The organism is Roseomonas populi, from assembly GCF_024594815.1.
GTDB lineage: Bacteria > Pseudomonadota > Alphaproteobacteria > Acetobacterales > Acetobacteraceae > Roseomonas > Roseomonas populi.
Map to the genome: position 1 here is coordinate 1 of NZ_JANJOU010000039.1, position 46,722 is coordinate 46,722.

Genomic DNA, 46,722 nt, shown 5'->3' on the forward strand with positions numbered 1-46,722 from the left:
AGCCCGGCGCAGTTCTCGTTCACTCATGGCCACCCAGCCCACCGCCGCCTCCACATCCCAAGCTCACCTTGGCGGAGGCTGACATTTCTGCTTTGCCTAAGGGTGACACTTTAGCTTTGCGCCTACACCCATAAGGTGCATAATATGAATTATGTAAAAGAAACGTGCATTTGCGTCGTCTTTTCATGAGGTTAGCGGACTGGCGGGACCAGTAGCAGATCGGCTCTCAGTCTCTGGCGATGCCAACCCCGAGCCCGCCATCGACCAGAAGGCAGTGGCCATTCACGTAAGAAGCTTCGTTCGAGATAAGGAACAGGGCAGCATAGGCCACCTCCCAGCCTGTTCCCTGCCGCCCGAAGGGTACGAAGGCAGCCCGGCTGGGCCGGTTTCGGCTGGCATCCCGCCCCATCGGCGTATCCATCAGCCCTGGCGCGACGCTGTTGCAACGGATGCCCATCGGCTCTCCCGCCCGGGCGATGCTCCGCGCCAGCGCCACCTGCGCCGCCTTGGAGGCCTCATATGCCGGGTTGCGCGATGCCGCCCTGTGACTCGCCAGCGAGGAGATCAGCACGATCGCACCGCCGGGCGCCATGACCCGCAGCGCCTGTTGCGCGAAGAGCATGTTGCTCCGGACGTTGACCGCGAAGACGCGGTCCCAGTCCTCTGTCGTCAGCTCGTCCATCTTCTGGCGAGTCGAGATGCCGACGTTCAGCACCAGCCCATCAAGGCCGCCAAGGTTTTCCCTTGCCTCTTCGACCGCGCGAGGAATCGCTCCGGCGTCGGAGACGTCGGCCAGGATCGGGACGGCGACTCCCCCTTCCCGCCCGATGATGGCGCAGGTCTCCATCAACGCATCCCGCGCATTGTCGAGGCACGCGACCGAAGCACCTTCCCGGGCGAAGAGCACGGCCATGGCGCGGCCATTCCCCACCGGCGGCTCCGGCTCGGCGCTGGCGCGCTGGCCCGCCCCCACCACGAGCACGCGCCGGCCCGCGAGGCGCCGGAACCGCGGCCCCTGCCCCAGGGTTTCGGGATGAACCTGGCGGCTGGCATCCTCGGTCCGGGGGGTGCGGTTCACGGCGGGTGCGTCCATGGTTCGATCCTTCCTGCAAGGGTATCTGCTAGGCGCGGCTCGGGAGTTCCGACAAACTCGCCGGCAACGGAGAGGAGAAGCGCCGCATGAGGGCCGTGGTGGTGACGGAGGACGGGCCCAGGCTGCAGGAGGTTCCGGTCCCGCGCCCCGGCCGTTCGGAGGTGCTTGTCCGCGTGCGCGCGGCCGGGCTGAACCGGGCGGATCTCGGCATGGCGGCGGGGCGGGCCCACGGGGCGCAGGGCGGCGCGGGCACGGTGCTCGGCCTGGAATGGGCGGGGGAGGTGGAAGCGGTCGGGGCCGAGGTGACGGAACTCCGGCCTGGCGACCGCGTGATGTGCTCCGGCGCCGGCGGCTACGCCGAGTACGCGGTGGCCGATCTGGGCCGCGTCAGCCGGCTGCCGGCCAGCAACATCGGCTTCGCCCAGGCCGCGACGCTGCCCGTCGCGCTGCAGACCATGCACGACGCGGTCGTGACCAACGGGCGCCTGAGGCAAGGCGAGGCGGTGCTGGTGCAGGGCGCCAGCTCCGGCGTGGGGCTGATGGCGATGCAGATCGCGCGCGAGATGGGCGCGGGGCTGGTCATCGGCACCTCCACCAACCCGGAGCGCCGGGCGAGGCTGCAGGAGTTCGGGGCGGGGCTGGCCATCGACACGGGCGACGCCGCCTGGCCCGACGCCGTGCTCTCCGCCACGGACGGGCGCGGCGTGGATCTTCTCGTGGACCAGGTTTCCGGGCCCATGATGAACGCGAACCTGCGGGCCACCGCCATTCTTGGCCGCATCGTCAATGTCGGCCGCCTCGGTGGGGCCTCGGCGCCCTTCGACTTCGACCTGCACGCGCTGCGCCGCATCGCCTATGTCGGCGTCACCTTCCGCACCCGGAGCGTGGAGGAGGTGCGCGAGATCAACCGCCGCATGCGCGCCGACCTCTGGAGCGCGTTGGAGGCCGGACGTCTGCAGTTGCCGGTCGCGGCCGAGTACGCGCTGGAGGAGGCGGCCGAGGCGCTGGCTCATATGCGGGCCAACCGGCACTTCGGGAAGATCGTGCTGCGGGTGTGACGGGGCACGCCCTTCAGCCCACGGCCCGGGCCTGCCCTTCCCAGTAGGGCGCGCGCAACGCCTTCTTGTCGGGCTTGCCGAGCACGGTGAGGGGCAGGCTCTCCACGAAGTCCACCGTCTTGGGAGCGGCGACGGCGCCCTTGCGCTCCTTCACGAGGGCCGCGAGCTCCGCGGCCGAGACGGCCATGCCGGGGCGGCAGACGACGATCGCCTTCACCGCCTCGCCCCAGCGCGGGTCCGGCACGCCGATCACGGCGGCGGCGGAGACGGCGGGATGGGCGGTCAGCACGTCCTCCACCTCCTTCGGGAAGACGTTGAAGCCGCCGGACACGACCATGTCCTTCTTGCGATCCACGATGAAGAAGAAGCCGCGCGCGTCGCGATAGGCCATGTCCCCCGTGTGGAGCCAGCCGTTGCGCAGCACCTCCGCCGTCAGCTCCGGCTGCTTCAGGTAGCCCGCCATCGCCAGCGGCCCGCGGACGCAGATCTCGCCGATCTCGCCCTGCGGCACTTCCTCGTCCCGCTCGTCCAGGAGACGCACCGTGATGCCCGGATAGGGCTTGCCGGCGGAGGAGAGGATGCGCTCGTCCCGGTCGGTATGGTCGAGGCGGGAAAGGGTGAGGATGGCGCTCGGCGCCTCGCTCTGCCCGTAGCCCTGCTGCAGCACGGGGCCGAAGACCCCCAGCGCCTCCTTGATGCGGGCAGGCGACATCGGCGCTGCGCCGTACATCAGCGTCTCCAGCCCGGAGAAGTCGGTTCTCCGCGTGCGCGGGTGGTCCAGCAGCTTGTAGACCATGGTGGGCACCAGGAAGGTGGCGGTGGCGCCGTGCTCCTCCATCGCGTCCAGGAAGCGGTCGGGGTCAAAGCCCTTCTGCAGAATCACCGTGCCGCCGCGCCAGAGGACGGGGATCAGCGTGGCGCCCGCCCCGTGCGAGATGGGGGTGGGGCAGAGAAAGCGCGGTGCGTCGCTCCAGGCGCGGCCGGCCATCAGCAGCAGCGTCTGCGTCATTGTCGCGCGGCCCGGCAGCATCACGCCCTTCGGCCGGCCCGTGGTGCCGCCGGTATAGGCCAGGCGGATGATGTCGTCCGGCGTCGCCTCGGACGGAAGCGGGGCCGGGGTGTGGCGGGCCGCCTCCGCCCAGAAGCCGGGAAGGTCGCCGGCGGCCTCGTGCAGGTACCAGTGCGCCACGCCCGGTACGCGGCCGCGCAGGGCGAGGGTTCGCTCGGCATAGGCGCCGTCCGCCAGCATCATCCGCGCGTCGCAGTGCTCGAGGATGTAGGCGTGGTCCTCGATCCCACCCATTGCCTGCAGCGTGACGGAGCGGAGGCCGAGCAGGTAGAGGGCGGCGGTGACGAAGAAGACCTCCGGCCGGTTGCCGGAGAGCTGCACCACCGTGTCGCCCTTCCGCAGGCCGAGGGCGCGGAGGTGCTGCACGGTGCGGCTGATCGCGTCCCGCGTCTCCGCGTAGGTGAAGCGGCGAGCGCCGTCGATGAAGGCGGTCTTGTCGGGAAAGCGGTCCAGCAGCGTGACGATCATGTCGCCGACGGTGCCGCCATCGTAGACGGAGGGCCTGTGCTGCTGCTCGTCCATGAGGCCCGGCTCCTTCCTTCCACGTTCCCTCACCCGGCGCCTTGACTACGGCACATCGGAGCGATCTACATCCTATCGTAGGACGCGGCGGGAACAAGCCGCTGCTCGTGCACGAGGAAGCGAATGCCCGACCCTGCGCTGTCATCCTTCGGCATGGGCTGGCCGAACCCGGCCCTCTTCGGGTGCGGCAGCGTCGCGCAGCTCGGGGACTGTCTGCGCGGGCTGGGCGCCACGCGCGTGCTCCTCGCCTCCGATGCCGGATTGCAGAAAGCGGGGCTGGTGGAGCGCGTGGCCGGCCTGCTCCGCGATGCCGCCCTGCCGGTGGAAATCTACACCGGCGTCAGCCCCAACCCGCGCGAGGTGGAGGTGGAGGCGATCCACGCGCGTTGGGCGACGGCGGACTGCGACGCAGTCGTGGCGCTCGGCGGCGGGAGCACCATCGACGCGGTGAAGGGCGCCTGCCTGCGCCGCTTCACCCGCCGCTCCCTCGACAGCCTCTTCGACGACGGCATCCACGAGCACCCGCAGCAGCCGCTGCGCTTCGTCGCGGTCCCCACCACCTCCGGCACGGGCAGCGAGACGACGCTGGGCGCGGTGCTGAAGACGCCCCGGCGCAAGCTGGTGCTGCGGAGCGAGCACCTGCGGCCGGCCCTCACCCTGCTCGACCCGGAGCTGGTGGCGAGCCTTCCCCCGCGCGCCACGGCCGCCACGGGGCTGGACGTGATCATGCACGCGCTGGGCGTCCTCACCTCCAACCGCCCGCACCCGATCGGCGACATGGTGGGAGCGGAGGCCATGCGGCGGGCCGCCGCGCATCTTCTCCGCGCGGTGGAGGACGGCCGCGACATGGAGGCGCGGGCCGAGATGATGCTGGCCAGCTACCTGGCCGGCCACGGCATCACGCTGAAGGGCGTGGACGGCATCCACGGCCTTTCTACGCCCGTGGAGTCCCTGACGGACTGCACCCACGCCGATTCCCTCGGCGTGATCTTTCCCCATGTCATGCGCTTCAACATGCCGGTCGCGGCCGGGCGATACGCCTGCATCGCGCGGATGATCGGCGTCGCGGGCAGAGAGGCATCGGAGGAGGCGGCGGCGGAGGCGCTGGTGGCGCATCTCACCGCCCTGCGGGACCGCTTCGGCATGCCGGACCGCCTCGGCGCGCTCGGCGTGGAGCGCGCTATGATTCCGGAACTGGCACGACAGGCCCAGCTGAGCGCCGCGACCCAGGGCAATGCGCGCCCGCTCGGCACCGCGGACGCCGCCGCGCTCTACGAGAGGATGATCTGATGCCTGCCCCCCTGCACGGCCTGCGTGTGCTCGACTTCTCGGAGCTTCTTCCCGGTCCTTTCCTGACAGGCTGCCTGGCGGAACTCGGCGCCGAGGTGCTGAAGGTGGAGCGCCCGCCCGCCGGCGATCCGGTGCGGCGGATGTCGCCCGGCGTCTTCGGCGCGGTGAACCGCGGCAAGCGCAGCGCGGTGATCGACCTGAAGCAGCCGGAGGGCCGCGAGAGGGCCCTCGCGCTCGCCGCCGAGCACGACGTGCTGGTGGAAAGCTTCCGCCCGGGAGTGATGGCGCGGCTGGGGCTGGGCTACGCGGATCTGGCCGCCATCAGCCCGCGCCTGGTCTATGCCTCGCTGAGCGGTTACGGGCAGGACGGGCCCTATGCCGCGGTGCCCGGCCATGACCTGAACTACCTGTCTGTGGCGGGGATGCAGTCCATCTCGGGCGGCGGCGCAGGCGTGCCGGTGGCGGATCTCTGCGGCTCCGTGTACGGGCTGGCGGGCGTGCTGGCAGCCCTGGTGCAACGCGGCGTCACGGGGCGGGGGCAGTTCCTCGACGTGTCGCTGACGGAATGCGCCCTGCACTGGATGAACCCGCGCCTCGGCCGCTTCGCCGGCGCGGGGGCAGACACGCTGGAGGCGCAGCGCCGCATGTCCCTCGCCCGCCCGGGCTACGGCGCCTTCCCGTGCCGGGACGGCCGCGCGATCAGCATCGGCGCGCTGGAGGATCATTTCTGGGCCCGCCTCGCCGCGGCCCTGAGGCTGGCACCCTTCGACACGGCCGACCACTCGCGCATGGCCCAGCGCGTGCCGGAGACCGAGGCGATCAACGCCCTGATCGGTGCCCGCTGCGCCGAGGAGGACAGCGCCGGGCTGCTGGAGCGCCTCCTCGCCGCCGACGTGCCGGCCGCACCGGTGCTGGCGCCGGGCGAGTTGGCGGGCTTTCCCCATTTCGTGGCGCGCGGCGCGATGCAGGAGACGGAAGCCGGCCCGCTCGCCCGCTTTCCCGTGCGGCTTGAGGGAATGGAAGCGCTCGGGCCCGCGCCCGCGCTGAACGCGGGCACCGGCCGATGAGCGCCGCTCTGCCGCCACGCATCGCGCGGGACTTGGAGGGCAAAGTGGCGATCGTCACCGGCGCGGGATCTCGCGCCGAGGGCATCGGCAATGGCCGCGCCTCCGCCATCCTCCTGGCCGAGGCCGGGGCCCGGGTGGTGCTGGTGGACGCGAACCGCGCCTGGGCCGAGCGGACGGCGGAGATGATCGCCTCCGAGGGCGGCCAATCCCTCGTGGTCGAGGCCGACGTGACGCGGCAGGAGGATTGCCGGCAAATCGTGGAGAATGCCGTCGCCCGCTTCGGCGGCGTGGACGTGCTGGTGAACAATGTCGGCATCGGCGGCCCGAAGGGGACGGCGGTGGAGGTGGATCTGGAGGCCTGGAACCACGGCCTCCTCGTGAACGTCACCTCCATGATGCTGATGGCGAAGTTCGCGGTGCCGGAGATGGCGCGGCGCGGCGGCGGGGCAATCGTGAACATCGCCTCCGTGGCGGGGCTGCGCGGCGGCACGCCAAACCTCCTCTACCCGACATCCAAGGGCGCGGTGGTGAACATGACCCGCGCCATGGCCGTGCACCACGCGCGGGAGGGCATCCGCGTGAACTGCGTCTGCCCGGGCATGCTTCACACGCCGATGATGTACGCGGGCGGCATGTCGGAGGAGATGCGGGAGGCGCGGCGCAACCGGTCGCTCCTCCGCACGGAGGGATCGGGCTGGGATTGCGGGGCGGCGGTGCTCTACCTCGCCTCCGGCCATGCCCGCTGGGTCACGGGCACGATCCTGCCTGTGGATGCGGGCGCGACGGCGACCACCTCGCTCGACCTGCCGGATCGGCGGCAACCGCCGCCTTAGCCCCGCAGCGTCACTACCGCGTCCAGCGCCCAGGCGCCCTCCCCCGCGGCGCCGACCCGCAAGGGGTTGATCTCGATCTCCTCGAACTCCCCGGGGCGGGCCTCCACCAGGGCGGAAATTGCTGCCATGGCCGCGCAGAGCGCCTCCAGGTCGCAGGGCGCGGCGCCGCGAAGGCCCTGCAGCAGCGGGAAGCCGCGCAAGTCCCGCAGCATGCGCGCGGCCTCCGCGGCATCAACGGGCAGGAGGCGGCGGGAGAGGTCGCGCAGCAGTTCCACATGGATGCCGCCGAGGCCGCAGGTCATCACCTGGCCCAGCACCGGGTCGCGGGAGACGGAGAGCAGGACCTCCTGGCCGCCGGAAGGCGCCATGCGCTCCACCAGCACGCCGTCGATCCGCGCCTCCGGATGGTGCGCGCGGGCGGCACGGGCCACGGCCTCGAAGGCCGCGCCCGCCTCCTCCGCCGTTCGCAGCCCGAGCGCCACGCCGCCGATGTCGGATTTATGGAGGATGTCGGCGCTGGCGATCTTCACCGCGACCGGCAAGCCCAGCCGCGACGCGATCTCCGCCGCCTCGGCGGCCGAGCGGGCGATCTCTCCCTCCGGCACCGCGAGGCCGGCGGCGCGCAGCACCGCCTTGCCCTCCGCCTCGGACAAGGTCCGGGTGGGCCCGTCCGGCAGCCCGGCACCCAGGCCCCGCGGCATCGTGCCCGCTTCCCAGGCGCCGCGGTCAATGAAGCGCCGGAAGGCCCTGGCCGCGTTGCGAAGGCTGCGGATCGGCACCATCCCCGCCTCCGCGAAGTGCCGGTAGGCCGCACCCGTGCGCTCACTCATCCACACCGGGACGAGCGGCACGGGCGAGAGCCGTTGCGCCGCCGCCATCCGTTCCGCGACGGTGAGGGAGACGGGGCCGTAGTCGAGCGGCATCGGCAGCATCACCAGCGACACGGCCGGATCATTCGCCACCGCGGCCAGCGTCTCCTCGATCACGGCCGGGTTCGTCAGGGTGACAGTGGTCGTGTCCACGGGATTGCCAAGCGCGGCGAAGGAGGGAAGCTTCTCCGCCAGGACCGCGGTGGTTTCCGGCGCGAACTCGGCCAGGACGATGCCGGCCTGCCCCACCATGTCCGCCGCCAGCGCGCAGGCCCCGCCGGAGGAGCCGAAGACGGCGATCCGCGCGCCGCGCCCCGGCCGCCCGCGCGCGAGCAGGGATGCGACGTCCACCAGCTCGTCCACGTCGTCCACCTCGATGATGCCCATCTGGCGGAAGGCAGCGCTGTTCACCTCGGCGGAGCCGGTGAGCGAGGCGGTGTGCGACGCCGCCGCCCTCATCCCGTATTCCGAGCGGCCGACCTTCAGGGCCACGATCGGCTTGCCTGCCTCAGCCGCAGCGCGCGCCGCGGCCAGGAAGCGCGGACCGTCCTTGATCCCCTCCAGGATGGTGCCGATCACCCGCACGTCGGGCGCGCCGGCCATGTAGTGGATGAAGTCCGCGACCTGCAGGTCCACCTCGTTGCCAGTGGAGCACCACAGGGCGAAGCCCGCGCCGCGCTCCATGGCCTGCATCAGGTTTCGCCCGAGCCCGCCGCCCTGCGTCGCCAGCCCGATTGGCCCCGGGCGCAGGTCGTCCTTGAAGGCAGGGGAGAAGGTGAAGCCGAGCCGCTTGTTGATGTTCGTCACGCCCGGGCAGTTCGGGCCGTAAAGGCGCATCCCCGTGGACTGCGCCAGCGCCTTCATCTCCGCCTCGGCAGCGCGCCCCTCCTCGCCCGTCTCGCCGAAGCCGGAGGTGAGGATGACGCAGACCTTCACGCCGATGGAAGCGCACTCACGCAGCGCTTCCATCACCCCGGCGGCCGGCACGGCGATAACGGCCAGCTCCGGTGCGGAGGGCAGGTCGGCGACGCGCCGGTGGCAGGGCAGGCCCCGCACCTCAGGCCGCGTCGCGTTCACGAGGTGCAGCGTGCCCCGGAAATCCGAGTGGTCCACGATGTTGGCGAGCGTTCGCCCGCCCACGCTGGCCGCCCGTTCGGAGGCCCCGACGAGCACGACCGAGCGCGGGTCGAAAAGTGGGCCGAGATCGGAGAAGCCGCTCATGCCCATGCTGCTCATGTCAGCGCCGAGAGCCCGAGGATCTCGCGCCCGGCAATGAGCGTCTGGATCTCCGTCGTCCCCTCCGGGATCATGCCGCCGCGCGTGTCGCGGAAGATGCGCTCGATCGGGTAGTCGGTGGAGTAGCCCATGCCGCCATGCACCTGCAGCGCCATGTTCGCCACCTCATGCGCCGCCTCGGTCGCGTAGAGCTTGGCGATGGAGCACTCCGTGCGCGCGTCGCGCCCGCGGTCCAGCGCGGTGGCGGCGTTGTAGGCCAGGGCCCGCGCCGCCTCCGTGCGGATGGTCATGTCCACGATGTGCTTCTGGATCAGCTGGAAGCTGCCGATCGGCCTGCCGAACTGCTTGCGGGCTTTCGCGTAGTCCACGGAGAGGTCCAGCGCGGCCTGGGCTGCGCCCACCGCGCCCATGGCGATATTCACCCGCGCGGCGTTCAGCCCCTTCAGGACGTTCTTGAAGGCGCCACCCTCCTCGCCCAGCAGGTTCTCCCGCGGGATCACCACGTCGCTGAAGCCAAGCTCCGCCGTGCCCGTGCAGCGCAGCACCATCGTGTCCAGCGGCCGCACGTCGTAGTGCGAGACCTCCCGCTCCACGATGAAGGCGGAGAGCCCGCCATCGCAATCCGGGCTGAAGGTACGGGCGATGATGATGGCGAAGTCGGCGTTCGCGCCGTTGGTGATCCACATCTTCCGCCCGTTGAGGACGTAGGTGTCGCCCTTGCGGTCGGCGCGCGCCTGGACGCCCGCGGCGTTCGAGCCGGTATCGGGTTCGGTCAGCCCGAAGCAGGCGCGCCGGCGGTTCTCCAGCAGCGGCAGCATGAAGCGCTCCCGCTGTTCCGGCGTGCCGTAGGCGTGCAGCCGGTTGATGGCGCCGTTGGTGATGTTCACGAGGGTGCGGAGCGACATCCAGTAGTAGCCGCTCTGCTCCAGCAGCATCCCCCAGGTGACGTAGTCCAGCCCGAAGCCGCCATCCGATTCTGGCAATCGGCCGCCGAGATAGCCGAACTCCGCCAGTTCCCCCAGGATCTCGAAGGGAAAGGTCTTCGCAACCTCGTGCGCGTTGATCACGGGCGCGACGCGGCGCTCCATGAAGCGGCGCACGTTGTCGCGCAGCAGCTCCTGCTCGGGGGTGAGGTCAACGGCCATGGGCGCCTCGGGGCCGGCACGCCGGGTCCGGATGCCGCGATCGGTGATGCCCCGCCGTGAGACGCGCCATGCCCGCTTCCTTCCTATCGCCGAGCGTTTCCCGCCCTGGCGTCCATCTCTGGTGAAGGAATGGTAGCGTAAGTGACTTCTGAGTCAACATCATGCCTTGGAGGTCACGATAGGCCCCTGCCATCCCGCTCTGGAAAGCGCGCGGCCGCTCCTCTAACGGCAGGGCCCACCGGATCCTTCCTGGAACACCCATGCCGACCACCGTCCCGGCGACCCTGCGCACCCTGGCCGTCTTCGAGGTCTTCGCGCGGGAGCAACGCGACCTCTCCAATGCCGAGATCGCCCGCCTCATCGGCCTGCCGGAGAGCAGCACGTCGGACCTGCTGCACACGCTGCACGAGGCGGGATACCTGCTCCGCACCGTCCGTTCCCGCCGCTTCTATCCCACGCGCCGCCTGCTGGAGGTCGCGCGGCAATCAGCGGAGCGGGATCCGATCGCCACCTTTGCGGCGGACGCCATCGCGGCACTGAGCGAACGCACGGGCGAAACGGCCATTTGCGGCCGGCCGGACGGGACCCGCGTGCAGATCGTCGCGATCCAGGAGGGCAGCCACCCCCTGAGATTCATGCTGCGGCCGGGGGAGCGCCTGGCCATGCACGCCTCCGCGCTCGGCAAGGCGCTGCTCGCCCTCATGCCGCCGGAGGAGATGCGCCGGACGATCCGTGCCCGCACCCTGCGCCAGCTTGGCCCCGCCACCATCACCGATCCCCAGCGGCTGGAAGCGGCGGTGGAGGAGGTGCGGGCGCGGGGCTGGGCCTGGGTGGCCGACGAGGCCGGCGAGGGCGTGGCCGCCATCGCCATCGCCGGGCTGGTCGGGGGCGAGCCCTTGGCCGTCTCCCTCGCCGGTCCGACCAGCCGGTTGGAGGCAAGCCGGGAGGCCTATCGCGCGGCGCTGGACGAGGTGCGGCCCCTCCTCTTCGGCCCCGTTCCGCCCGCGGCCTGAAGACGCGCGTTGATTCCTCCCCTCCCTTCGGTATCCTGAAGGTCACTCCGATGACTCGGAGGTCACGGCGCAAAGCCGGATGCGGGAGGAGAGGATGCGGATCACCAGACGGGCCCTCGGCCTGGGGTTGGCGGCGCTCGGCGCTGCGGGCGGCGCGGGGCGTACGGCGGCGCAGGGCGGCTACCCCAACCGATCCCTCACCTGGATCGTGCCCTTCACCCCGGCCGGCATCACGGACGTCAATTCCCGCCTTTTCGCGCGCAAGCTCGGCGCGGGGCTCGGCCAGACCGTCATCATCGACAACCGCCCTGGCGCCGGGGGCACGCTGGGCACTGAGGTGGGCGCGCGCGCCGCGCCCGACGGCTACACGATGATGTACGGGACCCAGGGCACGCTCGCGACCGCCCCCGCCCTGTTCCGGCGGCTGCCCTACGATCCCCTGCGCAGCTTCATCCCCATCCAGGCCATGTTCGAGACGCCGAACGTGCTGGTGGTGCATCCCTACCGCCCCTACCGCACCGCGAAGGAGCTGATTGCCTACGCCAAGGCGAACCCGGGCAAGGTGAACTTCGGCAGCTCCGGCGTTGGCACCGGCACGCACTTGGCCGCCGTGCTCTTTCAGACCGTGGCCGGCATCGAGATGACACATGTGCCCTATCCCGGCAGCGGCCCGGCGCTGACAGACCTGATCGCGGGCACGCTGGACATCATGTTCGACTACGCGGTCGCCACGCGGGACCACATCGAGGGGAACCGCCTGCGCCCGGTGCTGGTGACGGCGAAGGACCGGATCCCGGCCCTGCCGGAGGTGCCCACCGTGGTGGAGATCGGCCTGCCGGACGCCGCCTCCGCCGCCTGGTCCGGCATCCTCCTCCCCGCCGGCTCCCCGCCCGAAGCGGTGGAGAAGCTGGCCGCGGAGGCCGCGGTGACGATCCGCGACCCCGAGATCCGCCGCGTGGCCGAAGCCAACGGCAGCCGGCCGATGGTGGAGCTGAGCCGCGACAGCTTCGCGCGCTTCATCGCGGCGGAGATCCCGCGCTGGGCGGAGATCGTCCGCCGATCCGGCGCGCAGCCGAGCTGAGGGGTCTGCCATGCCGTTCACCCGGCGCACCCTCGCCCTCGGCGGCGCCCTTGTCGGGGCCGTCCGGCCGGGCGGGGCGGCGGCGCAGGGTGCCGCGCCCTATCCCTCCCGCGCCATCACCTGGATCGTGCCCTTCAACGCGGCCGGCGTGACGGATTCCACATCCCGCCTCGCCTCCCGCAAGCTTGGCCAGCAACTCGGGCAGCCCGTGGTGATCGAGAACCGGCCCGGCGCCGGCGGCACGCTCGGTACGGAGTACGCCGCCCGCGCGGCGCCGGACGGCTACACGGTCCTCTACGGCACCAACGCCGCCATGTCCGGCGCCCCCGCCCTGTACCGGCGCCTGGGCTACCACCCCGTCCGCAGCTTCACGCCGCTGCAGGGCCTGTTCGAGTCCTCCAACGTGCTCGTCGCCAACCCCTCGCGCCCCTACCGCACGGCGGAGGAGTTCATCCGCTTCGCCCGCGCTAATCCGGGGCGCGTCAACCTCGCCCATGCCGGCGTCGGCACCTCCACGCACCTCACCGCCGTGCTGTTCGAATCCATCGCCGGGATCGAGATGACGCACGTTGCCTATACCGGCGCGGCACCCGCCCTGACCGACCTCATGGCCGGCAACGTGGACGTGATGTTCGACTACGTGGCGACCACGCGGGATCCCATCGCCGAGGGCCGCATGCGTCCCCTCGCCGTCACCGCCCGCACGCGCATCCCCGCGCTGCCCTCCGCGCCGACCGTCGCCGAGATCGGGCTGCCCGACGCCTGGTCCTCCACCTGGTCGGGCCTGTTCATGCCGGTCGGCGCCCCCGCCCCCGTGGTGGAGCGCCTCTCCGCCGCAGCCGCCGCCGTGATCCGGGACCCGGAGATGCGCGCCTTCGGCGAGGGCAATGGCAGCCGCCCCATGGAGGAGCTGGCCGGCGAGGCCTTCGGCCGCTTCGTCGCGGCCGAGATGGAGCGTTGGGGAGGGATCGTCCGCCGATCCGGCGCACAGCCCCTCTGAGGGGCTGCGCGTCCATCCCTCACTCCATGCGGATGTTGGCTCCCCGGATCACCGCACCGATGCTCGTCCGCTCCGCGGAGAGCGCGGCGGCGAAATCCTGCGGCCCCAGCCAGGCGGATTGTCCGCCGAGGTCCCTGATGCGCTCCGAGAAGCCCGGGTGGCCCACGGTGCGCCGGACCACCTCTGTCAGGTAGGCCACCATGGCCGGCGGCATGTCCGGCGGGCCGCCCAGGCCGACCCAGGTGGTCATGACCACGCCGGGCACCACGCTGTTCAGCGTGGCGGCACCCGGGAAATCCGGGTGCGGCTGCTCCCCCGTCACCGCGATGGCGCGCAGCGAACCGGCGCGCACATGGGGAAGGGTCGGGCTGACGCTGTCGATCATGAAGTCGATCTTGCCGCCGATCAGGTCCGCCACCGCCGGGCCGCTGCCGCGATAGGGCACATGAGTCGCCTCGAAGCTGCCCTCCTTCTTCAGCATCTCCATGACAATGTGCTGGGAGGTGCCCGGCCCGGGCGTGCCGTAGGACAAGGGGTTGGCGCGGGACCGCGCCCGCGCCGCCTCCAGCAACTGGCGCACGTCGCGGAAGGGCGAGTCCTTCGGCACGACCATCACGAGTTGCCCGGCCGTCATCCGCGCGATGGCCGTGATGTCGCGCTCGGGGTCGTAGGGCACGCGCATCATCAGGGGATTGGTGACGACCTGGCCGGGGGTGAGCATCAGCAGCGTGTAGCCATCGGCGGGGGCACGCGCCGTCATCTCGGTCGCCACGTTGCCTCCGGCACCCGAGCGGTTCTCCAGCACGACCTGCTGGCCCAGGAACTCCGAGAGGATGGGGGCCGCCAGCCGGGCCGCGATGTCGGTCGCGCCGCCTGGCGCGAAGCCGATCAACAGCCGGATGGGCTTGGAGGGATAGCCCGGCGGCGGCTGCGGGACCGGCTGCGCCGGCGATGCAGCGGGGGCGGCAAATGGCGACGCAGCCCCAGCGGCCAGCAGGCCCCGGCGGGTCCATCTCATGACGGGTCCTCCTCCCGGCCGGCGCTTCCGCCGGTCATCGCCCTTCGGCGGTGACCTATTGGTCTGTGAAGTTACCCGGGAGTCAAGTTTCCGCCGCCCTGCCCGCCCCGCGGAGCCCGTTCAGCACGAAGCCGGCAAAGGTCTCGCCGATCTCCCGGCCGGTCAGCGGCCCGTCCGGCGTGTACCAGCGGGCGATGTGGTTGATCGCGCCCATGAAGAAGGCGACCACCAGCTTCGGGTCGCCAGGCGCGATCGATCCGGCGTCCATCGCCGCCTGCACCATGTCGCGCAGCGCCCGGTCCGCTTCGCGCATGCGCGCGCGGATGGGATCGGCGTATTCCGGGGGCAGAGAGGTCACCGGCTCCGCCAGAACGGCGTAGGAGCCGAGCTCGCTCGTCACGAGGTCGATGTAGTTCACGATGTAGAGGCGCAGCCGCTCTAGCGGGTCCTCGCTAGCAGCGAAGGCAGCCTTGCGCGCCTCTGCCCCCGCGTCGAAGGCGATCGTTTTCGCCTCGTAGAGGATCTCGTGCTTCGTGCGGACGTATCGGTAGAGCGCGGGCTTGGTGACGCCCAGCGCCTCCGCGATCTCCTCCAGTGAGGTGTTGTGGAATCCCCGGCGGCCGAAGGCGCGGGCGGCCTCGCGCACCAGGGCGCGGCGCTTTGTCTCGAACTGCGCCTCGCGCGCCGGGACGGCATCCGCCCAACGCGCCGGCTTCTTCACGCTCGCCGTCCGGTTCATTGGCCCATCCCGCTTTGCCGCATGTGATGGCCGCACCGGCGGGCCAGCGCAAGCCGGGCCTCCGTGCGCGTCATTTGAGTTGACTTCAAAGTCACTTCGGATACCATTCGGTCACTGCATGTGTTTCGGGGTCCAGCGGCGGCCAACGCGGCGGATCGACGGAGGATCGTCCATGTCCACCCCGCGGCGTGCCGCCCTGGCCGCCCTGGCTCTCGCGCCCCCGCTGCTGGCCGCCTGGCCCGCCGATGCCCAGGCACAGGCCGTCCGCGCCGTCTGCGGTTCCTCGCCGGGCAGCATCACCGACCTGATCGCGCGCATCGTGCAGCCCGGCCTCGCGCAGCGTCTGGGACAGCCCGTGGTGGTGGACAACCGGCCCGGTGCCGGCGGGAACATCGCCGCCGAGTTCCTGGCGCGCGCCGCCCCGGACGGCGCGACGATCATGGTCACCTCCGGCGGCATCCTGACGCTGAATCCCTACCTCTACCGGGACCTGCCCTTCGATCCCGTACGCGACATCCGGCTGGTTTCCCGCATCACCGCCGGTGGCTTCCTGCTGGCCGTGCCCGCCTCCATCGGCGTGACGGACGTGGACGGGCTGATCGCCCACCTGAAGCGCAAGGGCGAGGCGTCGAACTACGGCTCGCCCGGCATCGGCTTCGCCATGCATGTGGGGGCGGAGGTCTTCCTCAACGCCATCGGTGCCAGGGCGACGCACGTGCCCTATCGCGGCAGCGCGGCCGCCATCAATGCCCTGGCCGCCGGAGAGGTCGATTTCCTCTTCGACAGCCGAGGGCCGCTGCTGCCGCAGCTGCAATCCGGCGTGATCCGGGTCATCGCGAATGGTGGCTCCCTGCCGGACCTCGCCTATCCCGACCTTCCCCGCCTGTCCGACCGCTACCCGGACGTGGTGGTGCAGAGCTGGACCGCGATTGTCGCGCCCGCCGCCCTGCCGGAGCCGCTTGTGCGCCGCCTAGACGATGCCACGCGCGCGACGCTGGAGGAGGCGGAAGCGGCGGCGCGGCTGCGCGCCGTGGGCAATGGCCCGGCCTATCTCGGGCCGGAGGCCTTCAGGACCTTCTTCGCCGAGGAGCGCGCCCGCGCCGCGCGCGGCGTGGAACTGGCCGGGATCCGCCCGCAATGAGGGCCACCCGACGCCACCTCCTGGAAGCCGCGGCGCTGGCGCCCCTCGCGCCGCGCCCGCTGCACGCCCAGGGCTTTCCCACGCGCGCGGTCAAGCTGCTGGTCGGCTTCGCGCCGGGAGGTGCCACCGACATCGCCGCCCGCTTGCTGCAGCCCCTGCTGGCGGAGGCGCTGGGCCAGCCCGTGGTGGTGGAGAACCGCTCCGGCGGCGGCGGCAACGTGGCGACCGACCTGCTCGTCCACGCGGAGCCGGATGGGTACACGCTGATGCTCGCCAGCCCCGGCCAGCTCGTCGTGAACCCGCTGCTTGACCCCAGGTTCACCTTCGACGCCGCGCGGGACGTGACGGCGATCGGGCAGACCACCAGCAGCCCGCTTGTCCTCGTCGTGCCCGCGAATTCCCCCTACCGCGACGCCCGCGCGCTGATCGACGCGGCGCGCGCCAGGCCGGGGAAGATGAACTACGCCTCCGCCGGCATCGGCAGCTCCATGCACATCGCGGGCGAGATGCTGAAGGCCTATGGCGGGCTGGACATTACTCACGTTCCCTACCGTGGCAGCGGCCCCGCGGTCACCGACCTGATCGCGGCCGGCGTGGACTTCATGATCGACAGCGTCTCCACCACCACGCCGCACATCCGCAACGGCGTGCTGCGCGCACTGGCCCAGACCGGCGCCGAGCCGTTCCAGGAGATGCCGGAGGTGCCGCTGCTGAAGGACATCGTGCCGGGCGTGATGATCACCACCTGGCTCGGCCTCGTCGGCCCTGCCCGCCTGCCCGCCCAGATCGTCGCGCGCCTGTCCGACGCGCTGCGGGGCGCCGTGCAGGGGCCGGTCTTCACCGCGCGGATGAAGGATCTCGGGAGCCAGGCCTACTGGGCGGGGCCGGGGGACTTCGCCGCCCATCTCGCCGCCGAGCGGCAGCGCGCGGCGGAGGTGATCCGCCGCGCCGGCATCCGACTGGAGTAGGTGCATTGGACCTTCGCGACCCCACCCTCTACGCCCCATCGGGCGTGGGCGACGGCGCCGTGCTGCTGGCGCTGCGCGATCCCGCCACGGGCACCCTCGCCTTCCCGCGCACGCCCTACGGCATCGGCGGGAGCGGCACGCCGGCCGAGGCGGCCGAGCCCGTGGAGCTGAGCGGGCGGGGCGAGGTGCTGATCTGCGTTACCGTCCACCAGCCGCTCTCCCCCGGCATGAAGGTGCCGCTGCTCGTCGCCCGGCTGCGGCTGGAGGAGGGCATCGTGCTGGACGGCGTTCTCGAAGGCACGGAGGAGCCCGCGCCGGGCACGAGGGTGGAGGCGGTGCTGGTCCCGGAGGACCGGGAGGGCGGGCCGGTGCTCGCCTGCCGCTTCCGGGTGGCGTCATGAGCGGGCTCGCCTCCATGCGCCCCGTGCGCGCTGTCGGCATCGGAATGCACCCCTACCAGTTCCCGACGGAGACCCCCTACCTCGCCCTCGGCCTGACCGCGCTGCGGGGGGCGCTGGCGGATGCCGGGCTGCAATGGCCGGACGTGACCTTCGCCGCCATCGGCACGGGCGCCATCGGCATGGCCGCCGGGCGCGTGATGCTGCGCCACATCGGCTCCACGGGGCTGGAGGTGATGCAGGTGGAGAACGCCTCCGCCTCCGGCTCCACCGCCTTCCGCACGGCCTGCCTGATGGTGGCCAGCGGCCAGCACGAGATCGCGCTGGCGCTCGGCGTGGACAAGTTCGGCAGCGGCCAGCGCGCGGCGCACAAGGACGGCATCCCCCGCCTGACACCGGCGGCCGAGATCCCCGCCGTGAAGTTCGCCCTGATGGCCCGCGCCTGGCGCGACAGGTACGGCCTGACACGGGAGGACCTGGCCCGCGTGGCCGTGAAGAACCACGGCAACGCCTCGCGCAACCCCTACGCCCAGTTCCGCAAGCCGCGCACGCTGGAGCAGGTGCTGAACAGCAACCCCGTCGCGGGCGACCTCACCTCCCTGCAATGCACGCCGCGCGGCGAGGGTGCCGCGGCGGTGATCGTGGCGAGCGAGGAGGCGATCCGGAAGCACGGGCTGGACCGCAGCCGCGCCATCCGCGTGCTCTCCTCCGTCTCATCCTCCGAGCACGCGGTGGCGGACGAGGGCTGGAGCCTGGTGGAGATGGTGCAGCGCTCCGGCCTCTCCGCCCTGGCCGCGGCAGGCGTTGGCATGGAGGAGATCGACATCATCGAGCTGCACGACGCCTTCACCATCGAGGAGATCGTCTACGCCGAGGCGCTCGGCCTCTGCCCCCTCGGCGAGGGCGCGGCGCAGCTGCGCGAAGGCAAGTGGGACATCGGCGGCGGGGGCTGCGCGGTGAACCCCTCGGGCGGCCTGCTCGGCATGGGGCACCCCATCGGGCCAACCGGGGCGGGCCAGATCGCGGAGATCGTCCGCCAGCTTCGCGGCGAGGCGGAGGGCCGGCAGCACCCCGGCGCGCGCACGGCGCTGGCGCACATGATCGGGCTGGGCTCCGTGGCCGTGGGCCACGTGCTGCGGCGGGACTGAGGGAGAGGCGGATGCGCGAGGAACTGGGAACGCTGATTTACGAGTCGGCGGACGGCGTCGCCGTGGTCACCCTGAACCGGCCGGACCGGATGAACTCCATCGGCGGCACGATGAAGGAGGACCTGGCGACCGCCTTCTTCCGGCTGGCGAAGGAGGATACGGGGCTGCGCTGCGCCATCCTCACCGGCGCGGGGGACCGCGCCTTCTGTGCCGGGGCCGACATCAAGGAACGTGCGGAGCTGCGCCGCACCGGGCCGGAATACTTCATGGCGCAGAAGGCCACGCACGCGCTGATCCGTGGCATGATGGAGTTCGAGCGCCCGCTGATCGCCGCGATCAACGGCGTGGCGCTCGGCGGCGGGATGGAGTTGGCCCTGACCGCCGACATTCGATACGCGGTCGCCCACGCGAAGATGGGCCTGCCGGAGGTGCGGCTGGGCGCCATCCCCGGCGCCGGCGGCACCCAGACCCTGCCGCGCGCGGTGGGCGCGAGCATGGCGAAGGAGCTGATGTTCACCGCCGAGCACATGACGGCGGAGAAGGCGCTCACCATCGGCCTCGTGAGCAAGGTGGTGGAGAGCGACGTGCTCGGCGCTGCGATGGAGACGGCGCGGAAGATCGCGGAGATGCCCCCGCTGGCTGTGGCCTTCGCGAAGCGCGCCGTGAACGCGGGCATCGGCGGCGGGATCGACGCTGGCTTCGAGTTCGAGCGCTACGCCGCCGGCATGCTGACCGACAGCGAGGATCGGCGCGAGGGCTTCCGCGCCTTCGTCGAGAAACGCAAGCCCGTCTATGTCGGGCGCTGAGGGGGCACCATGGAACTGAACCTCAAGGGCAAGGTCGCCCTCGTCACCGGCGGCGGCCAGGGCGTCGGCCGCGCCATCTGCAAGGAGCTGGCGGCGGAGGGGGTGAAGGTGGTCGTCAACGACCTCTTCCCCGAGCGCGCCGAGGCGGTGGCAAAGGAGATCCGCGACGCGGGCGGCGAGGCGGTGGCCTCCCCCGGCGACATCACCAAGGCCGATTCCGTGAACGCACTGGTCGCGAAGGGCCGGGACGCCTTCGGCCCTATAACCATTCTCGTGAACAATGCCGGCGTCACGCCGGAGCGCCGCGCCAAGGGCGGGATGCCCCCCACCTTCATCGAGACGCCCGACCGCGAGATGCATCAGACCGTGGAGCTGAACGTCTACGGCACCATGTACTGCTGCCGCGCCGTGCTGCCCGACATGGTCGGCAAGAAATGGGGCCGCATCATCTCCATCGCCTCCGAGGCGGGGCGCGTGGGCGAGGCGCGGCTGGCCGCCTATTCCGGTGCCAAGGCCGCGATCATCGGGCTGACGAAGGCGCTGGCGAAGGAGCACGGGCGGGACCGCGTCACGGCCAATGTCGTCGTCCTCGGTGCCGTCTCGCACGAGGGCATCGCGCCGAACCAGGCCACCAGCGCCGACGCCACGCCGGAAAACAACGAGCGGCTGGCGAAGATGCTGAACGCCTATCCCTCGGCCAAGGGCCTCGGCCGGCTCTCCCGCCCGGAGGATGTCAGCGGCATCGTGACCTTCCTCGCCTCCGACCGCGCCGCCTTCGTCACCGGACAGCACGTCGGCGCGAGCGGCGGCTACGCGATGCCCTGAGGGAAACGGCCATGCATCCCCCGGTCTTCCGCACGCGCATCACGGAACTGTTCGGCATCCGCCACCCCATCCTGGGCGGCGGGCTGATGTGGCTCTCGGATGCGCGCTACGTCGCCTCCATCGTGCGGGCAGGCGGCATGGCCTTCCTCACCCCGCGCTCCTTCCCCGGCCCCGGCGCCTTCGCGCGGGAACTCGTGCGCTGCCGCGAGTTGTGCGAGGGACTGCCCTTCGGCGTGAACCTCAACGTCTCCCGCGTCGAGAACCACAACCTGCACCTGGACGAGTGGCTGAACCTCTCCCTCCGTGCCGGTGTCCGCCACTTCGAGACGGTGGGCCGTGCCCCCGGCGACCTGATCCACCGCATCCACGCCGCCGGCGGCATCGCCATCCACAAATGCCCCCTGCTGCGCCATGCGCTGAACGCGGAGCGGGCGGGGGCCGACGCCATCACCATCATTGGGCGGGAGGCGGGCGGCCATCCCGGGAATGCGGAGTTCTCCTCCTTCATCGTCGCCCCTATGGCGGCGCGCACCCTGCACGTGCCGCTGGTGATCGGCGGCGGCATTGGGACGGGCGACAGCATCCTTGCGGCCCTCGCCGCGGGGGCGGAGGGCGTGCTGCTCGGCTCCCGCCTCCTTGCCGCCGAGGAGGTCTGGGCCCATCCCACCTACAAGGAGCGGATCGTCGCGGCAGAGCAGGAATCCTCCGTCCTCACCTTCTCCGGCAATCATCCCATGGGCGCCTGGCGCGTGCTGGAGAACGAGACCGCGCGCGAGGTGCTGCGGCGCGAGGCCGCCGGTGCCCGCGGCCACGAGGAGTTCTCCGACCTCGTCGGCGGCACGACCTCGCGCGACCACGCCTACCGCAACGGCGATGTAGAGCGGGGCATGCTCTCCTGCGGCCCGGCAGCCGCCTTCACGGCGTCGGTAGAGCCGATGGAAGCCATCATCGACACGTTGATGGCCGAGGCCGTGGCGGCCCGAGGACGCCTGACCCGCCTGGGCGCGATGGACGCCGTGGACGCATGAGCCAGGCCATCGTCTTCGGCGGCGTGACGATCGACGGCGATACCTTGCGCGACCGGGCCGCGCGCGCGGCCTCGGGCCTGGCCGCACTCGGCGTCGCGCCGGGCGAGCGGATCGCCGTGATGATGCGGAACGAGCCCGCCTATCTCGAGGTGATTCTGGCCGCGGACCGGATCGGCGCGGCGCTGGTGGCGATCAACTGGCATTTCCGTGCGGACGAAGCGGCGCACGTCCTGACCGACAGCGGCGCGCGCGTGCTGATCGTGCACGCGGACCTCCTGCCGGGGATTGCCGCCACGGTGCCGCCCGGGGTGGCGGTGATCGTGGTGCCGACGCCGCCCGAGATCCTGGAAGCCTATGGGATCGGCGCGCCGCCCGCCGCCCCGCCCGGTGCCCTGGACTGGCCCGGCTGGCGCGACGCGCACCCGCCCTGGACGGCCCCGACCCCACCTTCCCTCGGCATGATGCTCTACACCTCCGGTACGACGGGGCGGGCCAAGGGCGTGCGACGCCTGCCCGGCACGCCGGAGCAGCACGATTCCGCCCGGCGCATCCGCAACCTCGTGGGCGGAGCCCGGCAGGGCATGCGGACCGCGGTGGTCGGCCCGCTGTACCATGCCGGCCCGGCCTCCAGCGCGCGCGTGGCGCTGGCCCAGGCCGAGCTGATCGTGGTGATGCCGCGCTTCGACGCGGAGGCGCTGCTGCGCGCGATCGAGGGATACCGGCTCACGCACCTCGCCCTCGTTCCCATCATGTTGGTGCGCCTGCTGAAGCTGCCCGAGGCGGTGCGCGCCCGCTACGACGTCTCCTCGCTTGAGGGCGTGACTCATGGCGGCTCCGCCTGCGCGCCGGAGGTGAAGCGCGGGATGATCGCGTGGTGGGGCCCCATCCTCTCGGAGACCTATGGCTCCACGGAGGCCAGTCTCATCGCCGCCTCCCGCTCGGAGGAATGGCTGCGCTTCCCCGGCACGGTCGGGCGCGCCCTGCCCGGCACCTCCATCCGCATCCTCGACGAGGAGGGACGGGTCCTGCCTCCCGGCGAGGTGGGCGAGATCCACGTGGATTCCGGGCCGAACGCCCTGCCCTTCACCTATCACAACATGCCCGAGGAGCGGGCGCGGGTGGAGCGGGACGGCCACGTCACCAACGGCGATGTCGGCTACCTGAACGAGGAGGGTTACCTCTTCGTCACAGACCGCAAGCGGGACATGGTCATCTCTGGCGGCGTGAACATCTACCCCGCCGAGATCGAGGCCGCGCTGATCACCCACCCTGGCGTGCTGGACTGCGCCGTCTTCGGGGTGCCGGACCGGGAATACGGGGAAGCCCTGGTCGCGGCCGTGCAGCCGCGCCCCGGCGCCGCGCCCACCGCGCAGGGTGTGCGCGACCACCTGCGGGAACGGCTGGCGGGCTACAAGGTCCCGCGGCGGGTCTGGCTGGTGGATGACATGCCGCGGGACAGCATGGGCAAGGTCTTCAAGCGCCGCCTGCGCGAGGCCTATGCCGGCGTGACGGCGTGAGCCTGCCGGCGCCGGGCCGGCCGCCCCCGGGCAGGCTGGCGGAGGTGGCGCCCGGGCTGCTGCGGGCCTGCATGCCGCTTCCGGGCCCGCCGTCCCACGTGAACTGCTGGCTGATCGCGGACGGGGAAGGATGGCTCCTCGTCGATACCGGCCGCGGCGATGCGGCCACCCGCGACCTGTGGCGGGGGATCTTCGCCACCTCGCTCGGCGGCCGGCCGGTCACGCGCGTGCTCGTCACCCACTTCCACCCGGACCATGTCGGGCTGGCCGGCTGGGTCTGCGCCGAGTGGGGCGCGCCGCTCCTCATGCCCCGCAGCGAGTGGCAGCGGACGCGCATCCTGCTGATGCAGGACGAGGCCGAACTGACGGAGCTGTTCATCGACCTCCAGCGCCGGGCCGGCGCCGGGCCGGAGCACCTGGCCTGGTTGCGCGGCGCGGGCTTTCCCTATCGCGGCAGCGTCGCCCCCCTGCCCCGCAGCTTCGATCCCATCGCGGAGGGCGATCTGCTCCGGACAGGGGATCGGCGCTGGCGGGTGCGGATCGGGGCGGGGCATTCGCCGGAGATGGCCTGCCTGCACGACGAGGCGGGCGGCATCCTGATCTCGGCCGACCACATCCTACCCCGGATCTCTCCGCATGTCGGGCTCCAGCCGACCGAGCCCGATGCGGACCCGCTCGGCGTCTTCCTCACGGCCCTGGAAAGCTTCTTGCGGATCCCGGCTGGTACGCGTGTGCTCCCCTCCCACGGTGAGCCCTTCCAGGATCTGCACGGCCGCATCGCGGCCCTCCGGCATCACCACGAGACGTCGCTGGCGCGGCTGGCCGCTGGCCTGGGCCCCGGCCTCACCGCTCTGGAAGCCCTGCCGCTCCTTTTCGGCAGGGCTTTCGAGGGACGGCAGCTCGCCTTCGCACTGGGTGAGTCGCTCGCCCACCTCGCCCTTCTACAGCACCGCGGGCGTGCTCGCCGTAGCGAGACCCCGGAAGGCGTTTGGCGCTTCGAGGCAATCACCTCGTGACCGCACGTGGGTGCTGCGCGAGCCGCCGTCGTGCTTCCACGGTGAGCAGGGCGCAGGCGGACGCATAAGCCGGCGCCCCTTTCCCTCCTGGCACCCGCAGAGCGTGAGTTGGCCATTCCTCGCTTCGAGCGGAAGCTGCGAAGTGCCGGCTGGTTCGCCATTCCCGTACGACGGCGCCTCACAAGGATGGACGTGTCCTCTTCCATGCGATGTCGCTAGATCCACGATCATGTCGGACGCCTCCCTTCCTTCGGACGTTCCGCTCCCTGGCACCTGCACACGTCGCTCACCGCGGAGCGGCTGGCCACGGCGGCACGACTCCTCGCGCGCGGCCGTGACCGGGTCCGCGCAGGGTGGCCCCGATGGCTGCGCGCAACGCGGGGTGGAGGCGTCGGAGGGTGCCTGCGTCCGTCTTGAAGGCAGCCCTGATCAGTTTGAGGATCTCTGGCGCAACCCGGGGCAGAACCCCGTCCTCAGGGCGCGCGGCGCGCCAGACTTGGCCGGCCCCGGCGAGCGTGGTGACGGCCGACGGATAGGGGCACGCGACGAGGGCCGAGAGCGCGCCGCAGAGGCGGGCGAGAACCCTCAGCAAGGTTGCCTCCTCCGTCCTGGGAGGCCTGAGCAGCAATAAGGACGGGAGCCGCAGGATGGGCTCGCCTCCCAGCTTAGCGAGGGCGAGTTCCCGCTCGACGGTGGTGATGTCGGAAGTCGGGAAAACCGGGGCGTGCAAGCAGCACGGACGGTGGCGGCAGCCAGTCCCCAACCGGCTGCCGCCCAGCCAGTCAGGTCAGGGTGACGTGCAGGTCGCCGATTCTCTCGATGGTGGTGACCATGCGATCGCCCGGCTTCAGCCACACCCGCTTCTCCGGCGGGTAGCCCGCGATCACGCCCTCGCAGGTGCCGGTGAAGATGACGTCTCCGGGCTCCAGGGTGAAGTGCTTCGAGCAGTAGGCAATGATCTGGGCGCAGTTGAAAATCATCTTGCTGGTGTTGGTCGATTGCCGCACCTCGCCGTTGACGATCATCTTCATGTCCAGGTTGTTCACGTCGACCTGATCCGCGCTGACCAGCCAGGGGCCGAAGGGGCCGGAACCGTCGACCGTCTTGCCCAGCATCCACTGCGTGGATCGGTTCTGCAGGTCGCGCGCGGTGAAGTCGTTGCCGCTCGCGTAGCCGAAGACGTAGTCCAGCGCCTGTGCCTCAGGGATGTTGCGCCCGCCGCGGGCCATCACCAGCACCAGCTCCGCCTCGTAGTCCCAGTTCCTGGCCGGCTCACCTGTGACCCGGATGGTTCCGCCGTGGTGGTTGAGCGCGCTGTTGTACTTGTTGAACAGGATCGGTTCTTTCGGCGGCGGCGAGCCTCCCTCGGCCGCATGGGCCGCGTAGTTCAGGCCGACGCAGATGATTTTACCGGGGTTCTCGACGATCTTGCCGAACCGGACCTGGGCCTCGGGGATGAACTGAGCCGCCGGCGCCCTCGCCGCGCCGTCCGCCAGCAGGGCACCGAGGGCCGCGATGTTGCCCCGCCCCTGGATCAGGTCGCTGGCCGTAACCGGAAGTCCCTGCCGCATCGCACGCTCAGCCGCGGCCACGTCCAGCACGCCGCGCGGGGTGCGCACACCCAGCCCCGGGCCGCTATCGGTGACGATCGTGGTGATGTCGATCCCGCGCAGCCGCGCCGCGTTGCCCGCGGCGGGCGTTGGCGGGGATGTGGTGGTCTGGGCCACGGCCGGCGATGCGGGCGTGCCTGCCAGGCCCGCACCCGCGGTCAGGCCAAGGCCGGTCAGGCGCAGCACCGTCCGCCGATCCTGTACGGAACTGTCTTCCATGGCTTCTTTCCTCCCGAGCGGATGATCCCCGCCCGGGCGGGATGGAGCGCCCGCAGAGGGTACGTTTGCAACCGCAACATTCGAGTGAGTCGATCTGGCTGCCCGCCGGCGAAGTCCGCGCTTCAAGTTCTCGGTACCTCACGACGCGAGAAGGGCGCTAGGGCAGACATGGACGTGCAACCCGCTCCCTCGTCCGATGCTGCCGCCCCCCCCCGCAACCAACGGGCGCGCGCGTGCAGCGACGCCCTGATACGGGCGAAGCCGCGCCCGGGGAGGCTACCTCCGGGCACGATCGCGGTGGACGGCCGAGGACCCCTGGCGGTCAGCGTGCCGGTGCCCGGTGTTGCTCGAGGCCGGCCTGACGGCACCTTCGGGAAGCGCGCAGTTCGCGACTGCCTTGGTCCTTCCGGGTGTCTCCCACCTCCTTCACGCTCACGACACCGGTTACACCTTCGCCAGGTCCAGTTCTCCCTTCGCGCCCCAGCCCCAGACGTCGGTCGGCACCTCGGGGCGGAACCCAACCCGGTTCGAATCCTCCCGCTTGAGCGAGGCGGCGAGCCCCGCATCGCGGCCTCTACCTCCTCCAGCCGCCTGCCGGATACCTTAGTGACGCAGGCCCGCACCGGTGCGGCGGGGAGTGGCTCGCCAGCCCCGGCGTCGGCCGTCGGTAGAGTCCCCACCCCTCGCCGAACCCGCGGCCAGGTCGGATTTCAGCTTTCTCGACGACGCCTCCCCTGCCCCGCCCACCTGGTCGCGGCCGCGAGAGTGCTGGGCTACTCGGGCCTCAACATCTGCGCCAGGAACACGCTCGCAGGGGTCGTGCGCGGGTACGTGGCCGCCGGGAGGCGAGCCGGCCCTTCGTGGTGGGCTGCCGCCCCGTGCTCGACGAGGCCACCTACCTTGCCTGGCCCAGTTGCCGCTCCTCCTATGGCCGCGTCACGGCCCTCCATGCCGCCCAGCCGGGACTTCCGCCGAGCGCCCGACCCGGTGGTTCTCACGTCTTTTCAGCTCGCCCGAAAGCAGACGCAGATGCTCGCCGGGCTGGGCCCAGGACGGTCGTGGCGTGGAAAAGGCGACGCGGGCCGCCTAGGAGGCGGCCTCTGCGGCCACCTTCCAGTCCTGCAGGGGGAAGACGCGATCATAGGCCAGGTTGAAGGCGAAGGCGTAGGCCACGTAGAAGGCGGCGATCGCCAGATCCATGACGAAGGCCTGGACAAGGGTGACGCCCAGGTACCAGGCGATCGGCGGCAGCAGGATGACCAGCAACCCGGCCTCGAACAGGACGGCGTGGGCGATGCGCAAGCCCAGGCTCTTCCGGGTGTGCCCGGCCCAGCGCTGCATCGCGCGGTCGAAGCCGAGGTTGTAGGCATAGTTCCAGGCCGTGGCCGCCACGGCGCTGCCGACGCCGATCACGCCCATGGTCTCTGCGCCCAGCCCGAAGACGAGGCCGCCCAGCGGGATGATGAGGGCAAGGCCAATCAGCTCGAACAGGATGGCATGGCGTATACGGTCACGGGTGGTGCGCATGGTCTGAACTTCTCGAAAAACGTCGATGGCGCGGGTTTTCCATCCGAAGCGGCCGGAGTAACAAGTCAGGAGCCATCTGGAATTCAGATAGATGCCGGTCTCGTTGGAGCAGCTCGAGGCCTTCGTGGCAGGGGCGGAAACAGGGTCGTTCTCGGCCGCGGCCCGTCGGCTCCGGAAAGCCCAATCCGCAGTCAGCACCCATGTCGCCAATCTCGAGGCTGACCTCGGGCTGGCGCTGTTCAGCCGCGCCGGGCGAAACCCCGTCCTGACACCCGCCGGGCAGCGCCTGCTGCTGGAGGCGCGCGTGGTGCTGGACCGGCGAGAGCACCTGATGGGCGTCGCCGCCAGCCTGGAGCAGCGGGTGGAGAACCGGCTGGTTGTGGCGATCGACGAACTCTACCCGGAGCATGCCTTAGGGGCGCTCTTCGCGGACTTCGCCCGGCACTTCCCGTTCGTCGAATTGGAGTTGCTGTTCCCGCTGATGGAGGACGTCAGCCGACTGGTTCAGGCCGGTACGGCCGACCTCGGGGTGATGTGGCGGCAGGAGGCGCTGCCGACCGAGATGGGCTTCCAGACCATCGGCTGGGTGCCGCTCAAGCTCGTCTGCGGGCGGGGACACGCGCTCGCCAAGGAGCGGGTGGAGTGGGAGGAGCTGAAGCGCCACCGGCAAATCTTGGTCGCCGCCCGGAGCGACGGGCCGGAGAAGCGGCGCCTGCGCGTGGCCGCCGAGGTGTGGTGGGTGGAAAGCCACTGGGTGATCCTGGAGATGGTCAAGCACGGGATCGGCTGGGCCTTCGTGTCTGACCACGTGATCGCCGCCTCTCCCGCAGCGCCCGACCTCGTCACGCCCGACCTGCAGTTCGACGACGGCGACTGGCCCGTGGCGCTGGAACTGGTGTGGCACAAGCAGCGGCCCTGCGGCCCGGCCGCGGCCTGGCTGCGCCAGCGCTTCGCAGCGACCCGGATCGGCGATGGGTTCGGAGGTGGCAGGGGAAGCTGACAGGACCGTCGAGAGCGCGACATCCGTCCGACGCAAACGACCTCAACGTCGCGAAAGGGAGACGCGGCATTCGCACTACCGAGCTCTGACACTTGACGAAGGTCCGCTTCCGCTACCTCTACACCCGAGAGCGGCCGTTCCGCTTTGGGCCAGCTTCGGTCCAAGGTTCGCCCCGGCTCCGGCGCCGAATGATCAGTCGGCCCGGTGTAGGCCGTCGGCCACGTCCTCCGCCGCTTCCACGAGGACACGGTGCACGAAGCTCACGGCCGCATATTCACGAAGCTGGCGGACGGTCAGTTGAATGGCTTGGCGACGGCCTGCAGGAGACTCTCAAAACCTCAATCTCGCCGAGCGGTTCGCACTCGAGTTCCTCCGTCGAAAAATCGGCGCGACGGCGGATTTATGAAGGGCCGACTGCCGGCCCCGCGCTGCGGGGCTGTCAGCCCGTCCGATAGGTATCCAGCGCCTGTCGTATCGCGCGCTCGAAGTTGCGCCCGGCCTGGGTCAGCGGGTGGGCGTCGTGGCGGAGCATCCATACCCCGGTACTGAGCGCCGTGCTGAGGGGCCGGAACGCGATGCGCCAGCGATGGGCGTCGCGCGCCATGAATGCGTCCACGATTGCCACGCCCACCCCAGCATCGACGAAGGTACAGGCAATCATGGGATAGCGGACGACCACATCGGGCTGGCGTCCGATCCCGTGGGCCTCGAGATGGGCCACGGTCAGCGCCCCGATGGGCGTGGAAGAGGCATAGCCGATAAGCGGGAGCGCTGCGAGATCCTGCAGCCCGACCACTGCCTCGCGCGCAAGCGGCCATTCCTCCGGGATGGCTGCATACATGGGAAACTGGCCGAGCAGTTCCTCCCGCAGCAGGGGATGGTCGGCCCGGAACGGCGAGAGGCCGAGATCCGCCTGCCGCAGTAGCAGCCGCTCCACCACGCTGGCATGGGCCGTGGTGTTGACGTCCAGCACCACCTGCCGGCTACGCCGGCGGAACCGCATCAGCGCGTGGGGCAGGAGATTGGCACCGAAGGAAGGGCTTGCCGCGACACGCAGCACGGAGGGGCTGCCGTTGCGCAAACCCTCGGCGAGGCTGCTGACCCGTTTCAGCCCGCCCAGGGCGGCCTCCGCCTCCGTGTAGAGCGCCCCCGCCTCCGGCGTCGGCACCAGGCGCCCGGCGCGCCGCTCGAAGAGGGCGTATCCCAGCTGATCCTCGGTGTGGCGGAGCATGCGGCTGACGGCCGGGGGCGAAACGGCCAGGAGCCGGGCCGCCCCGGCCACGGAGCCTGTCTGCATCACCGCGCAGAAGATCTCGACCTGCCGGACATTCACCTGGCCAGCCTCCGCCGGGAGTTAACATGGGGTTACGGCCCACCCCTGAATCCGTATGCAATCTCACGGCCAGCCCGTGATTAGCTTCCGCCAGGGCCTTTCGGGGCGGCGGGCAGAAGAGGGCTGAAGCCATGACGAGCGTTCCCATCATCGACGTGTCCGGCCTGCGCGGGGACCGGGCCGCGCGGCAGGCCGTGGCGGACCAGATCGGGCGCGCCTGCGAGGAGATCGGCTTCTTCTGCATCACCGGCCACGGCATCCCGCAGGAGCTGATCCGCCGCGTGAGGGAGGCGTCCCTCGCCTTCTTCGACCGGGACGAGGAGGAGAAGCGGGCGATCGAGCGGCAGCCACCCTCCTACCGCGGCTACATCCCCCTCGCCTCCGAAGGCCTGGCCCGCAGCCTGGGGCGCGCCGGAGCGGCCGCGGACCTGAAGGAGGCCTTCAGCATGGGGCCGGTCGGTGCGCCGGACGATGCCTATCACCGCTCGGCCGAGGCGGCGCCACATTTCGCGCCCAACCGTTGGCCTGCCAGCCCGGCGGACTTCCAGCCGGCCTTCGAGGCCTATTATGAGCAGCTTGCGGCGCTGGCCGGCACGCTGCTCGGCGGCTTCGCCCTCGCGCTCGGCCTGCCGGAGGACTGGTTCGCGGACAAGGTGGACCGGCACATCAGCAACGTCCGCGCGCTGCACTACCCCGCCCAGCCGGAGGAGATCGAACCGGGCCAGATCCGCGCCGGCGAGCACACGGACTATGGCTGCCTCACCATCCTGCTGACCGAGGCGAACAAGGGCGGCCTTGAGGTCCTCAACCGTCGCGGCGAGTGGGAGGCCGTGCCGCATCTGCCGGACAGCTTCGTCGTGAACATCGGCGACCTGATGGCCCAGTGGAGCAACGACCGCTACGTCTCCACCATGCATCGCGTGGCGAACCCGCCGCGCTCCGGCAATACGCGGCGCCTCTCGATCGCCTTCTTCCACCAACCGAACCACGACGCGCTGATTGAGTGCATCCCCGGCTGTGCCGGCCCCGGCAATCCCGCCCGCTATGAACCCATCACCTCCGGCGGGCACCGGCTGATGAAGGTGAGCCGTGCGAACCAGGCAGCCACGACCATGGCCTGACGAGCCGGGGCCAGCGCTCTGGCACGCGACTTGCGAGCAATTTGCGAAGTGCTGCCCACTCTCTGAGCAGCCACTGCACGAGGACCAGGATCCCAATCATGCGAGTGCTTCCGAAGCGCCTGTTCCAGATCGTGCTGGTCAGCCTCCTCGTGGCAGGCGGCACGGCGCAGGCGCAGAACCAGCCGCTGCGCACGGCTGTGGACGCCAACTTCCCGCCCCACGCCTTCACCCGGCTGGACGGCAAGCTCGACGGTTTCCAGATCGACCTGGGCACCGAGCTGGGGCGACGCCTGGGGCGCGAGGTGCAGGTCGACGGCACGAACTTCGCCGGGCTGATCCCGGCGCTGAACGCCGGGCGCTACGACTTCATCCTCGCCCCCGTGACGGCGACGACGGAACGGGCGGAGAACCTCTTCCTCACGGAGGGCTACCTCTTCACCGCCTATCAGTTCGGCATCCGCCGCGGCAGCGCGCCGATCACCGGTGTGGGCGACCTGCGCGGCAAGATCATCGCCGTGAACAAGGGCAGCGCCTATGACGGCTGGACGCGCGAGAACGCGGAGCGCTATGGCTTCACGCCGCTGGTGCTGGACACCTTCACGGACGCGACCCTGGCCGTCGTGCAGAACCGCGCCTATGCGCAGCTGGGCGGCAACACCACCATCCGCTACGCCGCGCAGCGCAACCGGCAGTTCACCGCCGATCTCGTGCTGCGCGACACGCGCGCGCACTGGTCCCTCGTCGCCCGGCGCGGCGACACGGCCATGCGGGAGATGCTGGAGAACGCGCTGGAGTGCATGAAGCTGGACGGCACCCTGGCCAAGCTGTCCGAGAAGTGGTTCGGCACGGCGCCGGAGGCGGACGACGCGGAGCGCGTGGCCTTCCCCGGCTACGGCGTTCCCGGCCTGCCCGGCTACGATCCCGCCCCGCACACCCCGCGCTGCAACTAGCGGCCGGGGACGCGGCACCGCCGCATGTCGGAACAGCCGGGCTTCCTCTTCACCTTCTTCAACACCCGCGTCCTCCTCGCGGCCCTGCCGGAAGTCGCGAAGGGCTTCCTGCTGACGGTGGAGCTGGCGCTGCTCGTTGTGGCCAGCGGCCTGGCGATCGGGCTGCTGGCGGCCATGCTGCGCCTCGGTGGGCGGTGGTGGATCAACCTGCCCCTGATCTTCGTGGTGGACCTGCTGCGCGCGGTGCCGCCCCTGGTCATCATCGTGCTGCTCTTCTTCGGGCTGCCTTCCCTGGACGTGGAGCTCTCCGCCTTCGTCACCACCTGGATCACCCTCGCCGCGGTGCTTGCCGCCTTCGCGGAGGAAATTTTCTGGGCGTCCATCCGTGCCGTGCCGAAAGGGCAGAAGGAGGCGGCGCGCTCCCTCGGCCTCGGCGCGTTGCAGACCCTCCTTCTCGTCACCCTGCCGCAGGCGCTACGGATCGCCGTGCCGCCGCTGACCAACCGGACCATCGCCATCGTCAAGGGCACCGCCTTCGGCTCCGTGGTCGGGCTCTCCGACATTCTGGGGGCGGCGCAGTCCGTCACCTCCTTCACGGCAAACCCCTCGCCGCTCATCCTGGGGGCCGCGGCCTACGTGGTGCTGTTCACGCCGATTATCCTGCTCGCCCGCTGGATCGAATCGCGCCTCGCTTGGTCGCACTGAGCGATGGCCGACTTCGCCGAAGCCTTCCTCAACCTCGGCATCCTCTCCGAGGCCTGGTGGCTGCTTGCCATGGGCGCGGGCCGCACGATCGCGCTGTCCCTCCTCGTCGTGCCGATCGGGCTGGCGGCCGGTCTGGGCCTGGCGCTGCTGTGCCGGCGCGGCCCCGCCATTCGGCGGGCGACCGCGCTCTTCGTGGACCTGTTCCGCGCCCTGCCGCCCCTCGTGCTCCTCATCCTCCTCTACGCGGGCCTGCCTTTCGCCGGGATCAACCTGGGGGCCTGGGGCTCCGTGGCGGCCTGCTTCCTGCTGAACTCCGGCGCCTACTACTGCGAGGTCTTCCGGGCCGGGCTGAAGGGCGTACCCCTGGGGCAGGAGGACGCGGCGGCCGCGCTGGGGCTGCGGCCGGTCCAGGCCCTGCGGCTGGTCCTGCTGCCGCAGGCCGTCCGGCTGGTACTACCGGACCTGGTCAGCAACACGCTGGAGGTGGTGAAGCTGACCTCCATCGCCTCGGTCGTCAGCGTGGCCGAGCTTCTGTTCCAGGCGCGGCAGGCCCAGAGCATCACCTACAACGCCACCCCGATTGTAGCGGCCGCGCTGACCTACTTCGTTCTGCTCTGGCCCCTGGTCCGCATCCTCTCGCGGTTGGAGGAAGCCCGGCTCCGTTCGTCCCGGTGACAGGTGCGGACCACCGGGACAGGGCTACGCCGTTCGGGCCGGGACGTTCGGGAGCAGCAGGCCGAGTTGGCCACTTGGCCGCAGGCGATGCACGCGCCCCGTAATCGTGCAGGCCGCTCTGCCCCGCTCGGTGAAGTGGAGATCCCCGCCGTCGCGAAGACCAGGTTATTCGATTCCTTGAAGTGCTCGCTGTCGCGACGGGTCAGCACCGGGCCAACCACCCCCGTTGCCAGGTCGAAGGTGGGGAGACCTGCTTGTAGCCGGCGATGCGGAGGCGCTCTCCGTTCGGATGCAGGATCTGCCCGTCCGGCTCGCCGTCGTACTCGGCGATCGCCGTCCATTGCCCGTCCAGCGAGATTCGGAATATGCGGCCGTGCGGGGCGCCGGTGACGTAGAGATGGCCCGCGCGGTCCGAGCAGAGCCCTTCGAGGAAGGGGTTGGCCGGACGGCCGCGCTTGTTGGCCCTCGACCACTCCATCACCACGGGGCCGCGCAGCTCCTGCGGCATCTCCGTGTGCATCGAGGTCGCGACATTTCGAAGCAGGGGCCGGAGACTCTGCATGGCTCGTCTCCCGTAGCGTCCACCCGTTGGCATCTTCCGGCGGATCGGACGCCCATCCTGGCGCCTCATGCCATCGGCGGGCCGCCTGCTTGCCGGCGCCTCGGTTGACCCGCCGGCAGGGACTGGTTCATCACGAGCATCAAGAAGTCATGGAGAGGATGTGTTCCATGCCACACCGGCCCCGGCTTGTGCCCCGTCGCGTGGCGCTTGCAACCGCTCTCGACGCAGCCCCTGCTTGGGGCATGCCCGGTCCGGCCTCGGCCCAGGCGTCTGGCAGGGTGTCCTTGCGCCGACCGGCACCCCGGGACCGATCCTTGGGAAGCTGCGGTCCGAGATCGTCGCCAACACGCCCGCCGGGGCCAAAGCTTACGTCGAGGCGGAGATGGTGCGTCGGGAGCGGGTCCTGCGCGAGGCAGGCGTCCGCCCGCGATGAGCGCGGGGCAGCGCGCAAGCGCCGTGGCGGCTAAGGATCGGCAACCAGGCTCTGGCGAGGGCGCTTGGACCAGCTCCGTAACTTCGCCGAACTCAACTCCGGAAGAGGAGATCGCATGTCAACGCTGACCATCTGGGGACGCGAGAACTCGGTGAACGTCCAGAAGGTGCTCTGGTGCTGCGGCGAGTTGGGCCTGGCGTACGACCGCCGGGACGCGGGCATGAAGTTCGGCGTCGTGGACACCCCGGAGTACCGGGCCCTGAACCCGAACGGCCGCGTTCCGACGCTGGTGGACGGCGATGTCGTGCTGTGGGAGTCCCATTCGATCCTCCGCTACCTGGCCCTGCGTCAGATCGAGCAGGAACCGGAGGCGGCCAGCATTTACCCCGAGGGCGCCGCCGCACGCGCCCGGGTGGATCGGTGGCTGGACTGGGTTCTCTCCACTCTGCAGCCCGCTGAACGGGCCCTGTTCTGGGGCATGGTGCGTACCCGCCCGGAGAACCGCGACGCGGCCGCGATCCGCGTCTCGGCGAAAGCGTCCGGTGAGGCTTGGCAGGTGCTCGACGCTCATCTCGCGCACGGACGCCCCTATGTTGAGGGGGACCACCTGACGCTCGCGGATATCGCCCTGGGCGCCTATGCCCGGCGCTGGTTCGGCGTGGAGGTCGAGGACCGGCCGAATCTGGCCCGGATCGAGCGGTGGTACGAGCGCCTCGGCCAGCGCCCGTCCTTCAAGGACCATGTTGCTCCACCTCTGACTTAGGCAGAGCAGATCCTGTCTGCCCCGTGCCCGTTCTGCGGCGTGCCGTCCTGACGTCTCTCTACCCGCAGCGCGCACAGGCCCGACATCAGCGCTTGGCTGCCGGCATCGACGGCGGAAGTGGAGATGACATCGAAAAGGTCAGAGAACGGCAGGGCACCGGGGCGGTGCTCCGTGACGGGGGTCATGATGTCGTCGCCCGGGCCCTCGTCGCCTATGGCGTGCATGGAACCGAACCGACCACCGGCGCAGTTAGCGGCCCGGAGCGTCCCTGACCATGCGCACGAAGGACTCAAGGAGCGCTGGCATCTCCACCGCCTTGGCGGGCAGCCGCTCTTCGGGGAGGGTCAGGCCGTCGAGGAAGCGGCCGCTGCCAGTGTAGAGCGACAGCTCCAGCCCCTCGCCGACGATCTCCGCGCGGCAGACGACCTCCTCGTCCCCGGCCTTGCGCCTGGCGGCGGTGACGCAGGCCACGATCTCCTCCAGGCCGCGGGTCTGCGCCCCGGCCTCGTCCAGGAACTCCTCGATCTCGGCCCCGACAGTCGTGAGATCGCTCTCGCCGGGGCGCAGCATGTCCAGCGTCTCGGCGTCGGCGTAGTGGGTCAGGAGGACAGCATCGAGCTCCCCCGCGACCTCACGTGCCAGCTCCACTGCCGTCGCCAGGATCTCATCCGAGTGGTCTTCATCATGCGGCATGCTGGGTATTCTGGATCCGGGCGGGAGTGCTTGCACCCTCGACGGCTGGAATGCCCCCACAGCAGCCCTGGTAAGGCACGCTCGGCTTCTCGAAAGCGGACGGGCGCCGTGAGCGGCCTGATCCTCGCCGGGGCACCGGTGGCTACGCCTGAGACCTCCCGCGTCTGCACCACGGGGCGGGACAGCGCCGCGACGAGCTCAGACGAGCGCCGGATAGGAGCCGCCGTCTATATGGACGTTCATGCCGGAGACGAAGCCGGCATGGGCGCTGCACAGGAAGGCGCAGGTGGCGCCGAATTCCTCGGGTCGGCCCAGACGGCGGGCGGCGATGGACTTCACCTGTTCCGCCCGTGCCTCCTCATAGGTGATGCCGAGGCGGGCGGAGGCCTGCTGCGCCATGAAGTGCTGGCGGTCCGTGTCGATGCGCTCGGGCAGCAGGTTGTTGATCGTGACGTTGAAGGGGGCGACCTCGAAGGAGAGGCCCTTCATCGCGGCCGTCAGCCCGGCGCGCGCGCCGGAGGACATGACCATGTGCGGGCGCGGCGTGGTGACCATGGCTGAGGTGATGTTGATGATGCGGCCGAAGCGCCGTTCCTTCATGGCGGGCAGCACGGCGGCCGTGAGCAGCAGGGGCGCGACCATGTTCGCGTCCAGCGCGTCGAGCCAGTTGTCCCGGCCCACGTCGAGGAAGCCACGTGGAGTGGGGCCAGCGTTGTTGTTCACCAACATGTCGGGATCGGGAAGGGCGGCGAGGAGGGCGGCCCGGCCGGCCTCCGTCGTCACGTCTCCGGCCACCGGGGTCACCTTCACGCCGTGGCGAGCACGGATTTCGGCGGCCGCCGCCTCCAGGCGCGCCAGGTCCCGCCCGTTGACGACGACAGCCACGCCTTCCGCGGCCAGGGCCTCCGCGCAGGCGCGGCCAAGGCCGCGGCTGGAGGCGCAGACGATCGCGCGGCGGCCCTTGATGCCTAGGTCCATGCTTGTGTCTCTCTGGTCTGTCCGGGCGGCGGGCCCAAGCGGCGCCTGAGGGCGCCAGGGGTGCGGAAAGCGGTCCGGGAGGGTAAGCTCCTCCGGAGGACGGTCGGGAGGCGGTGGAGGAAATTGGGGGAGGCGCGCGTGTCGGAGCCGCTGGCGGGAGCGGAGGAGGACCGGAAGGAGACCCTGGCCTCCTCGACGTATGAGCGCCTGCGGCACGAGATCCTGACGGCGGCGCTACCGCCAGGCGCCAAGCTGCATATCCGCGCCTTGTGCGACCGGCTGGAGATCGGGCTGAGTCCGGTGCGGGAGGCGCTGAGCCGCCTCTCGACCGAGGGGCTGGTCACGCAGATTGACCACCGCGGCTTCTTCGTCGCCCCGCTGACGGAGGCGGACCTGGCGGATGTCACGAAGGCGCGCTGCTGGATCGGCGAGGTCGGGCTGCGCCACTCCATCGCCGAAGGCGACGCGGCGTGGGAGGAATCCGTGCTGCTGGCCTTCCACCGCCTGTCCCGCACGCCACGGCACGATCCAGCGCGCGGGCCGGCGGGCCCCGCCGACCGCAACCCGGCCTGGGAGGCGGCGCATCGGCACTTCCACGCCCGGCTGACCGCCGCCTCAGGCTCCCAGTGGCTGCAGCAGGCCTGCGAGCAGCTCTTCGACCGGGCGGAGCGGTACCGCCACCTTGCGCGGCTGGCCGGCGTCACCCGCTCCTCCAGCGAGGAGGAGCACAAGGCGATCATGGAGGCGACGATCGGGCGCCGGGCCGACGAGGCGGTGGCGCTGCTGAACGCCCACTTCACCCGCACGGCGGATCTGGTGCGCAAGGTGCTGGCGGGCTGATCGGGGCCGGTCACAGTTCCAGCGTGATGCCGAGGGAGCGGATGAGCGGCACCCAGATCTCCCGGTCCTCGCGCACCGCGCGGTCGTAGTCCTCCGGCCCGCCGCCGAGCGGCTGGATGCCGATGGCGGCCATGCGCGCGCGCACGGCTTCGTCCTTCAGTACGGCCTGCAGCTCGTCGGACAGCCGCTGCACGATGGCGTCGGGCGTCGCGCGCGGCACCACCAGGGCCTGGAAGGAGAAGACGTCGAAGCCCGACAGCTCCAGCGCCTCGTTCACCGTGGGCACGTTCGCCAGGTCCGGCAACCGCTCCGCCTGGCAGGTGGCCAGCGGGCGGACGCGGCCGGAGCGGAGGTACTCGCCGCCGGCGGCCGTATCCACTACCGCCACCTCCACCTGGCCCGCGATCACGTCGTTCAGCGCGGGCGCGGAGCCGCGATAGGGCACGTGGTTCAGCTGGATGCCGACCGTCCTGCACAGCCGCTCCATTGTCAGGTGGTGCGGGGAGCCGATGCCGGGGGAGGCGTAGTCGATCTTGCCCGGCGCTGCCTTCGCCCTCTCCACCAGCTCTTTCGCGGTGCGGATGGAGGATTGCGGGCCGACGGCCAGCACCTGCGGCACGCGCGCCATCAGGCCGACGGGGCGGAAGTCCTTATCCGGGTCGAAGGGCAGGCGGCGGTAGAGGACGGGGACGAAGATGACCGTGCCGTTGTCCACCGTGGCCAGCGTCAGCCCGTCCGGTGCCGCCTTCGCCGCCGCGTCCGCGCCGATGGTGGTGGAGGCGCCCGGGCGGTTCTCGATGACGATGGGCTGGCCCAGGCGGGCGGAGAGCGCCTGCGCCACCACCCGCGCCACCGTGTCCGTGCCGCCACCTGGCGGGGCGCCGACGATCCAGCGGACAGGCCGGTCCGGGTAGGCGGCCAGGGCGCCGCCCAGGGGCAGGGCGCCGAGGGGCGCCGCGGCGGCGAGCACGGAGAGAAGTGCGGTGCGGCGGGTGGGGTGGAATGGCTTCATGGGACGTTCTCCTCCTGTGGCGTTCGTTCTTCCTCGAAGACAGCCGCCGCGGCGCCCCGGACCAGGCGCCGCGCGCCTTCCGCGTCCCGCGCGATGCCGTAGGCGTGGCGGTCCGGGCGGATCAGGGCGGCGCGGGCGCCGTGGCGGTCCAGCCAGTCCCGCGCGAGGGAGCCTTCCTCGGCCGTCGCGCCCTCGCCGGCCTCGGCCCGCGGCAGGACCGCGAGCGCCCGGCCGCCCAGCCGCGCCAGCGCCGCCCGCTCCGCCTCGCCCAGCCAGGCGAGATCGGCGGTGTCGCGGAACAGCATGACGAAGGCGGGGCCGAGCACGTCGTCCATCAGGGCCGGGCCCTCGGGCGTGACCAAGCGCGGTTGCACGGCCAGGGTCCCCGCCACCTCCCCGGAATCCCGGTCGATCAGCCCGTGCGCGATGCGGGGGATCACGTCCTGCCGGTTCACCACGATCTGGCGGCGCAGCCGCGCGTCGCGCTCCCGCGCGCGTTCCAGGTCCAGCTCACCGATGACGAGCCCGGCCTCCTTCGCGCGGGCCACCACGGTGCGAATATGCGGCTTGCGCTCGGCCTCGTAGCTGTCCAGCAGCGCCTCCGGCGCGCCGTCCCGCAGCACCATCCGCAGCTTCCAGGCGAGGTTCACGGCATCCCGCACCCCGGCGCAGAGGCCCTGGCCGAGGAAGGGCGGCATCTGGTGCGCGGCGTCGCCGGCCAGGATCACGCGGCCCCGCCGCCACCTCTCCGCCACCAGCGCGTGGAAGCGGTAGACGGCGCTGCGCCAGATCTCCACCGCCTCCGGGTCGATGAAGCGCGCCACCTGGCGGCGGACATTCTCCGCCTCGCCGAAGGCGCGCGGGTCCTCGCCCGGCAACAGCTTGATCTCCCACCGGACGAGGTCTCGCGGGCCGGGGATGTAGGTGGAGGGACGCTCCGGCCAGCAGTACTGGATGCATTTCGGCGGAAAGCCCTCCGGCCCGTGCCGCAGGGCATCCACCACCATCCACCACTCGTCGAAGGCCAGGTCCTCCACCCCGATGCCGAGGCGGCGGCGGGTGGGGCTGCTCGCGCCGTCGCAGGCGACGAGGAAGCGGGCCTCGATCACTTCCCTAGCGCCGGTTCCGGCGTGCTCCGTCAGCACGCGCACGCGGTCGCCCGCCTCCTCCACCTGGGTGGCGCGACTGGAGAGCCGTACGGAGACATCCGGCAGCTCTGAGGCGACCTCGCGCAGCGCCGCCTCCAGCTCCGGCTGGATGAAGACAGCGGTAGGGATCCAGCCCAGCGGGAAAGGCGGCGGCATGGGATCGAAGGAGCGGATCACGCCGCCATCCACGCCCAGGTAGTCCGTGCCGGGGTGCGGCGCGATCACCCCGGGCAGGCGCCGGCCCAGCCCGCAGAGCTGCAGGGCATGCAGCATCTCGTGGTCGGCGGTGATGGCGCGCGGCTTGTCGTAGACCTCGGCGGCCTGCTCCACCACCACGACCCGCAGCCCGGCCCGGCCGAGCAGGTTCGCCAGAATCGCGCCCACCGGCCCGTAGCCGAGGACGGCGACGTCATGGGCTGTCGCGTGCCCAACTCCCACCGCCCCCAAGGCACCCTCCGCATTTCATCGATCAAACACTCATTATACAGAAATGATCGATCATCATTGCGGCGAAGGTCAAGCCCTGCTTTCATGCCCCTGCCGGGGTGGGGGTCGGCCGGGCCGGCGCGCCGGGACGGATTCGCCCCCTTCCCGGCCGCAGAACCAGTCCGAGAAGGCCCGATGCAGCTCCCCCCGACGGTTTTCGACCCTGCCTTCAACATCACCCGGGCGAGCCACATCGTCCTGACCGTCGACGATCTCGACGCCAGCCGCCGCTTCTATGAGGAGGTGATCGGCCTCATCACCAGCGCGGCGGACGCGGACGCCGTGTACCTGCGCGGGGTAGAGGAAGCCTGCCACCACTCCCTCGTCCTCCGCCGCGGCTCCGGCACCCCCGGCTGCACCCGGATCGGCATGCGCGTGGTGAACGAGGACCACCTCGCCCGCGCGCACGACGTGCTGGCCGAGATGGGCTGCACCGTCTCCTGGGCCGAGGCGCCCTACCAGGGCCGCACCCTGCACGTGACCGACCCCGTGGGCACGCCGCTCGAGCTCTGCGCGCGCATGGACGCCATGCCGCGCATGATCACCCGCTTCAGCACGCACAAGGGCGGCGCGGCCGGGCGGCTGGACCACTACCAGATCCTCACCCCCGAGGTCGGCAAGGCGCTGGCCTTCTACAACAAGCTCGGCTTCCGGCTGACCGAGTACATCATGCCGCCCGGCGGCGAGGTCCTCGGCGGCGTCTTCCTCCAGCGCAAGGGCAACCCGCACGACATCGTCTTCTTCAACGGCATCGGCCCACGCCTGCACCACTTCGCCTACACGGTCGCCGAGGGCGCCAACCTGCTGCGCGCCTGCGATGTGGCCGGCGAGCTCGGCTACGGCCGCAAGGTGGAGCGCGGCCCCGGCCGCCACGGGCCCGGCCATGCCATGTTCGTCTACTTCCGCGACCCCGCCGGCCACCGCATCGAGCTGTTCAACACTCACTACCAGGTCATGGACCTGGAGAACGAACCCGTGGGCTGGGATCCGGCCGATTCCAACATCTCCTTCCCCTGGGGCCTGCCCGCCCAGCGCCGCTGGTTCGAAGAAGCCACCCCCTTCGAAGGCGTCACCTCCAGCGAACCCGCGGCCCGGCCGAACCCGCTGAGCCTGGAGCGGTTCCTCGCTGCGCTGGACGCGGGTTGACAGCGGCCCAGCCGTCGGGTGGCGACGCTCCCTGAAGCACCGGCGCCTGACGGATGTCCGCTACCGCGCTTTGCCGCCCCGAAGCAGTCGGGCGGCTCCCGGCCAGAGGCGGCTACTCCTCGACTTCTACCTTCGCGTCGCGCACCACCTCCGCCCAGCGGTCCATGTCGGCGCGCCAGACCGCGTCGAACTCTGCCGCGGAAGCCGGTGCGGGCGAGGCGCTGATGGTGCGGAGCCGCGCCTGTCCCTCGGGCGAGGCAACGGCCTTCGCGATCACACCGGAGAGCTGATCCACCGTGCGCGGGTTCATCCGGGCCGGCCCGAAGATGCCGACCCAGCTCGTCACCACGAAGTCCGGCACGCCCGCCTCCGCCATGGTCGGCACTTCCGGCAGGGAGGGCAGGCGGGCGGCGCTGGTCACGGCAAGCGCTCGCAGCGTGCCGCCCTGGATCTGGCCGAACACGTTCGGTAGATTGTCGAACATCACCTGAATGCGGCCCGCCTGCAGGTCCAGCACCGCCGGGGCACTGCCACGATACGGCACGTGGGTCATCGTCAGGCCCGAGCGCAGGCGGAACATCTCCCCCGTCAGGTGGATCGAGGTGCCGGCGCCCTGAGAACCGAAGTTGACTCCATCAGGCCGCGCGCGACCCCAGTTGATGAACTCCTGCACCGTCCGTGCCGGGGAACCCGCCCCGACCACCATCACGTTGGCGAATTCGGAGATGCGCCCGATGGCGGTGAAGTCCCGCGCTGCATCAAAGGGCAGGTTGCGGCGAAGGGCCGGGGTTACCCCGTGCGACCCCGCGCCGCCCACCAGCAGCACCGAGCCGTCCGGCGGCGCCTTGGCCACGTAGTCGGACGCGATGGTGCCCCCTGCGCCCGGGCGGTTCTCCACGATCGCGTTGATCCCGAGCTGCTCGCGCAGGGCATCGGTCACGAGGCGGCCGGTCACGTCGAAGGAGCCGCCGGGTGCGTAGCCGACGATCACACGCACCACGCGCGTGGGGTCGAGCTGCGCCATAGCCGGCGGCGTCATCGCCGCCAGGCCGAATGCGGAGAGGACCAGCGATGCGAAGACGCGTCTCATGTCGGGGTTCCCCAGCCTCCGGCGCCGGCCGTGCCCATCCGCAGCCGGTCGCCAGTGTTCAGTACCGTGGTCAGCTTCGACCGCACTTCCTCCCGCGCGCCGTCCGCGCGGATCACCCACGCCTCCGCCAGGCGACCATCCCTACCGCCGGCGCTGCCCCTCGCCGCGTGGCTGTGCCGCTCCCCCCGGAAGGTCAGGGTGAGCGGGCCGCGCAGGACCTCATACTCTCGGTCGATGCCGGCCCCGCCCGGGTGCCGGCCGGTCCCACCGGAGCCGCGCCGCACCCGCAGGTGGTGGACGCGCACCGGCGCGTCCGTCTCCATCGCCTCCACCGGCAGGTTCATCGTGTTGCCGACATCGGTGGAGACGCCGTTCACCCCCGGCCCGAGCAGCGACCCGCCGCTGCCGCCCGAGAGCACCTCCGTCACAACCCAGGCCGACCCGTCGGGCCGCCGCCCCGAGAGCGCCATGACGGTGGAGCAGCCGGAATTGGCGGCGGGGATGCGGTCCGGCAGCGCCCCGGCCAGGGCGCCGAGGATGGCGTTGGTCACCAGCTTCACCGTGCCCGTGCGCGCGTTCAGCGCGGCGGGCATCTGCGGGTTCAGCAGCGACCCCTCCGGCAGGATCACCTCCAGCGGGCGCGCGCAGCCGCCGTTGTTCGGGATGTTCGGGCCCGTGATGGCACGCAGCGCGAAGAAGCAGCCCGCCATCACGCCGGCCGGCGCCGCGTTCACCGGGCCGCGTACCTGCGGCGCGGTGCCGGTGAAGTCGAAGCGCATCTCGTCCCCAGCCACGGTCACGCGCACCCGGATCGGTACGGGCCGGTCCAGTTCCACCCCGTCGTTGTCGAGCGCGTCCTCGTAGGTCCAGCTCCCGTCGGGGATGGCGCGGATGGCGGCACGGGTGGCGGCCTCGGCCCGCCGCACCAGCTCCGCCATCATGGCCGTGAGCGGCCCGGCGCCGTGGCGCCCGGCCAGCTCCTCCAGTCGCGCCGCGGCGAGGTCGCAGCAGGCGATCTGGGCATCCAGGTCCCAGAACAAGGCGTCCGGCGTGCGGGTGTTCAGGGCGATGATGCGCGCGACCTGCGCGTCGATCACCCCGTCCCGCCGCCATCGCAGCGGCGGCAGCCGCAGCCCCTCCTGGAAGATCTCGGTCGCAGTCGTAGGGAGGGAGCCCGGCGTCATGCCACCGAGGTCCTGATGGTGCACGATCGCCCCTGCCAGCGCGATCACCCGTCCCTCCGCGAAGACCGGCACCATCAGCGACACGTCCGGGATGTGCGTGCCGCCGTCGTAGGGGTCATTCATCAGGAGGACGTCGCCAGGGCGCATCTCCGCCACCGGAAACTCCCGGACCATCCGCGCGACGGCCGGCATCAGGGCGCCGAGCAGCAACGGCAGGGAGACGGACTGCGCGATCAGCGTCCCGTCCGGCAGGAAGAGGCTGGCAGAGGCGTCGTTCGCCTCCCGCACGATGGGAGAAACAGCGGAGCGCAGCATCACCGCCTGCATTTCCTCCGCGATCGCCTCCAGGCGGCGGCGGACGATCTCGACCGTCGCGGGATCCAGGTGTTCCGCGTTCACGGCGCGCGCTCCATCAACAGGTGGGCGGGACCGGCCGTCACGCACCATCCGGCGGGCACGACGACGGTGGTGTCGTCCTGCTCGATGATGGCGGGACCGGGCAGGACCTCGCCGGGGCGCAGCGCGGCGCGGGGCACCACCGCCACCTCCCCGGCCAGGCCGCCGATCACCGCCCGCCGGCCCGTGCGCTGGGCGCGACCGCCGGCGGCCGCGCGCGGCGCCACCGGGGCCGCGCGCAGCCGCCGCACGGCGCGAAGAGAGATCAGGCGCACCGGCGCCTCGCGCGCATGGCCGTAGGTGGCGCGATGGAGGGCGATGAAGCCGTCGCGGATGGCGGCGCGGGGCTCGGGCCCTTCCGGGGGCAGCGGTACCTCCAGGTTGTGGCCCTGGCCCACGAAGCTGGCACTGGCAGTCAGGACCAATTCCGCCTCGGCGGGGCCGACGCCCTCCGCCGTCATCGCCGCTCCGGTCTCCTCGGCCAACGCGGCGATGGCGGCGCGAAGATCCGATTCGGGCAGCTCGTCCAGCAAGCAGCCGAAGCCGCGCGCGGCGTCGTGCTCCAGCGGCGCATCCAGCAGGCCCGTCGCGGCCAGCACGCCCGGCGCGGCGGGGATGACGATCCGAGTCTGGCCGAGATCCTCCGCAATGGCGGCCGCGTGCAGCCCGCCACCGCCGCCGGCCGCCACCAGGGGCAACTCTCGCGGGTCCACGCCACGCGCCACTGTCACCGCCCGCACGGCCTCGGCCATGGTGGCGTTGATGATGCGGTGGATCGCCACCGCCGCCTCCCGCACGCCCAGCCCGAGAGGGCCAGCCACCTCGCGCTCGATCGCCGCCGCCGCCGCCTCGGCGTCGAGCGGCAACTCCCCCGCGGCGAAGCGGGCTGGGTCCACCAGCCCGAGCACCACAGAGGCGTCCAGCACCGTCGGCCGGGTGCCGCCGCGGCGATAGCAGGCCGGCCCCGGCGCGGCCCCCGCCGAGCGCGGCCCGACCCGCAGGCCGCCCGCGTCGTCGATCCAGGCGACGGAGCCGCCGCCGGCCGCGACCGCCAGCACGTCGGCTGTCGGCACGCGCACGGGGAAGGTGCCGATCATCCCGTCCATCCGCAGCGCCGGCGCGCCGCCGCGGATCACCGCCACGTCCGCGCTCGTCCCGCCCACGTCGATCGAGACGCCGTCCGAATGCCCAGCCTCGCGTAGCACTGCCGCCGCGCCGATCGCGGCGGCCGAGGGCCCGGAGAGGGTCAGGCGGATCGGCCGCTCCCGCGCCGCCGCCGCCCCCAGCAGCCCGCCGCGCGAATGCATAACCTGTAGCGGCGCGCCAACTCCGGCTCCGCCGAGGATCGTCTCGATCCGGCCGAGGTAGCTGCTCATCACGGGCTTCAGGGCGGCGTCGAATGCGGTGGCGCAGGTCCGCTCGTACTCGCGCGGCGCTGGGTCCACCTCCGAGGAGAGGGAGACTGCCAGGCCCGGGCAGGTGGCCCGTACGATCTCCCGCGCGCGGCGCTCGTGGGCGGGATTGGCGAAGGCGAAGAGAAAGCAGATCCCCACCGCCTGCGCCCCAGCCTTCTCGAGCGCCCGTGCGGCCTCGGCCACCTCTGTCTCGTCCAGCGGCTCCCACACCGTGCCATCCGCGCCGATGCGCTCCGCCACCTCCATCCGGCGCTCCGGCGGGACCAGCGCCACCGGCGTCTGCGGGCCGAAGAGCAGATCGTAATTGGAGGCGCGGGTCATGCGGCCGAGCTCGATCACGTCGGCGAAGCCGCGCGTGGTGATCAGCCCGACCGGTGCGGCCGTGCTCTCCAGGATGGCGTTGGTGGCCACCGTGGTGCCGTGCAGAAAGCGGCGCACGTCCTCCGCCCCGCCCTCGCCCAGCAACCGGTCCAACGCGTGAACCACGGCGCGGGCGGGATCGTCCGGCGTGCTCGGCACCTTGAGGGAACGCAGGGACCCGTCCCTGCCGCGAAGCACCGCGTCCGTGAAGGTCCCGCCGATGTCGATGCCGATCTCCAAACCGCCGCTCCCCCGTAGTCCCGATCCGTCCGGCCTCGGCCCGATCGCGGGGGCTATCCTGTCACACGCCGCGCCGGCAACAACCCTTCCCCCAGAGAGCAGGAGGAGCTGCCAGGGAGGAACACATCGTGTCCGGCCAGAACCGGATGTTGGCGGACCTCGTCTGATGGTTCAGCCTGCCATCCACTCTTTCAGCTTCGGCCATCGCCGGCGCGTGTTCCGGTTCTTGACTGCGATGCCCAGCGCCCGCCGCTGGCCGACGAGGACGACCAGCCGCTTGCCCCGGGTCACGCCGGTGTAGAGCAGGGCCGGCATGGCGTAGTGCTGGGTGGTGAGCGGGATCACCAGGGCCGGGTAACCGGGGTGGCGCAGACAGCCACGGAGCGCCAGCCCTCGACGCCTCCAGCCCTTCGCGGTTGGGGAAGTGTTCCGATGAGTGCCCACCCTGGCCAGTAATCCGTAGTGAAGCGATGATCAGGCATGACTTCGCCCGATCTCCCCCGCGCTGTACTGGAAGCGGCCTCGATCTGCTCTACCTGGGCAGCAGAGGGCGGACCTGGCGGCGCCCTGGTCGTCTTCGACACCGCGGGGCCGCGCGAGGTCGTGGCAGGCGGGCTCGCCAGCCTGGAGCACGGCCTGCCCTTCACCCCCGCCACCCCGACTCGCTGGGCCTCGATCAGCAAGCAGTTCTGTGCCACGACGGCCCTGCTGGCCGGCTTCCGCCCGGAGGACCGCCTCGCCGCGCTCGTTCCCGGCCTGGCCCCCGCGATTGGCGCCCTCCCGTTGGCGCGCGCCATGGACATGACCGGCGCCATCCCCGACCTGATGGAGACGCTCTGGCTGCTTGGCCTGCCCTTCAGTGCCAGCCTGTCCGAGGCGGAGCTGCTCGAGCTCTGCCGCCGCCTACCCGGCACGGGCGGGGCGCCCGGGGAGGAGATGGCCTACTCCAACACGGG

Annotated in this window: 43 protein-coding genes and 1 pseudogene; 25 read left to right on the plus strand and 19 right to left on the minus strand. The window is 71.3% G+C overall.

Going from position 1 to position 46,722, the window contains the following annotated elements; genetic code table 11:
* Positions 1–226: 226 nt before the first annotated feature.
* Positions 227–1,093, minus strand: coding sequence for an SDR family NAD(P)-dependent oxidoreductase (locus NRP21_RS26785; protein ID WP_257719309.1), 867 nt, complete (start codon positions 1,091–1,093; stop codon positions 227–229).
* Positions 1,094–1,179: 86 nt separating this feature from the next.
* Between NRP21_RS26785 and NRP21_RS26790 the strand changes: the two genes are divergently transcribed.
* The gene (locus tag NRP21_RS26790; RefSeq protein WP_257719310.1) at positions 1,180–2,151 is read left to right on the plus strand and encodes a zinc-binding dehydrogenase; all 972 of its coding nucleotides are present in this window, start codon (positions 1,180–1,182) and stop codon (positions 2,149–2,151) included.
* Positions 2,152–2,164: 13 nt separating this feature from the next.
* On the opposite strand, the gene NRP21_RS26795 is transcribed toward NRP21_RS26790, so the two are convergent.
* Complete coding sequence (locus NRP21_RS26795; RefSeq protein WP_257719311.1) at positions 2,165–3,742, minus strand: AMP-binding protein; 1,578 nt, start codon at positions 3,740–3,742, stop codon at positions 2,165–2,167.
* 123 nt (positions 3,743–3,865) lie between these two features.
* Here NRP21_RS26795 and NRP21_RS26800 point away from each other — a divergent pair, with 123 nt between their 5' ends.
* From NRP21_RS26800 to NRP21_RS26810, 3 genes are read left to right on the plus strand one after another with little or no spacing between them, the layout of a single operon-like run.
* The gene (locus NRP21_RS26800) at positions 3,866–5,032 is read left to right on the plus strand and encodes an iron-containing alcohol dehydrogenase (RefSeq protein ID WP_257719312.1); all 1,167 of its coding nucleotides are present in this window, start codon (positions 3,866–3,868) and stop codon (positions 5,030–5,032) included.
* The gene (locus tag NRP21_RS26805; RefSeq protein WP_257719313.1) at positions 5,032–6,099 is read left to right on the plus strand and encodes a CaiB/BaiF CoA transferase family protein; all 1,068 of its coding nucleotides are present in this window, start codon (positions 5,032–5,034) and stop codon (positions 6,097–6,099) included. Before NRP21_RS26800 ends, NRP21_RS26805 begins: the two co-directional genes overlap by 1 nt.
* Complete coding sequence (locus NRP21_RS26810; RefSeq protein WP_257719314.1) at positions 6,096–6,932, plus strand: SDR family NAD(P)-dependent oxidoreductase; 837 nt, start codon at positions 6,096–6,098, stop codon at positions 6,930–6,932. Before NRP21_RS26805 ends, NRP21_RS26810 begins: the two co-directional genes overlap by 4 nt.
* Here the strand turns inward: NRP21_RS26810 and NRP21_RS26815 are convergent.
* A complete protein-coding gene (locus NRP21_RS26815; protein WP_257719315.1) occupies positions 6,929–9,022 on the minus strand; it encodes an acetate--CoA ligase family protein in 2,094 nt (697 codons plus the stop codon). The two genes, NRP21_RS26810 and NRP21_RS26815, sit on opposite strands and share 4 nt — an antisense overlap.
* An 11-nt stretch (positions 9,023–9,033) precedes the next feature.
* Positions 9,034–10,182, minus strand: coding sequence for an acyl-CoA dehydrogenase family protein (locus NRP21_RS26820; RefSeq protein ID WP_257719316.1), 1,149 nt, complete (start codon positions 10,180–10,182; stop codon positions 9,034–9,036).
* A gap of 260 nt (positions 10,183–10,442) precedes the next feature.
* Here NRP21_RS26820 and NRP21_RS26825 point away from each other — a divergent pair, with 260 nt between their 5' ends.
* The 3 genes from NRP21_RS26825 to NRP21_RS26835 all read left to right on the plus strand — a co-directional run bounded on the left by NRP21_RS26825 (position 10,443) and on the right by NRP21_RS26835 (position 13,276).
* Positions 10,443–11,195 (plus strand): IclR family transcriptional regulator, encoded by a 753-nt coding sequence (locus NRP21_RS26825; RefSeq protein ID WP_257719317.1) that lies wholly within the window; start codon positions 10,443–10,445, stop codon positions 11,193–11,195.
* 94 nt (positions 11,196–11,289) lie between these two features.
* Positions 11,290–12,276, plus strand: a complete 987-nt coding sequence (locus NRP21_RS26830; RefSeq protein WP_257719318.1) for a Bug family tripartite tricarboxylate transporter substrate binding protein — start codon at positions 11,290–11,292, stop codon at positions 12,274–12,276.
* 10 nt (positions 12,277–12,286) lie between these two features.
* Positions 12,287–13,276, plus strand: a complete 990-nt coding sequence (locus NRP21_RS26835; protein ID WP_257719319.1) for a Bug family tripartite tricarboxylate transporter substrate binding protein — start codon at positions 12,287–12,289, stop codon at positions 13,274–13,276.
* A 19-nt stretch (positions 13,277–13,295) separates the two neighbouring features.
* Here the strand turns inward: NRP21_RS26835 and NRP21_RS26840 are convergent, their stop codons facing one another.
* Positions 13,296–14,294: a Bug family tripartite tricarboxylate transporter substrate binding protein gene (locus NRP21_RS26840; protein WP_257719320.1), complete on the minus strand. Its 999-nt coding sequence runs from the start codon at positions 14,292–14,294 to the stop codon at positions 13,296–13,298.
* A gap of 82 nt (positions 14,295–14,376) precedes the next feature.
* Positions 14,377–15,033 (minus strand): TetR/AcrR family transcriptional regulator, encoded by a 657-nt coding sequence (locus NRP21_RS26845; protein WP_257719321.1) that lies wholly within the window; start codon positions 15,031–15,033, stop codon positions 14,377–14,379.
* 172 nt (positions 15,034–15,205) lie between these two features.
* On the opposite strand from NRP21_RS26845, the gene NRP21_RS26850 reads away from it, so the two are divergent.
* From NRP21_RS26850 to NRP21_RS26890, 9 genes are read left to right on the plus strand one after another with little or no spacing between them, the layout of a single operon-like run.
* Complete coding sequence (locus NRP21_RS26850; RefSeq protein ID WP_257719322.1) at positions 15,206–16,174, plus strand: Bug family tripartite tricarboxylate transporter substrate binding protein; 969 nt, start codon at positions 15,206–15,208, stop codon at positions 16,172–16,174.
* Positions 16,171–17,142: a Bug family tripartite tricarboxylate transporter substrate binding protein gene (locus NRP21_RS26855; protein WP_257719323.1), complete on the plus strand. Its 972-nt coding sequence runs from the start codon at positions 16,171–16,173 to the stop codon at positions 17,140–17,142. The genes NRP21_RS26850 and NRP21_RS26855 overlap by 4 nt, the downstream gene beginning before the upstream one ends.
* Before the next feature lie 5 nt (positions 17,143–17,147).
* Positions 17,148–17,543 carry a Zn-ribbon domain-containing OB-fold protein gene (locus tag NRP21_RS26860; protein ID WP_257719324.1) on the plus strand — a complete coding sequence of 132 codons (396 nt, stop codon included), beginning with the start codon at positions 17,148–17,150 and terminating at the stop codon, positions 17,541–17,543.
* The gene (locus NRP21_RS26865; RefSeq protein WP_257719325.1) at positions 17,540–18,688 is read left to right on the plus strand and encodes a thiolase family protein; all 1,149 of its coding nucleotides are present in this window, start codon (positions 17,540–17,542) and stop codon (positions 18,686–18,688) included. The genes NRP21_RS26860 and NRP21_RS26865 overlap by 4 nt, the downstream gene beginning before the upstream one ends.
* An 11-nt stretch (positions 18,689–18,699) precedes the next feature.
* A complete protein-coding gene (locus tag NRP21_RS26870) occupies positions 18,700–19,494 on the plus strand; it encodes an enoyl-CoA hydratase/isomerase family protein (RefSeq protein ID WP_257719326.1) in 795 nt (264 codons plus the stop codon).
* Between the two features lie 9 nt (positions 19,495–19,503).
* Entirely contained in the window at positions 19,504–20,319 is an 816-nt protein-coding gene (locus NRP21_RS26875) for an SDR family NAD(P)-dependent oxidoreductase (protein ID WP_257719327.1), read from the plus strand.
* A gap of 11 nt (positions 20,320–20,330) precedes the next feature.
* On the plus strand, positions 20,331–21,347 hold the full coding sequence (locus tag NRP21_RS26880; protein ID WP_257719328.1) for an NAD(P)H-dependent flavin oxidoreductase: 1,017 nt from the start codon (positions 20,331–20,333) through the stop codon (positions 21,345–21,347).
* Positions 21,344–22,864 (plus strand): AMP-binding protein, encoded by a 1,521-nt coding sequence (locus NRP21_RS26885; protein ID WP_257719329.1) that lies wholly within the window; start codon positions 21,344–21,346, stop codon positions 22,862–22,864. The genes NRP21_RS26880 and NRP21_RS26885 overlap by 4 nt, the downstream gene beginning before the upstream one ends.
* Positions 22,861–23,880 (plus strand): MBL fold metallo-hydrolase, encoded by a 1,020-nt coding sequence (locus NRP21_RS26890; protein ID WP_257719330.1) that lies wholly within the window; start codon positions 22,861–22,863, stop codon positions 23,878–23,880. The genes NRP21_RS26885 and NRP21_RS26890 overlap by 4 nt, the downstream gene beginning before the upstream one ends.
* Positions 23,881–24,662: 782 nt before the next feature.
* Here the strand turns inward: NRP21_RS26890 and NRP21_RS26895 are convergent.
* Both NRP21_RS26895 and NRP21_RS26900 read right to left on the minus strand, forming a co-directional pair.
* Positions 24,663–25,709 carry a fumarylacetoacetate hydrolase family protein gene (locus NRP21_RS26895; RefSeq protein WP_257719331.1) on the minus strand — a complete coding sequence of 349 codons (1,047 nt, stop codon included), beginning with the start codon at positions 25,707–25,709 and terminating at the stop codon, positions 24,663–24,665.
* A 1,086-nt stretch (positions 25,710–26,795) separates the two neighbouring features.
* Positions 26,796–27,236 carry a PACE efflux transporter gene (locus NRP21_RS26900; RefSeq protein WP_257719332.1) on the minus strand — a complete coding sequence of 147 codons (441 nt, stop codon included), beginning with the start codon at positions 27,234–27,236 and terminating at the stop codon, positions 26,796–26,798.
* A gap of 91 nt (positions 27,237–27,327) precedes the next feature.
* On the opposite strand from NRP21_RS26900, the gene NRP21_RS26905 reads away from it, so the two are divergent.
* Positions 27,328–28,236 carry a LysR family transcriptional regulator gene (locus tag NRP21_RS26905; protein WP_257719333.1) on the plus strand — a complete coding sequence of 303 codons (909 nt, stop codon included), beginning with the start codon at positions 27,328–27,330 and terminating at the stop codon, positions 28,234–28,236.
* A 439-nt stretch (positions 28,237–28,675) separates the two neighbouring features.
* Here the strand turns inward: NRP21_RS26905 and NRP21_RS26910 are convergent, their stop codons facing one another.
* A complete protein-coding gene (locus NRP21_RS26910; RefSeq protein WP_257719334.1) occupies positions 28,676–29,569 on the minus strand; it encodes a LysR family transcriptional regulator in 894 nt (297 codons plus the stop codon).
* A 131-nt stretch (positions 29,570–29,700) separates the two neighbouring features.
* On the opposite strand from NRP21_RS26910, the gene NRP21_RS26915 reads away from it, so the two are divergent.
* From NRP21_RS26915 to NRP21_RS26930, 4 genes are all read left to right on the plus strand, one after another.
* Positions 29,701–30,690, plus strand: a complete 990-nt coding sequence (locus NRP21_RS26915) for an isopenicillin N synthase family dioxygenase (RefSeq protein WP_257719335.1) — start codon at positions 29,701–29,703, stop codon at positions 30,688–30,690.
* A 98-nt stretch (positions 30,691–30,788) separates the two neighbouring features.
* The gene (locus NRP21_RS26920) at positions 30,789–31,640 is read left to right on the plus strand and encodes a transporter substrate-binding domain-containing protein (protein ID WP_257719336.1); all 852 of its coding nucleotides are present in this window, start codon (positions 30,789–30,791) and stop codon (positions 31,638–31,640) included.
* A 24-nt stretch (positions 31,641–31,664) separates the two neighbouring features.
* Positions 31,665–32,345: an amino acid ABC transporter permease gene (locus NRP21_RS26925; RefSeq protein WP_257719337.1), complete on the plus strand. Its 681-nt coding sequence runs from the start codon at positions 31,665–31,667 to the stop codon at positions 32,343–32,345.
* Between the two features lie 3 nt (positions 32,346–32,348).
* On the plus strand, positions 32,349–33,020 hold the full coding sequence (locus tag NRP21_RS26930; RefSeq protein WP_257719338.1) for an amino acid ABC transporter permease: 672 nt from the start codon (positions 32,349–32,351) through the stop codon (positions 33,018–33,020).
* A gap of 202 nt (positions 33,021–33,222) precedes the next feature.
* On the opposite strand, the gene NRP21_RS26935 is transcribed toward NRP21_RS26930, so the two are convergent.
* Positions 33,223–33,582: a hypothetical protein gene (locus NRP21_RS26935; RefSeq protein ID WP_257719339.1), complete on the minus strand. Its 360-nt coding sequence runs from the start codon at positions 33,580–33,582 to the stop codon at positions 33,223–33,225.
* Between the two features lie 548 nt (positions 33,583–34,130).
* Here NRP21_RS26935 and NRP21_RS26940 point away from each other — a divergent pair.
* A complete protein-coding gene (locus NRP21_RS26940; protein WP_257719340.1) occupies positions 34,131–34,778 on the plus strand; it encodes a glutathione S-transferase family protein in 648 nt (215 codons plus the stop codon).
* On the opposite strand, the gene NRP21_RS26945 is transcribed toward NRP21_RS26940, so the two are convergent.
* From NRP21_RS26945 to NRP21_RS26955, 3 genes are all read right to left on the minus strand, one after another.
* Positions 34,775–35,002: a hypothetical protein gene (locus NRP21_RS26945; RefSeq protein ID WP_257719341.1), complete on the minus strand. Its 228-nt coding sequence runs from the start codon at positions 35,000–35,002 to the stop codon at positions 34,775–34,777. The genes NRP21_RS26940 and NRP21_RS26945 overlap by 4 nt on opposite strands.
* A gap of 25 nt (positions 35,003–35,027) precedes the next feature.
* The gene (locus tag NRP21_RS26950) at positions 35,028–35,471 is read right to left on the minus strand and encodes a hypothetical protein (protein WP_257719342.1); all 444 of its coding nucleotides are present in this window, start codon (positions 35,469–35,471) and stop codon (positions 35,028–35,030) included.
* Between the two features lie 198 nt (positions 35,472–35,669).
* Complete coding sequence (locus NRP21_RS26955; protein WP_257719343.1) at positions 35,670–36,449, minus strand: SDR family oxidoreductase; 780 nt, start codon at positions 36,447–36,449, stop codon at positions 35,670–35,672.
* Between the two features lie 138 nt (positions 36,450–36,587).
* Here NRP21_RS26955 and NRP21_RS26960 point away from each other — a divergent pair, with 138 nt between their 5' ends.
* Entirely contained in the window at positions 36,588–37,289 is a 702-nt protein-coding gene (locus NRP21_RS26960; protein ID WP_257719344.1) for a GntR family transcriptional regulator, read from the plus strand.
* A 10-nt stretch (positions 37,290–37,299) separates the two neighbouring features.
* Here NRP21_RS26960 and NRP21_RS26965 read toward each other — a convergent pair whose 3' ends face one another.
* Entirely contained in the window at positions 37,300–38,301 is a 1,002-nt protein-coding gene (locus NRP21_RS26965) for a Bug family tripartite tricarboxylate transporter substrate binding protein (protein ID WP_257719345.1), read from the minus strand.
* Positions 38,298–39,887: a bifunctional 3-(3-hydroxy-phenyl)propionate/3-hydroxycinnamic acid hydroxylase gene (locus NRP21_RS26970; protein ID WP_257719346.1), complete on the minus strand. Its 1,590-nt coding sequence runs from the start codon at positions 39,885–39,887 to the stop codon at positions 38,298–38,300. The genes NRP21_RS26965 and NRP21_RS26970 overlap by 4 nt, the downstream gene beginning before the upstream one ends.
* A 183-nt stretch (positions 39,888–40,070) precedes the next feature.
* Between NRP21_RS26970 and NRP21_RS26975 the strand changes: the two genes are divergently transcribed.
* Entirely contained in the window at positions 40,071–41,081 is a 1,011-nt protein-coding gene (locus NRP21_RS26975) for a VOC family protein (RefSeq protein ID WP_257719347.1), read from the plus strand.
* A gap of 112 nt (positions 41,082–41,193) precedes the next feature.
* Here the strand turns inward: NRP21_RS26975 and NRP21_RS26980 are convergent, their stop codons facing one another.
* From NRP21_RS26980 to NRP21_RS26995, 4 genes and pseudogenes are all read right to left on the minus strand, one after another.
* Positions 41,194–42,171: a Bug family tripartite tricarboxylate transporter substrate binding protein gene (locus tag NRP21_RS26980; protein ID WP_257719348.1), complete on the minus strand. Its 978-nt coding sequence runs from the start codon at positions 42,169–42,171 to the stop codon at positions 41,194–41,196.
* Positions 42,168–43,754, minus strand: a complete 1,587-nt coding sequence (locus tag NRP21_RS26985; protein WP_257719349.1) for a hydantoinase B/oxoprolinase family protein — start codon at positions 43,752–43,754, stop codon at positions 42,168–42,170. The genes NRP21_RS26980 and NRP21_RS26985 overlap by 4 nt, the downstream gene beginning before the upstream one ends.
* Positions 43,751–45,766: a hydantoinase/oxoprolinase family protein gene (locus NRP21_RS26990; RefSeq protein ID WP_257719350.1), complete on the minus strand. Its 2,016-nt coding sequence runs from the start codon at positions 45,764–45,766 to the stop codon at positions 43,751–43,753. Before NRP21_RS26990 ends, NRP21_RS26985 begins: the two co-directional genes overlap by 4 nt.
* 171 nt (positions 45,767–45,937) lie before the next feature.
* Positions 45,938–46,123, minus strand: a pseudogene (locus NRP21_RS26995) (hypothetical protein); the annotation flags it as partial.
* A gap of 123 nt (positions 46,124–46,246) precedes the next feature.
* On the opposite strand from NRP21_RS26995, the gene NRP21_RS27000 reads away from it, so the two are divergent.
* Positions 46,247–46,722, plus strand: a 476-nt coding sequence (locus NRP21_RS27000) for a serine hydrolase (RefSeq protein ID WP_257719351.1), incomplete at its 3' end; no start/stop codon positions are given.

Excerpts from the sequence above, each read along its gene's own strand:
- NRP21_RS26975 (WP_257719347.1), top strand. The coding sequence starts at position 40,071 with ATGCAGCTCCCCCCGACGGTTTTCGACCCTGCCTTCAACATCACCCGG.
- NRP21_RS26830 (WP_257719318.1), top strand. The coding sequence starts at position 11,290 with ATGCGGATCACCAGACGGGCCCTCGGCCTGGGGTTGGCGGCGCTCGGC.
- NRP21_RS26835 (WP_257719319.1), top strand. The coding sequence starts at position 12,287 with ATGCCGTTCACCCGGCGCACCCTCGCCCTCGGCGGCGCCCTTGTCGGG.
- NRP21_RS26845 (WP_257719321.1), bottom strand. The coding sequence starts at position 15,033 with ATGAACCGGACGGCGAGCGTGAAGAAGCCGGCGCGTTGGGCGGATGCC.
- NRP21_RS26900 (WP_257719332.1), bottom strand. The coding sequence starts at position 27,236 with ATGCGCACCACCCGTGACCGTATACGCCATGCCATCCTGTTCGAGCTG.
- NRP21_RS26850 (WP_257719322.1), top strand. The coding sequence starts at position 15,206 with ATGTCCACCCCGCGGCGTGCCGCCCTGGCCGCCCTGGCTCTCGCGCCC.
- NRP21_RS26895 (WP_257719331.1), bottom strand. The coding sequence starts at position 25,709 with ATGGAAGACAGTTCCGTACAGGATCGGCGGACGGTGCTGCGCCTGACC.
- NRP21_RS26925 (WP_257719337.1), top strand. The coding sequence starts at position 31,665 with ATGTCGGAACAGCCGGGCTTCCTCTTCACCTTCTTCAACACCCGCGTC.
- NRP21_RS26815 (WP_257719315.1), bottom strand. The coding sequence starts at position 9,022 with ATGAGCGGCTTCTCCGATCTCGGCCCACTTTTCGACCCGCGCTCGGTC.
- NRP21_RS26790 (WP_257719310.1), top strand. The coding sequence starts at position 1,180 with ATGAGGGCCGTGGTGGTGACGGAGGACGGGCCCAGGCTGCAGGAGGTT.
- NRP21_RS26950 (WP_257719342.1), bottom strand. The coding sequence starts at position 35,471 with ATGCCGCATGATGAAGACCACTCGGATGAGATCCTGGCGACGGCAGTG.
- NRP21_RS26955 (WP_257719343.1), bottom strand. The coding sequence starts at position 36,449 with ATGGACCTAGGCATCAAGGGCCGCCGCGCGATCGTCTGCGCCTCCAGC.
- NRP21_RS26965 (WP_257719345.1), bottom strand. The coding sequence starts at position 38,301 with ATGAAGCCATTCCACCCCACCCGCCGCACCGCACTTCTCTCCGTGCTC.
- NRP21_RS26930 (WP_257719338.1), top strand. The coding sequence starts at position 32,349 with ATGGCCGACTTCGCCGAAGCCTTCCTCAACCTCGGCATCCTCTCCGAG.
- NRP21_RS26805 (WP_257719313.1), top strand. The coding sequence starts at position 5,032 with ATGCCTGCCCCCCTGCACGGCCTGCGTGTGCTCGACTTCTCGGAGCTT.
- NRP21_RS26885 (WP_257719329.1), top strand. The coding sequence starts at position 21,344 with ATGAGCCAGGCCATCGTCTTCGGCGGCGTGACGATCGACGGCGATACC.
- NRP21_RS26840 (WP_257719320.1), bottom strand. The coding sequence starts at position 14,294 with ATGAGATGGACCCGCCGGGGCCTGCTGGCCGCTGGGGCTGCGTCGCCA.
- NRP21_RS26800 (WP_257719312.1), top strand. The coding sequence starts at position 3,866 with ATGCCCGACCCTGCGCTGTCATCCTTCGGCATGGGCTGGCCGAACCCG.
- NRP21_RS26825 (WP_257719317.1), top strand. The coding sequence starts at position 10,443 with ATGCCGACCACCGTCCCGGCGACCCTGCGCACCCTGGCCGTCTTCGAG.
- NRP21_RS26915 (WP_257719335.1), top strand. The coding sequence starts at position 29,701 with ATGACGAGCGTTCCCATCATCGACGTGTCCGGCCTGCGCGGGGACCGG.
- NRP21_RS26785 (WP_257719309.1), bottom strand. The coding sequence starts at position 1,093 with ATGGACGCACCCGCCGTGAACCGCACCCCCCGGACCGAGGATGCCAGC.
- NRP21_RS26810 (WP_257719314.1), top strand. The coding sequence starts at position 6,096 with ATGAGCGCCGCTCTGCCGCCACGCATCGCGCGGGACTTGGAGGGCAAA.
- NRP21_RS26880 (WP_257719328.1), top strand. The coding sequence starts at position 20,331 with ATGCATCCCCCGGTCTTCCGCACGCGCATCACGGAACTGTTCGGCATC.
- NRP21_RS26945 (WP_257719341.1), bottom strand. The coding sequence starts at position 35,002 with ATGCACGCCATAGGCGACGAGGGCCCGGGCGACGACATCATGACCCCC.
- NRP21_RS26870 (WP_257719326.1), top strand. The coding sequence starts at position 18,700 with ATGCGCGAGGAACTGGGAACGCTGATTTACGAGTCGGCGGACGGCGTC.
- NRP21_RS26795 (WP_257719311.1), bottom strand. The coding sequence starts at position 3,742 with ATGGACGAGCAGCAGCACAGGCCCTCCGTCTACGATGGCGGCACCGTC.
- NRP21_RS26855 (WP_257719323.1), top strand. The coding sequence starts at position 16,171 with ATGAGGGCCACCCGACGCCACCTCCTGGAAGCCGCGGCGCTGGCGCCC.
- NRP21_RS26940 (WP_257719340.1), top strand. The coding sequence starts at position 34,131 with ATGTCAACGCTGACCATCTGGGGACGCGAGAACTCGGTGAACGTCCAG.
- NRP21_RS26935 (WP_257719339.1), bottom strand. The coding sequence starts at position 33,582 with ATGCAGAGTCTCCGGCCCCTGCTTCGAAATGTCGCGACCTCGATGCAC.
- NRP21_RS26920 (WP_257719336.1), top strand. The coding sequence starts at position 30,789 with ATGCGAGTGCTTCCGAAGCGCCTGTTCCAGATCGTGCTGGTCAGCCTC.
- NRP21_RS26865 (WP_257719325.1), top strand. The coding sequence starts at position 17,540 with ATGAGCGGGCTCGCCTCCATGCGCCCCGTGCGCGCTGTCGGCATCGGA.
- NRP21_RS26905 (WP_257719333.1), top strand. The coding sequence starts at position 27,328 with ATGCCGGTCTCGTTGGAGCAGCTCGAGGCCTTCGTGGCAGGGGCGGAA.
- NRP21_RS26980 (WP_257719348.1), bottom strand. The coding sequence starts at position 42,171 with ATGAGACGCGTCTTCGCATCGCTGGTCCTCTCCGCATTCGGCCTGGCG.
- NRP21_RS26820 (WP_257719316.1), bottom strand. The coding sequence starts at position 10,182 with ATGGCCGTTGACCTCACCCCCGAGCAGGAGCTGCTGCGCGACAACGTG.
- NRP21_RS26875 (WP_257719327.1), top strand. The coding sequence starts at position 19,504 with ATGGAACTGAACCTCAAGGGCAAGGTCGCCCTCGTCACCGGCGGCGGC.